Source organism: Amycolatopsis sp. NPDC051045, from assembly GCF_040682955.1.
In the GTDB taxonomy this organism is placed as follows: Bacteria; Actinomycetota; Actinomycetes; order Mycobacteriales; family Pseudonocardiaceae; genus Amycolatopsis.
The window spans coordinates 56,120-101,199 of sequence record NZ_JBFBCC010000025.1 but is presented as its reverse complement, the minus strand read 5'-3'; the positions used below and the strand labels follow the sequence as shown (position 1 = coordinate 101,199).

Sequence of the window (45,080 nt, the reverse complement as noted above, 5' to 3'; positions counted from 1 at the left end):
AATTTAATGCTCTCAAAGGAACCTCATACGAGGTTCATAAATAAGCTCTACTGGCTTAGTTCACTAGCACACTGTTGAGTTCTCAAGCAACACACCACGAACACCACCACCGTCAAGCGGCCGCATCCGAAGCGAATCGTTCCTAGCAGTCTTTGGTGGGACACCCACTCAATCGCGATCCGCGAGAGCTTGGTTCGTGTCCCGGTGGCCACCCGGTTTCCCTGGCGACTTGGAGAACTTTACATGCCCCGAAACGGCCCGAAACAGGGGGGTCGGTTAACAAGATCAGCGCAGGTCAGACCCCATGACGGAGCCCGTCCGCGCTCCAGTCTGCCCCGAACCGGCCCGGAGCGCCACCGAAAGAACATTGCTCCGACTACATTGCACCATATTGCTCCGAGCCAAAGCTCCGCTTAGCGTCGGCCGCATGAACCTCGCGTACGACGACCTCGGCCCCCGGAGCGGGCGCCCCGTCCTGCTGGTCCACGGCCACCCCTTCGACCGCTCGATGTGGCGGCCCCAGGCCGAGCACCTCGCCGAAGACGGCTACCGCGTCGTCACCCCCGACCTCCGCGGGTACGGCCGGTCGAAGAGCCGAAACACGAAGACCGGACTGGACGTCTTCGCCGAAGACCTCGTCGAGCTGGCCGACCACCTGGACCTGGAGCGCTTCGTCCTCGGCGGCCTCTCCATGGGCGGCCAGATCGTCATGCAGCTCGTCGCCGGCCACCCCGGCCGCGTCGAGGCCCTCCTGCTCGCCGACACCTTCGCCGGCCTGGACACCCCGCAGGCCAAACAGGCCCGCTACGACACCGCGGACCGGATCACCGCGGAAGGCATGGAGCAGTACGCCGAGGAGCTCCTCCCCAAGATGATCTCCAGGCAGACCCGCGCGACCAGGCCGGACGTCGAGGCGCACGTCCGCAAGATGATGCGCAACGCCCCGAAAGAGGGAGCCGCGGCGGCCCTCAGGGGACGCGCCGAGCGACCGGACTACACGAACAGCCTCGAAGCCATCAACGTCCCCACCCTGGTGATCGTCGGCAGTGAGGACGAGTTCACCCCGGTCGCCGACGCCGAGCTGATCCACCGGAAGACGGCGGGTTCCACCCTGGTCGTGATCGAGGGCGCGGGCCACCTGCCTAACCTGGAGCGCGAGACCGAGTTCGACGAGGCACTCAGCACCTTCCTGACGAACAGCAAGAGCAGCGGAGCCACCCCATGACCCAGCAGCAGACCGTGTTCGTGACCGGCGCGAGCGCCGGCTTCGGTGACGCCATCGCCCGCCGGTTCGTCGCCGAGGGTGCCCGCGTGGTCGCGGTCGCCCGCAGCGAGGACAAGCTCGAGAAGCTGGCCGGCGAGCTCGGCGACGCCGTCCTCCCGGTGCAGCTCGACGTCAGCGACCCGGAAGCCGTCAAAGCCACCATCGACGGCCTGCCGGCCGGGTGGCAGGAGGTCGACGTCCTGGTCAACAACGCCGGCCTGGCCAAGGGCCTCGAGCCCGCGCACAGGGCGGACCTGCGGGACTGGGACGAGATGATCGCGACCAACGTCCGCGGCCTCGCGCACGTCACGCGCGCGCTGCTGCCGGGCATGGTCGAGCGCGGCCGCGGGCACGTCATCAACATCGGCTCGATCGCCGGCACCTACCCCTACCCCGGCGGCAACGTGTACGGCGCGACCAAGGCGTTCGTCCACCAGTTCAGCCTCAACCTGCGCAGCGACCTGCACGGCACCGGTGTCCGGGTGACGAACGTCGAGCCCGGCATGGTCGGCGGCACGGACTTCTCGAAGGTCCGCTTCGACGGCGACCAGGAGAAGGCCGACCAGGTCTACGCGGGCACGACGCCGCTGACCGCGGACGACATCGCCGAGTCCGTCTACTGGGCCGCGTCGCAGCCGAAGCACGTGAACATCAACGTGATCGAGCTGATGCCGGTGGTCCAGAGCTTCTCGGCGCTGCAGATCCACCGCGAAAGCTGAACCCACGCTCCGCCTATCGACCCTGAAGCTGAAAGAGCTGGTAGAGCGCCTGCTGCGCCGGGTCCCGCTCGGTCGGCAGGCGCCTCGTCCGGGGGCGTCCGCCGGTCGACGGGTAGCGCAGCACCAGCTCGCCGATGCCGGCCAGCTGGTCCAGCAGCTCCCGCACCGACAGGTTCATCCCCGCCCGGTCCGCCTCGCGCCGCATCAGGTGGGTCACCGTGGCGGCGAGCACCGAGACCAGGCCGTGCGCCGCGATCCGCTGCCGCGTCCACTCCCAGCGGGGGGTCGGGCCGGTGACGGCGGGCCCGGTGAGCCAGCGGAACGTCGATTCGAGGTGGGTGCGCGCCCGGTAGGCCGTGACGACCTCGGCGACCGGCCAGTCCCGGTCGGTGACCAGCACCTGCTTGCCGAAGAACTCGTCGTCCAGCCGGGCCAGCGCGGCCGCGTCGATCCGGCGTTCCACCCGGATCTCGCCGGGCCGGTTCCCGCTCAGGACGGCGGTGAGCACGCGCTCGATGCGCCGGCCGCGGGTCACCCGGCCGATCTCGGCGTGCACCTGGGCCCGGTCGCCGCGGTGGGTGCCCGCCGCCAAGGCCTCCGCGAGACCGTCGAGCTCCCGGGTCGCGGTGGCCAGCTCGTCGGCGAACGCGCGGGACTGGGCCGCGTGCAGCGTCGCCGAGTGGGTCAGGATCACCCGCCGCCGGACGCCGTCGACGACCGCGTGCGTGTCGAGCGCGGTGAGCCCGGCGAACCGCTCGGGGTCGACGCGCTTGCGCGCGGACGCGGGCTGGGTCAGCAGCTCGGGGTGGTCGGTCAGCGGCAGGGACCCGACGAAGCCGCTGCGTGAGCCCAGGTCGAGCTGCGCCGCCTGGCCCGCGTGGAAGACGAGCGTGGCCGGACCCAGCTCACCGGTCAGCGCGGCGAACGTCGGCGCGGTGCCGTCGTCGCGCCGGTACAGCCGCGACGCCAGCGGGATCGCGCCGTCGCGGGTCACGCGCAGGCCCGCTCCGGCGAGCACGCCCCGGCACGCCGACGGCAGGGTGCAGTCGGCCGGGGCGAACGCGGCGAACTGCGGGACGTCGACGGCGAGCGCCGCGTGGTCGTCCAAAGTGGCCAGGACGGCGGTGGCGACGGTTTCCTCGATGCCCGCGATGCGGTCCGGGGTGAGGCGTTCCAGCGCCCGCCACAATCCCGCTACTGTGGACAACCGGGGCCGGACGAGGTCCGCGGCCGCCCCCGCGGCCCACCACGGCCCGATCGGCGTCTCCGGAGCGGTGGCGCGGTGCAGCACCGCGACGGCGAGGGTCAGCCCCAGCGAAGGCTTCGCGCGCACCACGTCGTCGACCCGGCGGACGAAGTCGAGCCGCGAAAGCGTCGCCCACACCGCGGCCACGTCGCCGTACGTCCGGTACGAAGCCGACGCGGGTTCGCCGCCCGGGACGGCGCGGGCGATCTCGTCGGCCGTGCCGAGGTAACGCTGAGTCACCACCCGCGGCTTGCCGTCCACCCGGGCGGACTCCGCCAGGTAGTAGTACGTCCGTCCGCCGATCTTCTTGCCGACCACCGATGCCACCCTTTAGGTAATACACGCCCAGTCGCTGATCGACAACCAGGCGAGCCCGCTGACCTGCGATGACGATCACGCACCCGCAGCAGGTCAGCCGGGTGCGGAACACGCACTGGCTGGTCGAGCGACGCCGGTCCTAGCGTGGGCGGAATGGGACCCGAACCCGACGCCACCACCCCGACCGCCTCCGCGATGCGCCGTGCGCTCGCCCGGGCGCGTGACGGGAAGACACTCGACGTAGCCGAAGCGAGCGTCCTGCTGCACGCCCGCGGAGAAGACCTGGGGAAGCTCTCCGAGTACGCCTCCCGCATCCGCGACGCGGGCCTGGCCGAAGCCGGGCGCGCGGGTGTCATCACCTACAGCCGCAAGGTGTTCATCCCGCTGACCCGGCTGTGCCGCGACCGCTGCGGCTACTGCACCTTCGTCACCGTGCCGGGCCGGCTCGAATCGCCGTTCCTGTCCCCCGACGAGGTCCTCGACATCGCCCGCAAGGGCGCGGAGATGGGCTGCAAGGAAGCCCTCTTCACCCTCGGCGACCGGCCCGAGGACCGCTGGAAGGCCGCCCGCGATTGGCTGGACGCGCACGGCTACGACGACACGCTGTCCTACGTCCGCGCGATGGCGATCCGGGTCCTCGAGGAGACCGGCCTGCTGCCGCACCTCAACCCGGGCGTGCTGACCTGGCAGGACTTCCAGCGGCTCAAGCCGGTCGCGCCGTCGATGGGCATGATGCTGGAGACCACGGCGACCCGGCTGTGGAGCGAGAAGGGCGGCCCGCACTACGGCTCGCCCGACAAGGAGCCCGCGGTCCGGCTGCGCGTGCTCGAAGACGCCGGGCGCAGCAGCGTCCCGTTCACCACCGGTGTCCTCATCGGCATCGGCGAGACGCACGAGGAGCGCGCGGACGCGCTGTTCGAGATCCGCAAGGTCGCCAAGACCTACGGCGGCATCCAGGAAGTCATCGTGCAGAACTTCCGGGCCAAGCCGGACACGAAGATGCGCGCGACCCCGGACGCCGGCCTCGAAGAACTCGCCGCGAACATCGCCGTGGCGCGCCTGGTGCTCGGCCCGAAGATGCGCATCCAGGCGCCGCCGAACCTGATCGGCAACCAGTACGACCTGATGATCCGCGCCGGCATCGACGACTGGGGCGGCGTCTCGCCGCTGACCCCGGACCACGTCAACCCCGAACGCGCGTGGCCGCAGATCGACGAGCTCGCCCGGCGCACCGAGAAGGCCGGGTTCGAGCTCAAGGAGCGGCTCACCATCTACCCGGAGTACGTCAAGGCCGGCGAGCCGTGGCTCGACCCGCGGATCACGCGGCACGTCGCCGCGCTCGTCGACCCGGCCACCGGGATGGCCCGCGAGGACGCGATGCCGGTCGGTATCCCGTGGCAGGAGCCGGACGGCGGCTGGCAGCAGTCCGGCCGCACCGATCTGCACACGGAGATCGACACCACCGGCCGCACCGAGGACCGCCGGAGCGACTTCGACTCCGTCTACGGGGACTGGAAGGAGATCGGCGACCGGATCAAGACCGGGCCGCAGAAGTTCGACTCCACCGTGTTGGAAGCCTTGCGCAGCGCGGAAAAGGACCCCGCCGGGCTGTCCGATGACGCCGCGCTGGCGCTGCTGTCCGCCGAGGGCAAGGAGCTGGACGCGTTCACCAAGCTCGCCGACGACCTGCGGCGGGAAGCCGTCGGCGACGACGTCACGTTCGTCGTCACGCGGAACATCAACTTCACGAACGTCTGCTACACGGGTTGCCGCTTCTGCGCCTTCGCCCAGCGTCGCACCGACGCCGACGCGTACACGCTCTCGCTGGAGCAGGTCGGCGACCGCGTCGACGAGGCGTGGGCCGCGGGCGCGACCGAGATCTGCATGCAGGGCGGCATCCACCCGGACCTGCCGGGCACCGCGTACTTCGACCTCGCGGCCGAGGTCAAGCGCCGTCAGCCGGAGATCCACCTGCACTCCTACAGCCCGATGGAGGTCGTGAACGGCGCTTCGCGGACCAACCTGTCCCTCAAGGACTGGCTGATCAAGGCGAAGGAAGCCGGCGTCGACTCGCTGCCCGGCACGGCGGCGGAGATCCTCGACGACGACGTCCGCTGGGTGCTCACCAAGGGCAAGCTGCCGACGTCGGAGTGGATCAAGGTGGTGACGACGGCGCACGAGATCGGGCTGCCGACGACGTCCACGATGATGTACGGCCACGTCGACACCCCGGCGCACTGGGTCGCGCACCTCAAGCTGCTGGCCCGGCTGCAGCGCGAAGGCCTGGAGAGGCACGGGCGGCGCGGGTTCACCGAGTTCGTGCTGCTGCCGTTCATCCACCAGAGCTCGCCGATCTACCTCGCCGGGCTCGCCCGCCCGGGGGCGACGCAGAACGAGAACCGCGCGGTGCACGCGCTGGCCCGGGTGCTGCTGCACGGCATGATCGACAACATCCAGAGCTCCTGGGTGAAGCTCGGCGAAGAGGGCAGCCGCGCGGTGCTGCAGGGCGGCGTCAACGACATCGGCGGCACGCTGATGGAGGAGACGATCAGCCGGATGGCCGGCGCGTCGAACGGGTCGTACAAGACGATCAGCGACATGCGCGCGATGGTCGAGCCGCTGGGCCGTCCGCTCGTGCAGCGCACGACGGGCTACGGCCGGCCGTCGGCCGAGCGGATCGCCGCCGCGGAGGCTTCGGACGGCGTCGCGACGCAGGTGCGCAAGCCGCTCCTGCCGCTGCTCACCCCGTGAGGTGGTGGCGGGCGCCTGGCCGGGCGCCCGCTACCCTTCCGGCGCATGGGGGTTCTCCGCGGCACACCGTTGGTCGTTCTCGCGCTCCTGGCCGGCTGCACGACTCCGCCGCCACCTGCGCCCACGCCGACGACGACCCCGAGCCCGACGTACGGGCCACCGCCGTCGACCGGTCTGTCGCTTTCGGTCGGCCAGGTCGAGGCCGGGCTCGGCCACCGCGCGAGCGTGCTGACGCTGACCAACCGGGACCCGGCACCGCGGAAGGTCACCGGCTACCCGGACCTGAAGATCCTCGCGGGCGACGGCTCGTCGCTCGAGGTGAAGGTCGAGCACGGCACGTCCTACTTCGCGCGGGACCTCGGTCCGCAGGACCTGACCGTCCAACCGGGTGAGAAGGTGGTGGCCGTGCTCGCGTGGTCGGCCACCGTCACCAGTGGAGACACGCGCACCGGCGCGGCGATCTCGGTGGTCCCCGTTCCGGGCGAACCTGCGCAGAAGCAGCCCCTCGACACCGATCTGGGCACCACGGACACCGTCACCGTCAGCTCGTGGGCCACCGAAGTCGGCGCCTGACGACCCTGTGTCACCGCTCACAAACCGACGGTTGACCAGCGGGAGGGTGTGCTAACTCTGTTCCTTCACCCGCCGGAAGGGACCTCGATGATGAGCACCTCCGTGGACGCACTGGAAATGGTCGACACCGGCCGTTACCCGCTCACCGAGCCGGGCAGTCCCGCCTGGCGGGCGACCGTCCGCCGCACGCGCGCGGACCTCGCCGACGTCGGCTGCAGCGTGCTCGCCGACTTCGTCCGGCCCGAGCTGCACGAGGTGCTGCGCGCCGAATGCGCCGCGCTCGAACCGCACGCCTACACGAAGATCGAAAAGGTCAACGCCTACAACACGGCGATCGACGAGCCGCTGCCCGAGGACCACCCGGGCCGCACGATCATGGAACGCGGCAACGCCTTCGTGGCCCGCGACCACATCCCGGCGTCGTCGATCATCAGCCGGCTCTACACCAGCCCGTTGTTCCAGCGGTTCGTCGCCGACTGCTTCGGCCTCCCCGGACTGCACGAGCTCGCCGACCCGCTCTCCGGGCTGACGCTGAACGTCATCGCTCCCGGCCGTGCGCACCCGTGGCACTTCGACACGAACTCCTACACCGTCAGCATGCTGACGCAGGCCGCGGCCGACGGCGGGACGTTCGAGTACTGCCCCGGCATCCGGTCCGCCGCGGACGAGAACTTCGCCGCCGTGCGATCGGTGCTGGCCGGCGACACCCGGCCGGTCCGGCGCCTGAACCTCCGGCCCGGTGATCTTCAGCTGTTCCGAGGACGCTTCGCGTTGCACCGGGTCAGTACGGTGGAAGGTGCGATCGCGCGGCACTCCGCGATCTTCGCCTACAGCGAGCGCCCGGGGGTCATCGGCAGTGTGGAGCGGACCAGGCAGCTGTTCGGCCGGGTCCTGCCCGCCCACCTCGCCGGGCGCACCGACCGCGGCGACGAACTGCTCGACTAGTCCGTCCATGCCCCCACCGCCGCCCGCAACGGACAGCGCAGCTGCGACTAGATCAGGAGCCTGGCCTGTGCCTTTCGACTCGACCGGCAAGATCTCGTTCGACCACATCTACACCGCCCCCGACCCGCGGCCGTTCTTCGGCACGCTGCGCCGCGTCGGCTACGAAATCCCGCAGCTGGCGAAGCCGTACTTCGCCAAGCTGATCAGTGAACACCCCGCCGAGCGGCCGACCGTGCTCGACGTCGGCTGCTCGTACGGTGTCAACGCGGCCCTGCAGCGGTGCGAAGCCACCATGGACGACCTCTACGCCCACTACACCGACCCGGCCGTGCGCGCGCTGGACCACGCGGCGCTGATCGAGGCCGACCGGAAGCGGATCCGCGCCGGCAACCCGCGGTTCTACGGCTTGGACAGCTCGGCCCCGGCCCTCGAGTACGCGCTTTCCGCCGGGTTCCTCGACGAGGCGATCCACGCCGACTTCGAGCGCGACGACCCGGACGGCACCCAGCAGAAGCTCCTGGACGACGTCGACCTGGTGATCTCCACCGGCTGCGTCGGGTACGTCACCGAGAAGACCCTCACCCGGATCGCCCGCGGCGCACGGCCGTGGATGGCGCACTTCGTGCTGCGGATGTTCTCCTACGAACCGGTCGCCGAGAGCCTCGCCGAGCTGGGGTACGAGACCGCGAGCATCGACGGCGTGTTCCGGCAGCGGCAGTTCGCCTCCGCCGAAGAACAGGCGCAAATCCTGGACACCCTGAGCGCGGCCGGCGTCGACCCCACCGGACTGGAGTCCGACGGGTGGCTCTACGCGCAGCTGTATGTTTCCCGTCCTGGGGGCTCGGCCGAGCTCGTTTTCTCCGACGAAGAAGGATGATCGTGAGCAGTCCGGAATGGTCCACCCGCACCTTCGGCAACGACGACCGGCTCCCCCGCGTCCCCGTCCCCTCTCCGGACGCGAGCTGCCGCCGCTTCCTCGAGTGGTGCGGGCCGCTGCTGACGCCGGACGAGCTGGCGGAGACGGAAGCGGCGGTCGCGGAGTTCCTGGCGCCGGACAGCCCCGCGCACGGGCTGCAGGCGGCGCTGGAGGAGTACGACCGCTCGCCCGGGGTGCGCAGCTGGCTCGACACGTTCTGGCCGTACCGCTACCTCGGCCGCCGCGACCGGATCGCGCTCAACGCCAACTTCTTCTTCCTGTTCCAGGATTCCCCGCTGGGGCAGGTGGAGCGCGCCGCGGAGCTGACCGCGTCCGCCGTGGACTACAAGCTGAAGCTCGACGACGAACTGGTGCCACCGGTGCTCCTGCGCGGCACGCCACAGTCGATGGTGCAGCACAAGTTCCTGTTCTCGGCGACGCGGATCCCCGGCGAGGTCCTGGACAGCGCGCGCACGCGGTTCCCGTCGCCCGAGCGGCACATCGTCGTGTTCTCGAAGGGCACGCCGTTCCGGATGGACGTCCTCGCCGAAGACGGCCGCCCGTACTCGCCGGCGCAGCTGGCCGACGGGCTGCGCGCGATCCTCAAGGACGACCACGTCACCGAGGTCCCGGCCGGGCACTTCACCACGAAGGCCCGCGCCGAGTGGGCGGCTTCGCGGGCCGCGTTGCTCGAGGCCGGCAACGGCGACGCGCTGGAAACCATCGAGACCGCGTTGTTCTGCCTGTGCCTGGACGACTTCACGCCGTCGAACACCCTGGAGGCGAGTGACCGGCTGCTGTACGGCGACAACCGCTGGTACGACAAAGCCGTGTCGCTCATCGTGTTCGAAGACGGCACGGCGGGGATCAACGTCGAGCACTGCGAACTCGACGGCACCACGATCCTGGGCTTCACCGACGTGCTGCTGAGCGGCTCGCGGGAGCCACGGGAGAGTGCCGACGGCGTGCCGGGCTTCGACGCGATCGAGTTCAAGCTGACCGGCGAACTCCGCGAAGACGCACGCGCCGCCGGAGCCGCCTTCAAGGCCTACGCGGACGCGACGGCGACGCAGGCGGTGTCGTTCGACTTCGGCGCCAACCGGGCAAAGGAACTCGGCATCTCCCCGGACGCCTTCGCGCAGATGTCGTACCAGCTGGCGCATCGGCGCGCGAAGGGCCTGACCGGCGCGACCTACGAGTCGATCGCCACCCGGCAGTTCCAGAACGGCCGGACCGAGGCCATGCGGGTCGTCACGCCCGAGGTCGTGCGCTTCGCCGAGGTCATGACCGACGAGAACGCGACGACCGAGGAGAAGCGGGAAGCGTTCCGCGCCGCGGCGGCGAAGCACGTCGCCCGCGCGAAGGAGTGCCAAGCCGGGGACGCGCCGGAGCAGCACCTGTGGGAGCTGCAGCTGATCGGAAAACGGCGTGGGGACACCGAAACCCTCGCGCTCTACACCTCGCCGGGCTGGCTGAAGATGCGCGACGACTACCTGAGCACCAGCTCGGCGCCGTCGGTCAACATCCAGTACTTCGGCTTCGGCTCGACCAGCCCGCAGTGCATCGGCATCGCCTACGTGCTGCTGCCGGACCGCTGGAACATCTACCTGAGCACGCCGAAGCACGTGTCGGCGGAGATGTACCGCTTCGCCGACGAGCTCGCTCGCGCGGTGCGCGAGCTGCAGGACCTACTGGCTTAGCGGGCGGGTCACGCGGTGGGGTCCGAGACGACGAGGACCAGCGAACCCTCGAACGCGGGCTGTTCGCGGAGCTTGCCGTAACGGCGGTCCCACGTGCCGTCGTCGAGGTCGTGCCGCAGTTCGGCGGCGAAGCGGTGGTGCACGCGGTCGTCGACGAAGCTCCACGCCGAGCAGGACAACCGCGCGCCCGGGTCCAGGAGGCGTTCGGGACGCGCGTAGTAGGCCTCGTTGAACCCGTCGGTGCAGTCGATGGGGATCGGCACGCCGATGATCTCCGTGTGGCCGCCGAGTCCGTCGGCGATGTCGTCGACCGACGGGTACCGGCGGGCCTCCGTCTCGATCACCTCGGGCGCGTAGTCGAGCAGCCAGAAGCGGCGCAGCAGATCCGGGTCGCAGGTCAGGATGGCGATCGGGCCGCGCGTGACGCGGCGCAGCTCCCTGAGACCGGCCCACAGGTCGTTCCACTGGTGGACGCTGAACGTGCTCATCGCGCCCTCGAACGCCCGGTCCGGGAACGGCAGCTTCTCGGCGACGGCGTCGACCGCCGGCGGTAGGCCCGCCGGCCGCTGCGCGCGCATCGACGCCGACGGCTCGACCGCCGTCACCTCGCGGTCGTCGGGTTCGTACGCGCCGGCGCCCGCCCCGACGTTGAGCACGGTCCGCGCGTCCCCCAGCGCGTCGAGGATGTACCGGCCGATGCGCGGATCCGGCTTGCGGTAGTCGGTGTAGACCGCCCCGATCGCGCCGTAATCCGCGTCTCCGGCGCTCCCGTCCGCACGTCGCTGGCTCATCCCCGAAAACTATCAGCGCGGCCGGCCGGCTAAGGCGTTGCTCCGCCGGGTGTAAGCGAACGCCGGACATGCGGCGCAGTCGTCAATTTCTGTCGCAAACTTGCGTAAGTTCGTCCGACTATTGCGGTTTCTTGTCCAGGATTCGTATGATCCCGGTCACAGGAGTCCCCACCTGCTGCGGAAAGGCCAGTGCCGCCCATGTCTCCCAGCTCTGTCTCAAACGCGCCCAACAGTGCCCGCCAAGTGCGGTTCGGCGCCCTCGCCGCCGCCGTGCTCGCCGCCGCCGGTCTGACGATCGCCGCCGTTCCCGAGGGAAGCCCGGCGCTCGCGGCCGGCCGCGGCGCGTCCGTGCCGTTCCTCGAACAGGAAGCCGAGGACGCGACGACGAACGGCTCGGTCATCGGGCCGAACCGCGCCGCGGGCACCCTCGCCGGCGAAGCCTCCGGCCGGAAGGCGGTGACCCTGTCCGGGCCGGGCCAGTACGTCGAATTCACGCTCACGGCCCCGGCGAACTCGATCGACTTCCGGTTCAGCGTCCCGGATTCCGCCAACGGGACGATTTCGCTCTACGTCGGCGGTACCCACAACCGGGACATCGCGCTGACGTCGAAGTGGGCCTGGTACTACGGCTCTTACCCGTTCACCAACAACCCGGGTGACGGCCACGCGCACCACTTCTACGACGAGACCCGCGCACTGCTGGGCACGTCGTACCCGGCCGGGACGAAGATCAAGCTGCAGGTGGACGCCGGAGACGTCACCCCGGTCACCGTCGACCTCGCCGACTTCGAACAGGTCGGCGCGGCCGCGACCCGCCCCGCGAACTCGGTGTCCGTCACCGACTACGGCGCCACCGCGGGCGACACGAGCGACGACGCAGGCGCGTTCGACGCCGCCGTGGCCGCCGCCCGGAGCCAGGGCAAGGAAGTCTGGATCCCGTCCGGGACGTTCACCCTCGGCCACCACGTCACGGTCGACCAGGTGACGATCCGCGGCGCCGGGCCCTGGTACTCGGTGCTCACCGGGCCGCGCGCCGGGATCTTCGGCAAGGGCGAACCGGCGAGCTGCGGAACACCGACGTACCCCGGCAACCCCGCCGTGCCGGGGACCAGCAGCGCGGTGAAGCTGTACGACTTCGCGATCATCGGCCAGGTCGACGCCCGCGTCGACTGCGACCAGTCGAACGCGATCGGCGGCGCGCTGGGCGGCGGCTCGGTCGTGCAGAACCTGTGGCTGCAGCACACGAAGGTCGGGCTGTGGCTCGACGGGCCGTTCGACGGGCTCACCGTGGCCGGCAACCGGATCCTCGACCAGACCGCCGACGGGCTGAACCTGCACCAGGGCATCAGCAACACCTTGGTGACGAACAACTTCCTCCGCAACACCGGTGACGACGGCCTGGCCATGTGGTCCGAGCACGACGCCGACCACCACAACACGTTCTCCGCCAACACCGTGCTGCTGCCGATCCTCGCCAACAACATCGCGATCTACGGCGGGCACGACAACACCGTGGCCGGCAACGTCGTCGCCGACAACCAGGACCAGGGCGGGGGCCTGCACATCGCCAACCGGTTCAGCGCCGTGCCGCTTTCGGGGACCACGACCGTCACGCGCAACACCGCCATCCGCACCGGCGTGCTCGACTCGAACTGGCAGTTCGGCGTCGGCGCGCTGTGGTTCGACGGCCGCGACTCGGCCATCACCGGCCGGATCGACGTCGTGGACAACGACCTGCTGGACAACAACTACGAGGCGATCCAGTTCATCGACGGCGCCACCACGGACGTCCACTTCAGCGACCTGCGGATCACCGGCGCCGGCACCTTCGCCTGGCAGCTGCAGTCGAAGCCGTCGGGATCGGTGAAGAACGTCGCCGCGACCGGCATCGGCCGCGCGGGCGTCTACAACTGCATGGGCCCGGACGCGATGAGCGGGCTGGCCGACCAGGGTGGCAACTCCGGCTGGACGACGACGTACTGCGGTTCGTGGCCGACGCCGGTGTACGGCTCCGACAACGGCGGCACGACGGTGCCGTCCACCACCCCGCCGACCACGACGCCGACCCAGCCGAGCGGGAACCTGGCCCTGCACAAGGCCGTCAGCGCGTCCGGCTCCCAGGGTGGTTTCCCACCGGGCAACGCGGTCGACGGCGACGCGAACTCCTACTGGGAGAGCACGAACAACGCGTTCCCGCAATCGCTGACCGTCGATTTCGGCAGCACGGTCGGCGTTTCGCGGCTGGTGCTGAAACTGCCCCCGTCGTGGGGCGCGCGGACCCAGACGATTTCGGTCGACGGCGTCAAGGCCGCGGCCACCTACACGTTCTCCCCGGCCGGCGGGAACACCGCGACGGTGACCTTCCCGGCGACCGCGCAGCGCACCCTCCGGCTGACTTTCACCGGCAACACCGGCTGGCCCGCCGGGCAGCTGTCCGAACTCGAAGCCTATTCGTCCTGAGAGGTGCTGACGATGTCTTCCCTTCCCCGCGGCGCGGCGCTGATGGCGGCCGCACTCGCCGCGTCCGGCTTGGCCGTGCTTTCCGGTGGCACTCCGGCCGCCGCGGCCACGTGCCCGGCCACCGCGTCCGGCGGCGCCAGCGTGCCGTTCCGCACCGTCGAAGCCGAGTGCTCGGCGACGACCGGCTCGGCCGTCGGCCCCGACTACACGCAGGCCAGTGTCGCTTCCGAAGCGTCCGGACGGCAGGCCGTGAAGATCACCACCGGCCAGTACGTCGAGTTCACGCTGCCCGCGGCGGCCAACTCGATCAACGTCCACTACAACGTGCCCGACGGCTCGTCCGGCCGCCTCACGGTGTCGGTCAACGGGACCAAGCTGGCGTTGCCCGTGACGTCTCGCTATTCCTATGTGGACACCAGCTGGATCCCGGGCGCGAAGACGCACCACTTCTTCGACGACGCCCGGCTGCTGCTGGGCCAGAACCTGGCTCAAGGCGCGAAGGTCCGCGTGCAGGCCGACTCGGGTGACGTCGGCCAGGCGACCATCGACCTCGCCGACTTCGAGCAGGTCGGCGGCGCGGGCACGAAACCGGCGAACGCGCTGCCGGTGACCGACTACGGCGCCACCGCGAACGACTCCTCGGACGACTCGCAGGCGTTCCGCAACGCGCTCTCGGCGGCGCGCTCGCAGGGCCGCGAGGTGTGGGTGCCGTCCGGCCGGTTCGAAATCGGGTCGGCGCTGCAGGTCGACCAGACGACCGTCCGCGGCGCCGGTCAGTGGTACACCGTGCTGCACGGCAACAACATCTTCAACAACGGCAGCGCGTCCGGGAACATCAAGCTGTACGACTTCGCGGTGTTCGGTGACGTCACCGAACGGAACGACGGCAGCCCCGACAACGCGTTCCACGGCGTGCTGGGCACCGGCTCGGTCGTGTCGGGCCTGTGGATCCAGGACACCAAGTGCGGGCTGTGGCTGATGAACGGCGCCTCGTCGAACGTCACCATCGAGAACAACCGCATCCTCGACACCCAGGCCGACGGCGTCAACTTCGACGGCGCGGTGACGAACTCGACGCTGCGCAACAACTACCTGCGCAACAACGGCGACGACGGGCTCGCGCTGTGGTCCAACGGCCAGGCCGACTCGGGCAACACCATCGCGAACAACACCGTGGTGCAGCCGAACCTGGCCAACGGCATCGCGCTGTACGGCGGCTCGAACAACACCGTGAGCGGCAACCTGGTGCAGGACACCAACGCACTCGGCGGGGGCTACCTGGTGGCGAACCGGTTCAGCTCGGTGCCGCTGGGCGGCACGGTGACCCTGTCGAACAACAGCGCGCTGCGGGCCGGGGCGTTCGACCCGAACTGGCAGTTCGGCGTCGGCGCGCTGTGGTTCGACGCGCGCGACCAGGCGATCACCGGCGTGACGATCCGCGTCACCGGATTCACCGCGATCCAGAGCCCGTACGAGGCGATCCAGTTCATCGACGGCAACGGCGCGGGCAAGCCCATCCAGGGCATCACCATCGACGGCGTCTCGGTGCAGGGCGCCGGCACGTTCGTGGCGCAGTCCCAGACGCAGGGTTCGGTGTCGATCAGCAACCTGACGGCGTCCGGCGTCGGCGTGACCGGGACGTACAACTGCCCCTACCCGGGGTCGATCCCCCGCATGACGTTCAGCGGGTCGGGCAACAGCGGCTGGACCGGCACCTGGAGCGACTGCTCGACCTGGCCCGCGCCGAACTCAGGCCCGCCGCAGCCGCCGCAGTCCGGCAGCAACCTCGCCCGCGGGAAGGCGATCACCGCGTCCGGGTCCCAGGGCGGGTTCCCGCCGTCGAACGCGAACGACGGCGATGCCAACAGCTACTGGGAGAGCGCGAACAACGCGTTCCCGCAGACGCTGACGGTGGACCTGGGCACGGCGTCGTCGATCAACAAGGTGACGCTGCGCCTGCCGCCGTCCCCGGCGTGGGGCGCGCGCACCCAGACGGTGACGATCTCCGGCAGCACGGACGGCGGCTCGTACACGACGTTGGCGGGTGCCCGCGGCTACACGTTCGACCCGGCAGCGGGCAACACGGCGTCGGCGTCCTTCGCGGCGACGTCCCAGCGTTTCGTGCGGCTGACGTTCACCGGCAACACCGGCTGGCCCGCCGGTCAGGTGTCCGAGTTCGAGGTGGCGGCCTCGTAACCCGGGCGGTTCGGCAAGCCCATCCTCCGGGGTGGGCTTGTCTTACTTTTGCGCCCTGTTGCTGTAAAGTTTCACTCATGACGCGTCGTCTTGCCGAAGTCGCCCGCCAAGTCGGGGTCAGCGAAGCCACGGTCAGCCGGGTGCTCAACGGCCGGTCCGGGGTGTCCGCCAGCACCCGGGCCGCCGTGCTCACCGCGCTGGACGTGATGGGTTACGAGCGGCCCACCCAGCTGCGTGGCGAGCGCGCCCGCCTGGTCGGGCTGGTCCTGCCCGAGTTGCAGAACCCCATCTTCCCCGCGCTGGCCGAGATCATGGGCAACGCCCTCGCCCAGCAGGGGTTCACGCCGGTGCTCTGCACGCGGACCGCGGGCGGGGTGTCCGAGGCGGAGTACGTCGAGCTGCTCCTGCAGCAGCAGGTGTCGGGTGTGGTGTTCGCCGGCGGGCTGTACGCGCAGGCCGACGCGATCCACTCGCACTACCACCACCTCGTGGAGCGGCGGCTGCCGACGGTGCTGATCAACGCCGCGGTCGACCACCTCGGGCTGCCGCAGGTTTCGTGCGACGACGCGGTGGCCGTCGAGCAGGTCGTCGGGCACCTGAGCTCGCTCGGGCACGAGAAGATCGGCCTGGTGCTGGGCCCGTCCGACCACGTGCCGTCGCGGCGGAAGCTCGAAGCGTTCCAGTCGTACGCGGCGAAGCTGGGGCTGCCGGTCCTGGACGAGCTGGTCGAGCACGGGATGTTTTCGATCGAGGGCGGCCACGCGGCGGCGGCCCGCCTGTACCCGCGCGGGGCGACGGCGGTGCTGTGCGCGAGCGACCTGCTGGCCCTCGGCGCGATCCGCGCGGCCCGGCGGCAGGGCCTGTCGGTGCCGGAGGACATCTCGGTGGTCGGCTACGACGACTCGGCCCTGATGAACTGCACCGACCCGCCGCTGACCACCACCCGCCAGCCGATCGAGGCGATGGGCCGCGCGGTGGTGGAGCTGCTGGTCAAGCGCATCAACGGCGGTGAGGTGGCCGCCGAGGAGCTGCTCTTCGCCCCGGAGCTGGTGGTCCGCGGCTCGACGGCCCGCCGCATCGCCTGATCGGCGTCCCGGGAGCGCGACGGCTTGCGAGCCGTCGCGCTCTTTCGCATGCCCGGACTCATGCGCCCGTCGGTCGCGCCTGTTCGTAAGTTGCAAATTCTCGTCGGGTTATTGCGGCAATCTGGTCCGGCACTTTAGAGTGACCGCAATCAAGTGACAGCCGTCGCGACTCGAGAAGAGGCTTGAGATGAGCAGTCCCTGGTCCCGAACCGTCTCCCGCCGGACGTTGTGCCTGCTCGCCGCAGGCGGGCTCGCCCTGGGGGTGACCGCCTGCGGCGACGGTGACACCGGCGCCCAGACCGGCGGCAAGGTCAAGATCACCGTCACCGGTCAGCCGCCGACCAGCCAGCCGTTCGAGCGCAGCGTGTTCGACGCCGATGTCAAGGAGTTCGAGGCCGCCCACCCGAACATCGACATCGACCCGCACGAAGGCTTCATGGACCCCAAGACGTTCTCCGCGAAGCTCGCCGGCGGGCAGCTCGAAGACGTCTACTACGTCTACTTCACCGACCCGGCGCAGATCATCGCGCGGCACCAAGCCGCCGACATCACCGAAGCCGTGAAGAGCGTCCCGCACGTCAACGACCTCAAGCCCGAGCTGCTCGACAACTTCCGCGACGCCAGCGGCAAGCTCTACGGCCTGCCGACGATGAACTACACGATGGGCCTGCTCTACAGCCGCCCGCTGTTCCAGAAGGCCGGGCTCGACCCGGACAAGCCGCCGCAGACCTGGGACGAAGTCCGCGAAGCCGCGAAGAAGATCTCCGCGCTGGGCAACGGCGTCGTCGGGTACGCCGACTACAGCAAGAACAACCAGGGCGGCTGGCACCTGACCGGCTGGCTCTACTCGATGGGCGGCGACATCGCCCGCAAGGACGGCGACAAGTGGGTCGCCGGCTTCGCCGACGACAAGGGCAAGAAGGCGCTGCAGTACCTGCACGACATGCGCTGGACCGACAACTCCATGGGCGCCAAGCAGCTGCTCGAAGCCCAGGACGTGCAGCGCATGATGGGCGCCGGCCAGCTCGGCATGTACATGGCCGCCCCGGACAACGTCCCGGTGCTGGTCAAGCAGTTCAACGGCAAGTACGAGGACTACGGCATCGCGGGCATGCCCGGCGGCCAGGGCACCCTGCTCGGCGGCGAGGGCTACATGCTCAACCCCAAGGCCTCGCCGGAGAAGATCAAGGCCGGCCTCGAGTGGATCCAGTGGAAGTACCTCAACCCGGACCGCTTCGAGAAGCACATCCAGCAGTACGTCGACGGCAAGCAGCCGGTCGGCCTGCCCGCCGAGCCGACGCCGGACGTCTGGACCGGCGCGGTCCGCGAGCAGCAGCTGGCCCTGAAGGCCAAGTACGCCAACGTGCCCGCACAGAACTACAAGTCCTATGTGGACACGACCAGCAAGATCAAGGGCAGCATCGAGCCGCCGAACGCGCAGCAGATCTACGCCGCGCTCGACAGTGTGATGCAGGCCGTCCTCACCGACCAGAACGCGAACCTCGACCAGCAGCTGTCGTCCGCGTCCTCGAAGGTCAACAGTGTCCTCGCCCAGGTCAAGTAGCCTGCTCGCCTGGCCCGCGACGTCCTCGTCGCGGGCCGGGCGCCCGGTCGCTTCCCCGGAAGAACGCCGCCGCACCAGGCTCAGGCGCAAGCTCAAGGAGAACCTCACCGCGTACGGCCTGCTGTGCGCCGCGCTCGTGGTGTTCGCGCTGTTCTCGTGGTACCCGATCGTGCGCGGCGTGCTGCTGAGCTTCCAGCAGGTCGACTTCGTCAACGCGCCGACGTGGGTCGGCTTCGACAACTTCGCGAAGCTGTTCGACGACCCGCTGTTCGGCGTCGCCTGGCGCAACACGCTGCTGTTCACCGGGCTCGCGCTGGTCTTCGGCTTCGCCGTCCCGTTCCTCACCGCGGTGCTGCTGAACGAACTCCGCCACGCGAAGGCGTTCTTCCGGCTGGCCGTGTACCTGCCGGTGATGCTGCCGCCGGTCGTGACCGCCCTGATGTGGAAGTGGTTCTACGACCCGGGTCCCGGCCTGTTCAACTCCGCGCTCGGCGCGGTCGGCCTGCCCGGCGGCCAGTGGCTCGACTCGAGCGGCACGGCGATGCTGTCGCTGGTGTTCGTCTCGACGTGGGCCAACATGGGCAGCACCACGCTCATCTACCTGGCCGCGCTCGGCACGATCCCCGGCGAGCTGTACGAAGCCGCGGAGCTCGACGGCGCCGGGCTGTGGAAGCGGCTGCGGCACGTCACCTTCCCGCAGACCCGGTTCGTGCTGCTGGTGCTCCTGCTGCTGCAGGTCGTCGCGACGATGCAGGTGTTCACCGAGCCGTACGTGATGACCGGCGGCGGGCCGGACGACTCGACGGTCACCGTGCTCCTGCTGCTCTACCGCTACGCCTTCGTCTACAACGACTTCGGCGCGGCGAGCGCGATGAGCCTGCTGCTGTTCGTGGCGCTCGGCGTGTTTTCGGCGTGGTACGTCCGGCTGACGCGGAAGGCGGACCGGTCATGAGGACCCTCGTCTCCCCCGGCGCCCTGCGCAGCCCGCGCGGCAAGGTCGTCTACGGCGTGGTTTTCGCCTGCACGCTCGCGGTGTTCCTGCTGGCCTTCATGTTCCCGCTGTACTGGGTGGTCACCGGGGCGATGAAGTCGCCGCAGGAACTGGCGCAGACGCCGGCGACGCTCGTCCCGCACGAGTGGCACCCGGAGACCTTCGCCGACGCCTGGGACCAGCTGAGCCTGGGCAAGTACTTCCTCAACACGCTCGTCGTCGCCGGCGGCGCCTGGCTGGCGCAGCTGGCCATCGACGTCCCGGCCGCGTTCGCGCTGTCGAAGCTGCGGCCGAAGTTCGGCAACGTCGTGCTGGGGCTGATGCTGGCCACGCTGATGCTGCCCGCCACGGCCCTGCTGGTCCCGACCTACGTGACGGTGACGGACCTGCCGCTGCTGCACCTCAACCTGATCAACTCGCCGGCCGCGGTGTGGCTGCCCGCGGCGGCGAACGCGTTCAACATCTACCTGCTCAAGCGGTTCTTCGACCAGATCCCGGACGAACTGGTGGAAGCGGCGCGCATCGACGGCGCCGGGCCGGTGCGCACGCTCTGGCGGATCATCCTGCCGATCTCGCGGCCGATCCTGGCCGTGGTGTCGATCCTCGCGGTGGTCACCGCGTGGAAGGACTTCATCTGGCCGCTGCTGGTGTTCCCGGACACCGAAAAGCAGACGCTCTCGGTGATGCTGCAACGGGTGGCGATCGACATGCCGCTCAACGTGCTCGTCGCCGGGATGGTGCTGGCCAGCCTGCCGTTGGTGGCGCTGTTCCTGGCGTTCCAGCGGCAGATCCTCGCCGGGCTGACCGCCGGCAGCCTCAAGGGCTGAGCGCCGCACCCGGGGTTTCCACAACGACTAGGAGGGCACTTCCGTGACCGCATCGGGACGACCGGCCACGGCCGGCTGGTGGCGCAGCGCGGCGATCTACCAGGTGTACATCCGCAGCTTCGCGGACGGAAACGGCGACGGCATCGGCGACCTCGCCGGCGTCCGCGCCCGGCTGGGCCACCTGGCCGACCTGGGGATCGACGCGATCTGGTTCACGCCCTGGTACCCGTCGCCGATGGACGACGGCGGCTACGACGTCGCCGACTTCCGCGACATCGAACCGCTCTTCGGCACCCTCTCCGAGGCGGAGGACCTGATCGCCGAGGCCCACGCCCGGGGCATCCGGGTGATCATCGACGTCGTGCCCAACCACTGCTCCGACGAGCACCGCTGGTTCCAGGCCGCGCTGGCCGCGGGCCCGGGTTCGCCGGAGCGGCAGCGGTTCTGGTTCCGGCCCGGCCGCGGACCGGACGGGAGCGAACCGCCGAACAACTGGAAGTCGCGCTTCGGCGGGTCCGCGTGGACCCGCGTACCGGACGGCGAGTGGTACCTGCACCTCTACAGCTCGCGCCAGCCCGACTTCAACTGGGACAACCCGGAGATCCGCACGGAGTTCGAGGACGTGCTGCGCTTCTGGTTCGACCGCGGAGTGGACGGCTTCCGCATCGACGTCGCCGACGGGCTGGTCAAGGACCCGCGGCTGCCCGACGTCGACGACGGCGACGAGACGCCGTTCTCCGACCAGGAGGGCCTGCACGAGATCTACCGGTCGTGGCGCAAGATCGCCGACAGCTACCCGGGCGAGCGCGTGCTGGTCGGCGAGATGTGGCTGCCGGACATGTCGCGGGCCGCGCGCTACCTGCGCCGCGACGAGCTGCACTCGGCGTTCAACTTCGACTTCCTGGTCTGCCCGTGGGACGCCGGGCGCTTCCGGGACGTCATCACCCGCACGCTGCGCGCGCACGACGAGGTCGGCGCGCCGGCGGCGTGGGTGCTGTCGAACCACGACGTCACGCGGCACGTCACCCGCTACGGGCGCCGAGGTGACACGGGGTTCAGCTTCGCGAACCGGCTGCACGAACTGCCGGTGGACCGGGAGCTGGGCACCCGGCGGGCCAGGGCGGCGGCGCTGCTGACGCTGGCCCTGCCCGGCGGTTTGTACGTTTACCAGGGCGAAGAGCTCGGGCTGTGGGAGGTCCTCGACATCCCCGACGAGCTGCGGCAGGACCCGGTGTGGGCCCGCACGAACGGCGCGGACCCCGGCCGCGACGGCTGCCGCGTGCCGATCCCGTGGTCGGGTGACGAGCCGCCGTTCGGCTTCGGCAACGGCGACGCGTGGCTCCCGCAGCCGGCGGAGTGGAAGGCGTACACGGCGGAGGCGGAGGCGGCGGACCCGTCGTCGATGCTGTCGCTCTACCGCGACGGCCTGCGCCTGCGGCGGGACCTCCCCGGCGGCGAGCTGGAGTGGCTTTCCCCGGCCGAGGGGGTGCTGGCGTTCCGGCTCGGGACGGAGTTCACGTTCGCGCTGAACTTCTCGGACTCGCCGGTGCCGCTGCCGGCCGGTGAGATCCTCCTGGCCAGTGGGCCGGTCGGCGGCGGCGAGCTGCCGACCGACACCGCTGTCTGGCTGAGGTCCTAGGCGGTCAGCTGCAGGATGTCTACGCCGCGGGCGTTGTCCGCGACGTAGACATACTTGCCGTGCCAGTACGGCGCCCACGCGCTCGCGTCACCCGGGCGGTAGTAGGCGATCTGCCGCGGGTTCGTCGGGTCGCTGACGTCGAGGAACCGCGTGCCCTGCGCGTAGAACGACTGCACCAGGACCTTGCCGCGGACGTCGAAGTAGTGCGCGGAGCAGTCGTCGGAGGCCGGGTCGCTGCCCTCCTGGCCGTTGACGCTCCACGTACCGACGCTCTGCAGGCGGAACGGCTTCTCCGGCGTCGAGCGCCAGCCCTCACCGTGGTAGGAGCCCGCCAGCGACGAGATCGTCAGGACGCCGTCGCCCGCGCAGCCGTCGACGAAGTTCTCCTCCGTCGCGTAGATCAGGTCCTGGCCGCGCCAGGCGCCGTCGCCGATGCGGTGGCCGGCCGGGTGGAAGCTGTTGTGCATGAACCTCGACGGCGCGGCCGTCTCGGCGATGCCGCCGCCGGCGTACGGGATCGGCTCGTGCGCCGTCGCCCGGCGGAGCTTGTTCGTCAGCGGGTCGCGGTGCACGCCGTTCGTCCAGTAGCCGCGCACCCCGCCGCGCCCCGACACCCACGCCACGCCGCTGGCGTCGACCTGCACGTCGTGCACGTAGTCGGTCTTGCCGTCGTTGCGGGCCAGCTCGATCGGCTCCGGGTCGACCTTCGGGTGCTTCGGGTCGCGGATGTCGGTGACCCAGATCGGCCGGCCACCCCAGTCGGCCGGCTGGTTGTCGGCCTTCGCCGGGCCGCCGGTCCACAGGTAGCGGCAGCCGTCGACGCAGCTGGTGGTGTGGCCGGCCGGCACCTGCACGTAGCTGAGGATCGCCGGGGCGTCGGGGTTCGAGACGTCGACGACGTAGATGCCGGATTCGCCGGTGTGGGTCGTGCCGCCGAACGCCCGCGGGTCCCGGGAGAGGAACACCAGCTTGCGGACCGGGTCGACCTCGGTGTCCTCGGTCTCCCACAGCCCCGGCAGGCTGACCTGCCCGACCAGCTTCGGCGCGGCCGGGTTCTTCGTCAGGTCGTAGACCTTCAGCCCGAACTCGCCGGACACGACCATGACGTCGCGGCGGCCGTAGTCGAGGAAGTTGATCGAGATGGCGCCGGCGGCGTCGGGCACGTTGCCGACCGACCGGACGTTCTTGATCGCCCCCGGATCACCCGCCGTGCGGGCGGCCGGTACCGCGGGCTTGTCGTCCTCGCCACAGGCGGCGGCCGGGAGCCCGGTCGCGACCAGCGTGGCGCTGACGGTGACGGCGGCGAAGCACGACCGCAACCAGGTGCGCACGCGAAACCTCCCAGAACGCTCAGAGCGTGACCACCGAACGGTACGACGGAGATCAACCGGACACAACCGTCTTTGGTTGTCTCCTCACCGGTAGGACACTGGTAGGACTGGCGCATGCGTCTGCTCGTCCTGCTCGCCGCCCTCGCCCTCGCCGTCACCGGCTGCTCCGATCCCGGCCCCGCGCGTCCCGGCGTCCTGTCCGTCGGCATCCGGGAGCCGGCGACGCTGCTGCCCGCCGACCTCGACGACCAGGCGGGCCGGCTGGTGACCGGCGCGCTGTGGACCCCGCTCGCCGACTACGACGCGGCGTCCGGGAAGGTCACCCCGCGAGCGGCGGAGTCGATCGAGAGCACCGACCGGGTGCACTGGACGGTCAAGCTGCGGCCCGCGACGTTCCACGACGGCACCCCGGTCACCGCGCAGTCCTACGTGGATACCTGGCGGGTGATCGCCGGCGAGGGCTGGATCTCCTCCCCGGTGCTCACGAAGCTGTTGCGCGCTCGCGAAATCAAGGCGACGGCCCCGGACACGATCACGCTGACCCTCGACCGGCCGTCCGGCCAAGTGCCCGCGCTGCTCTCGGCACCGGGCCTGGTGCCGCTGCCGGCGTCGGTGCTCGCCTCCCGTGACTGGGACGGCTTCGCCAAAGCGCCGGTCGGCAACGGCCCGTACCGGCTCGACGGCGGGTGGAAGCCCGGCTCGGGTGGCACCCTCAAGCGGGTCGGCCCGGGCCGGGCCGAGGAGATCGAGCTGCGGGTCGGCGAGCCGGCCGCGCAGTACGACGCGGTCAAGGCGGGCACGCTCGACCTCGCGACCGAGGTCCCCGGCGAGCGGCACGAAGCCATGCACGGCGAATTCGGCGACCGCCACGCGTCCTGGGCCCGGCCCGAGGCCGGCTACCTGGCGTTCCCGGTGACGAACCCCCGGTTCGCTGACGCGACGGTCCGCCACGGTTTCGCACTCGGCGTCGACCGCGCGGCCCTGGAAGCCGGTCCGCTCGCCCACCAGGTCGACCCGGCCAAGGCGCTGCTGCCGCCGTCGGCCGCCCCGGGCGAGCGCTCGGGCACCTGCCGCCCGTGCAGCTTCGACGCGGCCGCGGGCAAGGCCCTGCTGCAGCAGGCGGCGTTCCCGGGAGGCGCGACCGTCTACTTCGGACCCGGCGCCGAAGCGTGGACGCGCACCCTGGTGGTCGGGCTGCACAAGGCCCTGGACACTTCCGTGACGGCGCAGGCGGCCCCCGGCACCGGCCCACTCGACGGGCCGTCTGCTTTGGACGTGAAGCCGGCCACGGGGAGCCCGTACGAGCTGCTGTCCCAGCTGGCCGAGGCGTCGGGGTACACCGACACCGTCTTCCGCCAGAACCTGGACCTGGCCGACGCCGCGGCGACCGCGGAGGAGGCGGGCGAGCTGTACCGGCTGGCCGAGAACCAGCTGCTGCGCGACCTGCCGGTGGCCCCGCTCTGGTCGGGCCACGGCCACGCGGTCTGGTCGTCCCGGGTCCACGACGTCACGGCGACGCCGTTCACCGGCCCGGTGCTGGCGGGGATCGGCGTTTCGTGACCTGGGAGGCCGCGCTGCCGGCCGAGGTGACCGAGTTGTTTTCGCACGTCCGCGCGCCGTCGTGGGAGGGGTGGGCGACGGCCCCTCGACGAGCTGGGCGCGCTCGCGCCGGGCGGCCTCCCGCACCTGGGGCCGAAGGTGCCGTTGTTCGCCACGGTCCACGGCACCCCCCAAGGACGAGCAGGACTTCGCGGCCGCGCTCCCGGTGCTCGACCACGCTCAGCGGCGGTGGCTCGCGGAAGCGCCCGAGGCTTCGCACCCCTGGCGAAGCCGCCTCTAAACGGTGGCGTGCGCGGCGAGGGTCTCGATGAACGCCGCGGTCAGCGGGTCCGGCGCCGCGCGGGTGTAGGCGACCAGCGTCCGGCGGACCGGGACGCTCGGCCGCAGCACCCGGCCGTCGAAGCGGGCCGGCAGGACGTTCGCCGGGACCAGTGCGGGGCCGAGGCCCGCCGCGGCGAGGATCGGCGCCGCCGCCGTCTGCTCGGTGCGGACCGCCGCGCGGGGGCGGAACCCCGCCGCCGCGCACGTTGCGTCGACCAGCTCGGCCAGGCCGTTGCCGGGGGCGTAGTGCACCCACGCGCAGTCCGCGAGCGTCGCCAGGTCGACCACGCCGGTGGTGTCGTCCTCGCGGGCGCCGTCGGCCGGGAGCACCACCACGAACTCCTCCACCCCCAGCTCCCGCACCGGCCCGGCCCAGTCGCCGGGCCGCGGGCCGAGTGCCACGTCGGCCTCGCCCGCGGCCATCGCCTCGCGCAGCTCGTCGGCGTGCCGGAACTCGATCAGCCGGACGTCGACCTCGGGCCGGTCGCGCCGCCACACGCGCAGTGCGGGCGGCAGCACGCCGAGGCTCACCGAATACACCGTGGCGACCTGCAGCTCGCCCGCCGTCGTGCCGGACGCGAGCCGGGCGGCGCAGCGCGCGCGTTCGGCGTCCGCCAGCGCCGCCCGCGCGTGCGGCAGCATCGCCCGGCCCATCGGCGTGAGCCGGACGGCGCGAGGCAGCCGCTCGAGCAGTGGTCCGCCGAGGCCGCGCTCCAGGGCCCGCATCTGGTGTGACAACGCCGGCTGCGTCACGTGCAGCTGCTCGGCGGCACGGGTGAACGAACCGGTGTCGACCACCGTGACCAGGTACTCCAGCTGCCGTAGGCTCGCCATGAACACAGCTTATCGACTTGGTGACAAGTAAGCCTTGGACTTATCGCTGCGGCGTCGCCAGCCTGGAGAGCATGGAACGCAAGACAGCTTTGGTCGCCGGGGCCGGCGGCATCATCGGCAAGAACCTCGTGGAGCACCTGCGGGCCGACGGCGGCTGGGACGTCGTGGGCCTCTCCCGCCGGGGCGGGCTCGCCGTCGACCTGCTCGACGCCGCCGACACCCGGGAGAAGCTCGGCGCGCTGACCGGCGTCACGCACCTCTTCTACGCGGCGTACCAAGACCGGCCGACGTGGGCGGAACTCGTGCCGCCGAACCTGGCGATGCTGACCAACCTCGTCGACGCGGTCGAAGCGGCCGCGCCCGGCCTGAAGCACGTCAGCCTGATGCAGGGCTACAAGGTGTACGGCGCGCACCTGGGCCCGTTCAAGACCCCGGCCCGCGAGACGGACGCCGGGCACATGCCGCCCGAGTTCAACGTCGACCAGCAGGAGTTCCTCGAACGGCGTGCGGGGCGGTGGACGTGGTCGGCGATCCGGCCGTCGGTGGTCGGCGGCACCGCGCTGGGCAATCCGATGAACCTGGCGCTGGTGATCGCGGTGTACGCGTCGATTTCGAAGGAACTCGGGTTGCCGCTGCGCTTTCCGGGCAAGCCCGGCGCGTACGACAGCCTGCTGGAGATGACCGACGCGGGCCTGCTGGCGTCGGCGACGGTCTGGGCGACCGGCCACCAAGGCGCGTTCAACATCGCGAACGGCGACCTGTTCCGCTGGCGCGAACTCTGGCCGAAGCTGGCGGCGTACTTCGGGTTGGAGGCCGCGCCGCCGCTGCGGATGTCGCTGGTGGACGTGATGGCGGACAAGGGTCCACTGTGGACTTCGATGGCCGCCCGGCACGGCCTGTCGGCGTCCTACGCGGACGTTTCGGCCTCGTGGGCGTTCGGCGACTTCGTGTTCGGCTGGGACTACGACATGTTCGCGGACACGTCGAAGTCGCGCCGGGCGGGCTTCCACGAGTACGTCGAGACCGAGCAGATGTTCTACCGGCTCTTCGACGAGTTCCGGAAGGCGCGGGTGATCCCCTAGCCGCGGCCGATGAACGGCATGCTCGTCGCGGTGATGGTGAGGAACTGGACGTTGGCGTCGAGCGGCAGCCCGGCCATGTACCGCACGGCGTCGGCCACGTGCCGGACGTCGAAGGTCGGCTCGGCGACGACCCGGCCGTCGGCCTGCGGGATGCCGGCGGCCATCCGCTCGGTCATTTCGGTGGCGGCGTTGCCGATGTCGATCTGGCCGCAGGCGACGTCCCAGGCCCGGCCGTCCAGCGAAATCGACCGGGTCAGCCCCGTGACGGCGTGCTTGGTCGCGGTGTAGGCGACGCTGGCGGGCCGCGGCACGTGGGCGGAGATGGAGCCGTTGTTGACGATCCGGCCGCCGCGCGGGTCCTGGTCCTTCATCAGCCGCACGGCCTGCTGCGCGCAGAGGAACATCCCGGTGAGGTTGACGTCGACCGTCCGCTTCCAGTCCTCGACGGACAGATCCGCGACGGTGCCGCCCGCCGAGATGCCGGCGTTGTTGACCAGCAGGTCGAGCCGCCCCCACCGCTCGCGAACGGCGGCGAACAAGGCGGCGACCTCGTGTTCGTCCGAGACGTCGGTGGGGACGGGCAGCGCGTTTTCGAAGCCGGTGGCGGTCTCGGCGAGCGCATCCTCGCGCCGGCCGGCGAGGGCGACGAGGTAGCCGTCGTCGAGCAGGGCCCGGGCCACGGCCCGCCCGATGCCGGAACCGGCTCCGGTGACCACCGCGGTCTTCGCCATCGGTCCTCCTAGACTGCTCGCATGGGACTTCGCGAAAGCTTCCAGGCCGGGCTGGCCCGGCAACTCGGCCACCCTAACGGCCTGCGCGGGCGCGTCGTCGGCGCGATGCTCAACCGCGGCAACCGCAAGCCGATCACCGAAGCCGTCGCGGCGCTGGGTCTCGCAGGCGGCGAAACGGCCGTCGACATCGGGTTCGGCGGCGGGCTGGGGCTCGCGTTGCTGCTGCGGAAGGCCGGCACGGTACACGGCGTCGAGATCTCCACGACGATGCTGGACCGGGCCCGCCGCACCTTCCGCCGGGAGCTCGCGGCGAACCGGCTGTGGCTGCACGAGGCCCCGATCACCGCGTTGCCCCTCGAAGACGGTTCCGCCGACGCGATCATCACCACGAACACGGTGTACTTCGTCGCCGACCTCGACGGCGCGTTCGCCGAGGTGGCCCGGGTGCTGAAGCCGGGTGGCGCGTTCGTGCTCGGCATCGGCGACCCGGAGACGATGAGCGGATCGCCGCTGTTCACGGAGCACGGCTTCCGCATCCGCCCGGTGGCCGACGTCGAGGCGGCCCTGGCTCGCGCCGGACTGAAGGTGCGCCACCACGAGCGGCTCGGCGGCGGGCAGATCGGCTTCCACCTGCTGGTGACCGGCCGGGAATGACGTAAGCGGGGTCCGGCTCGCGCCGGACCCCCGCTTACGCGAAGCGCCTTACTTCGCCGCCACACCCAGCGCGGCGAGCGCCGGGCCGGCCATGATGACGCCGTTGCCGGTGACCGTGTCGAAGCCCGGGGTGCCCAGGTCGATCGACGAGGACACCAGCGCCGTGCGGATCTGGGCGGGCGTCGCCGTCGGTTTGCCCGAGAGCAGCAGCGCCGCGATGGCCGCCGCGTGGGGGGCCGCCGCCGAGGTTCCGAAGAACGGCTGGAAGCCGGTCACCGAGGTGGCCACGCCGTCCGCCGCGGTGATGTCCGGCTTGCTGCGGGTCGCCCCGCCCGTCGAGGACACGTTGCCCGGGGTGATCGCCGTGCCGTCGGCGTTGTAGAACAGCCGGCGCTTGCCGTCGGAGGAGAACCGCTCCCACTTGCTCGACGCGGTGAACAGGCCGGGGTACGGGCCGGCCGGGTTCGCCGGGTCACCGGTCTCCAGCGGCCGGGTGAACGCGCCCGCGGCCGGGGCCGCCGCCACGCTGAACGCGTTCGCCGCGGCCGAGTGGCCGTTCGTGACGCCGTTGGTGCTGAACGCCTTGAGCGTGCCCGAAGCCACGAAGCGGCCGCGGATCACGTTCAGCGCGATGAACCGGTCGGCGCCGCTGTACTTGACCACCGCGACCTTGAAGCCGGAGCCGCTGGTGGGCACGGACGCGATCTCGTACGGGTTCTGCGAGCCGGACTGCCCGTTCTCGCTGGAAGCCACGACGCTGCCCGACGCGTTCAGGATGAACAGGTCGTAGTCGTTGGCGGACTTGCCCCACGGGTCGGACCAGAACAGCGTCACCGGGCGGCCGAGCGAGCCCGCCGAGAGCGCGTCGAAGTTCTGCGTGGTGCTGCTCGGGTCGAAGTCGTGCGGGGTGCCGGTGACGCCGCTGATCTTCGACGACGAGGCGCGGAAGTCACCCTCGTAGTAGCCGCTGGTGCCGTCGGTCGCGTTGCCCGAGTTGCCGGCCGAGGAGAAGTACAGCGTGCCCGCCGCGGTCACGTCGTTGACCGCCTGCGCGACCTGCGTGTCCTGGAACGGCGACTCGTCGAAGTAGGAGACGTCGTCGACGATGATCTGGCACTTGCCGGTGGTGCGCAGCGCGCGGATGTTCGCGGCGAAGCTCGCTTCGCTGGTGAACGCGGTGGCGAAGCCGAGGGTCGCGTTCGGCGCGAGGTCATGGATGATCTCGAGCATCGCGGTGCCCTCGTCGCCGCTGCCCTGCTGGCCGGACAGGACGTCCACCGCGGGCAGTTCGCCGGCGCTCTGCGACTTGGCCAGGGAGTCGACGCCGTCGGAGAGCACGCAGACCTTGACGCCGGAGCCGCTGACGCCGTAGGTCGCGCGGGCGGCGTCGGCGCCGTGCGCCTTGTCGCCTTCGGACACCTGCGTCGCGGCGGCCTGCGCGGCAGCGGTTCGACCGGCCTGGCGGAAGTCCCGGTTGCCCGGCTCGTTCCACGTGGTGGCCTGCGCGGCGGGCTGCACCTCGGCGACGTCGGCCCGGCCCGCGATCGCGTCCAGCGCCGACAGCGGCAGGTCGGCGCGGACGGCACCGTCCGGCGAGACGGACCGGACGGCGCCGCCCGCCGCCTTGACGGCGTTCGCGACGGCCTGGCCGTGCGCGGCGATGTCCACCGAGACGGTGCCGGCGTTGCTGACGCCGACGCCGGAGCGGTAGTCAGGCAGCTTCGCGGCCAGCGACCGGTCGGCCCGCAACCGCTTCTCGACGACCAGCCGGCTCGATTGCTTGCGTTCCGCGGGGCTCAGGCTCTTCTTGATGTTCTGCAGCGCGTTGATGCCCGCTTCGGTACGCGCGGCCGCCGCGTCCACGGTGGACGGCTGCGCCGCCGAGACCCCCGTCGTCAGCAGCAACGCGCCGACCGTCAGCGGAACCGCGTGCGCGGCGACCCGGCTGAATCTCACCATCGATGTCTCCCTGTGGTACTCGGTCACTCGACCGAATGACACCCAACCGGGTGTAATGGGGAGAATCTAAGTAGTGACCGGTCAGGGGTCCAGCGACCAAAGTCGGGAAGGGCCCACCCGCCCACATGCTGGAACGATCAGGGCCGCTCAGGGAAACGTGAGAACTATTTTTCCCCGGCCGTGCCCGGTCTCGATTTCCCGGTGGGCGGCCGCTGCCTCGGTGAACGGGTAGGTGCGGCGCACGTGGAAGCGCAAGTCACCGTTGACGTAGAGCGCGGCCAATTCGGCGAGACGCGCAGCGGAGCGTCCGGCCTTCGAGACGAGCACGCCGAGTTCCGCGGCCCGGCCGTGGTCGACCAGCGTGAGAATCCGGGTCCGGTCCTTCACCATTTCGAGTGAGAGGTCGAGCGCTTCTCCGCCCGCACCATCGAGCACGACGTCGACCCCCTGCGGCGCGGCGGCCTCGACGCGGTTCTTCAGCCCCTCGCCGTAGACGACGGGCGTGACTCCGAGTTCGCGCAGGTAGTCCTGATTGGACTCACTCGCGGTGCCGATCACGTGAGCGCCCTCGAGTTGCGCGAGCTGGACCGCCGCGGTGCCGACGGAGCCGGCGGCGGCGTGGACGAGCAGCGTCTCGCCCTCGCGCAGCTTCAGCACTTCCAGGGCGATCGACGCGGTCTGCGTGCCCGCGGTGAACCCACCGGCGACTTCCCACGGCATTTCGGGCGGCTTCGGCGTGACGTCGGTGGCGGGGACGACGATGTACTCGGCGGCGGCCTGCACGGCGGTGAAGCCGAGAACTTCGGTACCGGCCTCGAGATCGCCTTCGTCGACCACGCCGGCGAACTCGTTCCCGGGCACGCGCGGCCAGGTCAGGGCCAGACCGGGCGGCTCCCACCCGGCCCGCACGGCAGCGTCGTACGGCTGCACCCCGGCGGCCTTCACCCGCACCCGAACCTGCCCGGGCCCGGCGTGCGGCTCCGGCAGGTCGAGGACGCGGAGCACTTCCGGCCCGCCGAACTCGGTGAACGCTACGGCTTTCATGATTTCCTCCAGTGGCTCGGAGTCAGCTTGGAACTTCGAGTCCACTGGAGGTCAAGGGTGATCGGGGATCGCCGGTGCTCCGCCGCTGGAACGGCCGGAGCTCCGCTTCGACGTCCCTACATGTTGATCATGTGGCCGGCGAGGCCGTGGACGGCTTCCTTCACCGCTTCGCCCAGCGTCGGGTGGGCGTGGACGTTCCTGGCCACCTCGTGCACCGTCAGGTCCCACTGCTGGGCCAGCGTCAGCTCCGGCAGCAGCTCGGTGACGTCCGGGCCGATGAGGTGCCCGCCGATCAGCTCGCCGTGGCGGGCGTCGCTGATCAGCTTCACGAAACCACCCGCGTCACCCAGGCCCTGGGCCTTGCCGTTGGCCGTGAAGGGGAATTTGGCGACGCGCACGTCGAAGCCCTTCTCGCGGGCCTGTTCCTCCGTCCAGCCGAAGCTGGCGATCTGGGGCTGGCAGTACGTCGCGCGCGGGATCATCGGGAAGTCGAGCTCCATCGTCTCCGCGCCCGCGATCGTCTCCGCCGCCACCACGCCCATCGACTCCGACGCGTGCGCCAGCATCAGCTTCGCCGTCACGTCGCCGATCGCGAAGATGTGGTCGACGTTCGTGCGGCCGCGGCCGTCGATCGCGATCGCGCCGCGGTCCGTCAAGGCCACGCCCGTCTTCTCCAGGCCGTAGCCCTCCACCCGGGGCTGGAAGCCGATGGCCTGCATGACCTTGTCGGCGGACAGGACCTGCTGCCCGTTCTTCTCCGACGACACCGTCACCTGCACCGACGCACCGGAGTCGTCGATCGACTCGACGCGGGTCGACGTCAGCACCTTGATGCCGAGCTTGCGGTACCGGCGCGCCAGCTCCGCCGACACCTCGGCGTCCTCCAGCGGCACCATCCGGTCGAGGAATTCGACGATCGTGACGTCGACGCCGTAGTTGTGCAGCACGTAGGCGAACTCGACGCCGATCGCGCCCGCGCCGGCGATCACGATGCTCGACGGCAGCTCGCTCGAGAGGATCTGCTCTTCGTAGGTCACCACGCGGGAGCTGCGCGCGGTGCCGGGCAGCAACCGCGTCGTCGCGCCCGTCGCGATGATGCAGTGGTCGAACGTCACCTGCGAGCCGTTCACCTCGAGGGTGTGGTCGTCGACGAACGTGCCGTGCCCGTCGATTTCGGTGATCTTGTTTTTCTTCATGAGGAAGTGCACGCCCTTGACGCGCCCGTCGGCGACCTTCCGGCTCCGCTCGTACGCGGCCGTGTAGTCGACGCGGATCGGGCTGTCGGAGGAGATGCCGAACGCCTTCGCCTCCTGCGTCACCACGTGCGCCAGCTCGGCGTTGCGCAGCAGGGCCTTCGACGGGATGCACCCGACGTTCAGGCAGACGCCGCCCCAGTACTTCTCCTCGACCACCGCGGTGCTCAGCCCCAGCTGGGACGCGCGGATCGCCGCGACGTAGCCGCCGACCCCGGCCCCCAGCACGACGACATCAAAGTGTTGTGCACTCATACCTCGAATCTACAGCGGCGCGGAGCGCCTCCGCTGAGGGTGGCGGCGGGGAGGAAGGCGGAGGTACCCTTCCCGACCCCTCCGGGCGGGGTGACCCGGGCCTCAGGCGGCGATCGGCGGCTGCTCCCCGCGAAGCGAGACGAGCAGTTCGGTGATCGCGGCCATGATCCGGGCCGTCGCCTCCTCCAGCACCGCCCGGGTCAGCTCGCGGCCGACGAGGTCCGAGAGGTCGACCGGCGGCCCGGCGACCAGCTCCACGGTCTTGCGCGGCAGCGGGCGCGGGAACCGCGCCGTCGACGGCAGCAGGTGGTGGGTGCCCCAGTTGGCCACCGGGATGACCGGGGCACCGGTCTCCAGCGCGGCCCGCACCACCCCGGTCTTGCCGCGCATCGGCCAGCCGCCGGGGTCGTTCGAGAACGTCCCTTCCGGGAAGATCGCGACGCACTCGCCCGCCCGCACGGAGGCGACCAGGTCGCGGTAGGCCTCCGCCGCCGTCGCGGCGCCGCGGTAGACCGGGATGTGGCGCCCCGAGCGCATCACGCGGCCCACGACCGGCAGCTTCCACAGCGAGGCCTTCGCCAGGTACCGCGGCACGCGGCCGGCGGCCAGGCAAAACGCCGTCAGCGTCGTCGGGTCGGCGAACGACAGGTGGTTCGACGCCACCAGCACGCCCCCCGACTTCGGGATGTGGTGCGAGCCCCGCACCCGGAAGCGGGTGGACTGGACGAGGAACTGCCAGACCACCTCGATGGCGAAGCTGTACCAGGCCCCACGGCCGGCGCGGGCGAAGCTCCGGCCGTAGGCGAGCATCTGACGCCGGGTGAGCAGCTCGCCTTCGAGGTCCAGGGCGGTCCAACGGTCGGTCATGGGTGTCATTCGTAGCCCACGACCGACCGGATCGGCTCCCGCCCGCGCCGAACGCGGCGCAGATCACAGCAAAGGAGTCACCTCGGGGGAGTCACTGCCGCTCGAGCACCACCACCGGGATTTCGCGGTCGGTCTTCTTGGCGTACTCGTTGTAGTCCGGCCAGACGGCGGCGAGCTTCTCCCACAGCTTCGCGCGCTCCTCGCCCTCGGCCGTGCGGGCGCGGGCCGTGAACTTGTCCGCCTTCACCTGGACGCCGACCTCGGGGTGCTCGAGGAGGTTGAAGTACCAGCCGGGGTGGTTCGGCGCGCCGCCCTTGGAGGCCACGATCACCGGGTTGCCGTCCACCTCCTGGTAGATCAGGGCGAACTTGCGCTCCTGCCCGGTCTTGCGGCCCTTGGTGGTCAGCACCAGCGTCGGGACGCCTTCCTTCCACTCGTGGCCGACTTCGCCGTCGGTCTCCTCGTAGCGGCGGACGTGCTCGTCACCGAACAGCATGCGTGGTTCCTTTCGCGGTCGATCAGCAGTGGCGGACTCACCACTTGCGGGTTCTCCTGGTTTTCAACACACGTGCCGCCACCGATCTTCCCCGCGCGATTCACTCGAACGGGTCAGGTCCCCCGGCCAGCGGCTTCTCCCGGCCCACCCCCCTCCCAGTAGATTGCACCGACCGAGCACGCCGAGAGACTCGAGACCGATCTTGGAGGAGCCAGCCATGAAGGCCCGGCCGCACGTGACACTCGAAGACGTGGCACGCAGCGCCAACGTCTCGCTCGCGACGGCGTCGCGGGTGCTCAACGGCACCGCGTCCGTCCGCGCCGACCTGCGGGAGCGGGTTTCCACCGCTGCGGCCGAGCTGGCCTACGCCCCCAACGCGCACGCCCAGGCCCTCGCCGGCGGCACCCATCGCACGGTCGGCGTGATCTGCCACGACGTCAGCGACCCGTACTTCGCCGCGATCGCGGGCGGGGTGATGCGGGTGGCCACCGACAACGGGCTGCTCGTGATGCTCGCCGGCACGTTCCGCGACCCGGACCGCGAGGTCGCCTACGTCTCGACGCTGCGCGCGCAGCGGGCCGCGGCGATCCTGCTCATCGGCTCGGCGTTCGAGGACCGGGCGTGGGAACGCGCGATGGCCGCCGAACTGGAGCCCTACCGCCGCGGCGGCGGCCAGGTCGCGGCGGTCAGCCGCCACCGCGGGCTCAAGATCGACACCGTGCAGCCGGACAACAAGGGCGGGGCCGCGGCGCTGGCGAAGGAGCTGGTCGGCCTCGGCCACAAGCGGTTCGCCGTGCTGGCCGGGCCGCGGCGGCTGAGCACCGTGATCGACCGGCTGGCCGGGTTCTCCGGCGAGCTCGCCGCGCACGGCATCGAACTGCGCGACGACGACGTCATCGAGGGCGCGTTCAGCCGCGACGGCGGCTACGAGGCGACGAAGCAGCTGCTCGCCGGCCGCAAGCGCAAGCTGCCGACCTGCCTGTTCGCCGTCACCGACGTGATGGCGATCGGCGCGCTGACGGCGTTGCGGGAGGAAGGCCTGTCCGTGCCCGGGGACATTTCGGTGGCCGGCTTCGACGACATCCCGGTGGTCCGCGACCTGGCCCCGGCGCTGACCACGGTCCGGCTGCCGCTGGAAGAGCTCGGCGAACGGGCGATGGAAATGGCGATCAAGGGCGCCGCGGGCTCCCGGCCGCGGACGGTCCGGCTGTCCGGCGAGGTCGTCCTGCGCGAAAGCACCGGCCGCCCCAAGCGCTGACCCGCACCGGGCCTTGCCGCGGGCGCGGCACAGGCCCTACCGTGGATTGAGAAAGCGCTTTCTGAGCCATTCGGAGGTCCTCGATGCTCGTGCTCCCGGCTCCCGGCGGCGAGCTCCTGAACTGGTCGCCGTCCGGGCCACGGCCCCCCGAACCCCCGAAGACGCCGCCGTCGTCGCGGGTCGCCTACGCCGCCGCGCACGTCGTCGCGGACGCGCTGGCCGACGAGCCCTACGCCGTGGACTGGGACACGACGCTGGCCTTCCGCGAGCACCTCTGGTCGTGCGGGCTGGGCGTCGCGGAGGCGATGGACACCGCGCAGCGCGGCATGGGCCTCGACTGGGCGACGACGCAGGAGCTGGTGTCCCGCACCGGCGCGGTCGCGGCCGGGCGGCGCTGGTGCGCCGGCGTCGGCACCGACCAGCTGCCGCCGGGGCCGGCCACCGTGGCGTCCATTGTGGACGCCTGGCGGGAGCAGCTCGACCTGGTCTCCCGCGCGGGCGCGGTCCCGGTCGTCATGGCCAGCCGTGCGCTGGCCGCGGCGGCCACCGGCCCGGACGACTACCACGCGGCGTACGGGAAGCTGCTGTCCGAGGCGAGCGGGCCGGTCCTGCTGCACTGGCTGGGCGAGCAGTTCGACCCCGCGCTGGCCGGCTACTGGGGCCACGCCGACGTCCGCGCCGCGGCCCGCGAGCTGGCCGCGCTCTGCGCCGAGCACGCGGGCGCGATCGCCGGGGTGAAGGTCTCGGTGCTGGACGCCGAGGTGGAGATCGAGTTCCGGCGGGCGCTCCCGGACAGCGTCGCCTGCTACACCGGCGACGACTTCAACTACCCCGAGCTGATCGCCGGGGACGCCGAAGGCCACAGCGAGGCCCTGCTCGGCATCTTCGACCCGATCGCCCCGGTCGCCGCGGCGGGGCTGCGTCGTCTGGGCGACGGCGACCGGGCCGGGTTCCGCGCCCTGCTCGACCCGACCGTGCCGCTGGCCCGCGAGATCTTCCGCGCGCCGACCCGGCACTACAAGACCGGCGTCGTGTTCCTGGCCCACCTCAACGGCCACCAGAACCACTTCCGGATGATCGCCGGGCAGGAGTCCGCGCGCACGATCACCCACCTCGCCACCCTGCTGCGGCTCGCCGACGAGGCCGGCGTGCTGGCCGACCCCGACCTGGCCGAGGCCCGGATGCGGCCGCTGCTGCAGGCCGCGGGGGTGGTGTGATGGACCCCCGGCTGAGCCTCAACCAGATCACCACCAAGTCCTGGTCGCTGCCCGAAGCCGTGGCCGGCTGCGCCGCGGCCGGTGTCGGCTGGATCGGGCTGTGGCGCGACAAGGTCGCCGAAACCGGCGTCGACGCAGCCGCGCGGCTGCTCAAGGAGCACGGTGTGCGGGTTTCCTCCCTGTGCCGCGGTGGGTTCTTCACCGGCGTGACGCCCGAGGGGTCCCCTGTGGACGGTGTGGGGCAGACCCGCGAGGCGATCGACGAGGCGGCCGCGCTCGGCGCCGACGTCCTCGTGCTGGTCGTGGGCGGGATCGCGGGCAACGACCTCGCCGCGTCCCGGCAGCGGGTCGCCGACGCCGTCGGTGAGCTCGCGCCGTACGCCGGGGAGCGCGGGGTGCGGCTGGGCCTGGAACCGCTGCACCCGATGCAGTGCGCGGACCGGTCGGTGCTGTCCACTGTGGACCAGGCGCTGGCCATCGCGGTGCAGCACCCGGCCGAGCAGGTCGGCGTGATCGTGGACGAGTTCCACGTCTGGTGGGACCCGCGGATCGAGGAGTCGATCGCCGCGGCCGCCGGCCGGATCACCGGGTTCCACGTGTGCGACGTCCTCGTGCCGCTGCCCGACCCGCTGCTGGGCCGCGCCCTGCCCGGCGACGGCCCGATCGACCACCGCCACCTGCGCGCGGCCGTCGAAGCCGCGGGCTACACCGGGCCGATCGAGGTCGAGGTGTTCAACGCGCAGCTGTGGGCCCGGCCGGGCGCGGAGGTGCTCGCCGAAACCGTTGCGGCGTTCGAGCGGTTCGTGGCCTGACCGGCCCGTCCGCCGATACGCTGTGGCCATCAGGCGGACGGGGGGGTCGCTCGATGACGGCGGAAGACGACGGAACGGTCCGGAGCGTCCTGCGCGCGTTCGACCTGCTCGCCCTCTTCACCGAACACCGCCGGACCTGGGCGGTCAAGGACCTCACCGCGGCCAGCGGCCTCGCGAAGACGACCGTGCTGCGGCTCGTCGCCACCTGTGAGCAACGCGGCGTGCTCTGGACGCGGCCCGACGGGCGCATCACCGTGGGGCCGGGGATGCTGCGCTGGGCGCAGCTGGCGAACACGGCGTGGCAACTGCCCGAGCCGGTCCGGCAAGTGCTGCGCGAGCTGGCGCGGGACTGCGGCGAGACGGTGCACCTGTACGTGCGCAGCACCACCGCGCTGGTCTGCGTGGCCCGGCAGGAGGGCTCCCGGGCCATCCGGTACGTGGGCCGGGTGGGTGACGAGCTGCCGCTCGGGTGCGGTGCCGCCGGCCGGGTCCTCACCGGCGCGGCCGCGGACGCCGCGGTCGGCCACGGCGAGCCGGAGACGGGCGCGTCGAGCGTCGCCGCCCCGGTGCACGACGGCGACGGACGGGTGCTGGCCGCGCTGGCGATCACCGGACCCACCAGCCGGTTCGGGACCGCGGAGATCGCTGCGTTGACCGATGCCGTCACCGGCGCCTCACGGCGGATATCGCGGATCGGGCTCGGGACGCGAACGGAATAGGCCACAATCATCCGGCTTCCGCCGGCCCGTTGGTTAGGCTGCCCGGCATGCCCGACCTGCTGGTAGTGGAAGACGACGCGGCGATCGGCAGCGTGCTCGAATCGACCCTGCGGCTGCACGGTCACCACGTGTGCTGGCGCCGCGACGGGCGGACCGCCCTGCAGGCCGCCGAAGCCGATGACTTCGACCTCGTGCTGCTCGATCTGGGCCTGCCCGACCTCGACGGCGTCGAGGTCTGCCGCCGGCTGCGGGCCGCGCTGCCCGCCGCCGTGCTGGTCATCCTCACCGCGCGGCAGGAGGAGATGGACGTCGTCGTCGGCCTCGACGCCGGGGCCGACGACTACCTCACCAAGCCGATCCGGCTGGGCGAGCTGCTGGCCAGGGTGCGGGCGCACCTGCGGCGAGGCACGCCGGCCACGGCCCGGCCCCCGGTGACGATCGGCGAGCTGACCGTCGACATCGCCGGCCGCCGCGCCACCCTCGGCGGGCGCGAGGTGGTGCTGCGCGCCAAGGAGTTCGACCTGCTGGCCCGGCTCGCCGAGCAGCCCGGCGTCGCGGTCAGCCGCGACACCCTGATGTCCGAGGTCTGGGACGCGCACTGGTACGGCTCGACGAAGACGCTGGACGTGCACATCGCGGCGGTGCGCCGCAAGCTCGCGGCCGCGGCGGGACCCGACGCCGACGTGCCGCGGATCGCCACCCTGCGCGGGCACGGCTACCGGCTGGAAGACCCCGCCCGTACCGTCGCCGAGGGGTAGCCGTGCGCCGCCGGATCATTTCGCTGACGGTACTGGCCGCTCTGGTCTCGACCGTGCTCTTCGCGCTGCCGCTGGGCTTCGCGGTGTGGCAGTACTACCACGACGACACCAAGAGCGATCTGGAACGAGCCGCGGACGCCACCGCGCTCGCCGTGTCGGAAGACCTGAACGCCGGGCGGACGCCGACCTTGCCGGCCCTCGACGAGGAGGACGACGAAGCCGACGGCGAGGTCGGGATCTACGCCCCGGACGGGCGGCTGCTCGCCGGACGCGGCCCCGCCGTCGCCGGCCCGGTCGAGCGGCAGGCGGCGAAGGCCACGGCGGACGTCGTCATCGGCCGCGAAGACGACGAAATGGCGCTGGCGGTGCCGGTGGTCAGCGGCTCCCGGTTGACCGGCGTGGTCCGCGCCGCGCTGCCGCTGGGTCAGCTGCGGCTGCGGATCCTGCTGACCTGGGTCGGCATGGCCGGGCTCGCGGTCGCGGCGACCGGGGTGAGCTGGCTGATGGCCCGGCGGTCCACCATCCGGCTGGTGCGGCCGCTGGAAGAGCTCGCCGCCGCGGCCGAGCGGCTCGGGGACGGTGACTTCACCGCCCGCGGCCCGCGGGCCGGGATCGCCGAGATCGACCGGGTCGGCGAGGCACTGGGCGCCACCGCGGCCCGGATCGGCGAGACACTGGAGCGCGAGCGCGCGTTCTCCGCCGAGGCGTCGCACCAGCTGCGGACCCCGCTGACCGGGCTGCGCCTGCAGCTCGAAGCCGCGGTGGAAACGCCGTCCGCGGACCCGTACGCGGCGATCCGCGCCGGCATCGCGTCCGCCGACCGGCTGGAACGGACCATCGACGACCTGCTGGCGCTGGGCCGGGAACGGCGGGCGCCCCGCGCGGAGCTCGACCTCGACGCCGTCCTCGACGAGCTCCGGCAGGCCGGCGAAGCCCTGCTCGGGCCGCGGGGGCGGATGCTGCGGATCCGCCGGGAGGACCCGCCGCCGGCGCACGTGGCGGCCGCGGCGGTCCGGCAGGTCCTCGGCGTGCTGCTGGACAACGCCGTGACGCACGGGCGCGGCACGGTCACGGTGCTGGCCCGCGACGCCGGCGACGCGCTCGCCATCGACGTCGCCGACGAGGGCCCCGACCTGGGCGAGAGGGACCCGTTCGCGACCGCGCCGAGCGGCCACGGGATCGGCCTGCGGCTCGCCCGCAGCCTCGCCGAAGCCGAAGGCGGCCGGCTGCGGCTGAGCCGCCCCGACCCGCCGACGTTCACCCTCCTCCTGCCCGCCGACCAACCGGCCGCTCCGGCGTGACTGAGGCCTCGGAACGATTCGCCGGGATCCGACCACGCTGTGCAATGAATCACCTGTGATTCATCTTTACGTGCAATGTTCTCGTGTTTTGCGGGCCGGGGACGGCCGATACCGTCGTCGGCATGACTTTGCGAGCCGCGGCGGTGCGGCGGAAACCGGTCGCCGACCTGGTCGCCGAAGGTGATCATGGCACGTTGCAGCGGTCGCTCGGCCTCGGGCAGCTCACCATGCTCAGCATCGGGGCCACGCTGGGCAGCGGCATCTTCGTCGTGCTCGGCGAAGCCGTCCCGGTGGCCGGCCCGGCGGTGGTGCTCTCCTTCGTGCTCGCCGGGGTCACCGCGTTGTTCTCGGCCCTGTCCTACGCCGAGCTCGCGGGGATGATCCCGCTGTCGGGCTCGTCGTACTCCTACGCGTACGCCACGCTCGGCGAGCTGGTCGCCTGGGTCTGCGGCTGGTGCCTGGTCCTCGAATACGGCGTCTCGGTGGCGTCGGTGGCCGTCGGCTGGGGCCAGTACCTCAACGAACTGCTGCGACTGGCTTTCGGCTTCGCGATCCCGGACGCGCTGAGCGGGCCGCCGGGCTCGGGTGGCGTCGTCAACATGCCCGCCATCCTCGTCGTGGTCCTCGCGATGGTCCTGCTGCTGTCCGGCACGAAGGAAAGCGCGCGGGCCAACGCGATCATGGTCGCGGTCAAGATCGCGACGCTGGTGCTGTTCTGCGTGATCGCCTTCGGCGCGGTGCAGGCGAAGAACTTCACGCCGTTCCTGCCGCTCGGACTGGCCGGGCTGAGCGCCGGCGGCGCCAAGCTGTTCTTCTCCTACATCGGCTTCGACGCGGCGTCGACCGCCGGTGAGGAGGCGAAGAACCCGCAGCGGGACCTGCCGCGGGCGATCCTGCTCTCGCTCGGCATCGTCACCGTGCTGTACTGCCTGGTCGCCGTGGCCGCCGTCGGCGCGCTGCCGTGGCAGCGGTTCGACGGCCAGGAGGCCGCGCTGTCGCACGTGCTCGACGCCGTTTCGGACAACCCGTTCTGGGCCGGGCTGCTCGCCGTCGGCGCGCTCGTGGCGATCGCCAGCGTCGTGCTGACCGTCCTCTACGGACAGACCCGCATCCTGTTCGCGATGTCGCGCGACGGCCTGGTCCCCGCCGCCTTGTCCCGGGTGGACGCGAAGACCGGCTCGCCCCGAATCAACACCCTCGTCGTCTCCGGCTTCGTCGCGGTACTGGCCGCCTTCATCCCGCTGGGGAAGCTGGCCGACGCCACCAGCATCGGCACGCTGTTCGCGTTCGGGCTGGTCAACGTCGCGGTCCTGCTGCTGCGGCGGCGGCAGCCGGCCGCCGCCCGCTCGTTCCGCGTGCCGTTCTCGCCGGTCACGCCGATCCTGGGCGTGCTCTGCTGCGCGTACCTGATGCTGAGCCTCGACGGCGCGACCTGGGTGGTCTTCGGCGCGTGGATGGCCTTGGGCCTGCTGCTCTACTTCGGCTACGGGATCCGGAAGTCGAGGCTGGCATGAGGATCGCCGTCCACCAGGGGCCCTTCGCCGACCTCGCGCGGGTTGCGGCCGGAACCCGCGCCGACCTCGTCGTCACGGCGGAGATGGGCACCACCGGCTACCACATCGGCGCGCGCACGCACGAGCTCGCCGAGCCGGCCGACGGACCCACCGCGGCCCGGATGTCGGCGCTGGCGCGGGAAACCGGTGTCGCGCTGGCCTACGGCTACCCGGAAGCCGACGGCGAGCGCGTCCACAACAGCGTCCAGCTCGTCGACGCCACCGGGCGGCGGCTGGCGAACTACCGCAAGACGCACCTGTTCGGCGAGCTCGACAAGGCGTGGTTCACCCCCGGCGACGAGCCGGTGGTGCAGGCGGACCTCGGCGGTGTCCGGGTCGGGCTGCTGATCTGCTACGACGTCGAGTTCCCGGAGCTGGTCCGCGCGCACGCGCTCGCGGGCACCGAGCTCCTGGTCGTGCCGACCGCGCTGATGAGCCCGTACGAGATCGTCGCCGACACGCTCGTACCCGCGCGGGCCTACGAAAGCCAGCTGTTCGTCGCCTACGCGAACCGCTGCGACACCGAGCGGGAGCTGACCTACTGCGGGCGGTCCTGCGTCGTGGCCCCGACCGGCGAGGTGCTCGCCCGCGCCGGCGCCGGGCCCGAGGTGATCGCCGCCGACGTCACGCGGGACGCGCTGGCCGCGTCCCGTCGGGAAAACACCCACCTGGCCGACCGACGGCCCGAACTGTACCGGGGAACCACCGCATGACCTCCGCCGTTCCGACCGCGCTCCACCACGACGAACCGGCGGGCCGCCCGATCACGATGTTCGGCCCGGACTTACCGTTCGCCTACGACGACTACCTCGCCCACCCCGCCGGGCTGGGCTCGGTGCCCGCCCACCGGCACGGCACCGAGGTGGCCGTGATCGGCGGCGGTCTCTCCGGCATCGTCACCGCGTACGAGCTGATGAAACTGGGCCTGCGGCCGGTGGTGTACGAAATCGCCGAGCTCGGCGGCCGGCTGCGCACGGTCCGGTTCCCCGGCTGCCCGGACGACGTCGTCGCCGAAATGGGCGCGATGCGCTTCCCGCCCGCGTCGACCGCGCTGTTCCACTACATCGACAAGGCCGGGCTCACCACGACGCCGTTCCCGAACCCGCTGGCGCCGGGCACGCCGAGCACCGTCGTCGACATGAAGGGGCAGAGCCACTACGCGCGCACCCCCGAAGACCTGCCCGCCGTCTTCCGCGAAGTCGCCGAGGCCTGGGACCGGACGCTGGCCGAGCACGCCTCCTTCGCCGAGATGCAGACCGCGATCCGGGACCGGGACGCGAAGACGATCAAACGGCTGTGGAACGACCTCGTCCCGCGGCTGGACAACCAGACCTTCTACGGGTTCCTCTGCGACTCCCCCGCGTTCGCCTCCTTCCGCCACCGCGAGATCTTCGGCCAGGTCGGCTTCGGCACGGGCGGCTGGGACACCGACTTCCCGAACTCCATCCTGGAGATCCTGCGGGTCGTCTACACCGGGGCCGACGACGAGCACCGCAGCATCGTCGGCGGCAGCAGGCAGCTCCCGCTGCGGTTGTGGGAGCACGCCCCGGAAGACCTCGTTTTCTGGCCGGCGGGCACGAGCCTGAGCACGCTGCACGGCGGACGGCCGCAACCGGGCGTCGCGCGGCTGCACCGCACCGCGCCCGGCAACATCACCGTGACCGACACCTCCGGGCACATCAAGACGTTCCCGGCGGCGGTGTTCACCGCGCAGAGCTGGATGCTGCTGTCGAACATCGAGTGCGACGAAGCGCTGTTCCCGATCGACCACTGGACGGCGATCGAGCGCACGCACTACATGGCGTCGTCGAAGGTGTTCGTGCCGGTCGACCGGCCGTTCTGGCTGGACCGCGACCCGGCGACCGGCCGCGACGCGATGAGCATGACCCTCACCGACCGGATGCCGCGCGGCACCTACCTGCTCGGCGACGACCCGGACTCCCCCGCGGTGATCTGCCTGTCCTACACGTGGGCGGACGACTCGCTGAAGTGGCTGCCGCTGACGGTGGGCGAGCGGGTCGAGGTGATGCTGCAGTCGCTGCGGGAGATCTACCCCGGCGTCGACGTCCGGCGGCACATCACCGGCGACCCGGTGACCGTGTCGTGGGAAGCCGAACCGCACTTCATGGGCGCGTTCAAGGCGAACCTGCCCGGGCACTACCGCTACCAGCACCGGCTGTTCACGCACTTCGTGCAGGACGAACTGCCGTCGCGGTACCGGGGCCTGTTCCTGGCGGGTGACGACATCTCGTGGACGGCGGGCTGGGCCGAAGGCGCGGTGCAGACGGCGCTGAACGCGGTGTGGGGCGTGCTGCACCACTTCGGCGGGGAAACCGATCCGGCGAACCCGGGCCCGGGTGACGGCTTCGCGGACATCGCGCCGATCACGCTGCCGGACTGACCGTGCCCCGATCGTGGGATCGGGGTGGCAGCGCATCCGGCATCGTGCGCACTGACCTGCCCGGCGCAACGGCGCGTGCGACGATGGGCGGATGAACACCGAGCCGGCGCCGAGATGGCGAAGACTGGAACCGGACGAACGGAAGGAACAGATCTACACCTGTGCGGCGCGGCTCTTCGGTGAGCGCCCGTATTCCGCAGTGTCCACTTCGGACATAGCCGCGGCGGCTGGCGTCGCGCGGGGGCTGATCAACCACTACTTCGGCACGAAACGCGAGCTGTACCTGGAAATCATCCGCCGCGCGCTGACCGTGCCGCGGCTGGCCGTCGAAATCCTCCCCGACGGGCCGCTGGAACTGCGGGCCGACGTCGCCATCGAGTGGTTCCTCGACATGGTCACCAGCCAGGAGCGGATGTGGCTGGCCGCGATCGCGCCCGAAGGCATCGGCCGCGACCTCGAGGTGGAGCGCATCCTCGAAGAAGCCGACCGCGAATCCGCCGACCGCGTGCTGGAGGCCGTCGGGCTGTCCCGGCAGAGCGAACACGGGCCCGAGCTCAACGCGCTCGTGCGCGCGTTCGGCGGGATGGTCAAGTCGGCGGGCCGGGAATGGCTCGTGCGCCGGTCGCTGACCCGCGAGCAGGTGCACCTGCTGCTGGCGAAGTCGCTGGTGACGCTGGTCGGCGACATCT

Annotated in this window: 37 protein-coding genes (1 of these 37 cut by a window edge); 27 read left to right on the top strand and 10 right to left on the bottom strand. The window is 71.3% G+C overall.

Annotated features, from left to right (window positions below):
* Window positions 1-427 precede the first annotated feature (427 nt).
* Together AB0M80_RS37700 and AB0M80_RS37695 are read left to right on the top strand one after the other, a co-directional pair.
* Window positions 428-1,225 (top strand): alpha/beta fold hydrolase, encoded by a 798-nt coding sequence (locus AB0M80_RS37700; protein ID WP_364574519.1) that lies wholly within the window; start codon window positions 428-430, stop codon window positions 1,223-1,225.
* Window positions 1,222-1,983, top strand: a complete 762-nt coding sequence (locus AB0M80_RS37695) for an SDR family oxidoreductase (protein WP_364574517.1) — start codon at window positions 1,222-1,224, stop codon at window positions 1,981-1,983. The genes AB0M80_RS37700 and AB0M80_RS37695 overlap by 4 nt, the downstream gene beginning before the upstream one ends.
* Window positions 1,984-1,996: 13 nt before the next feature.
* On the opposite strand, the gene AB0M80_RS37690 is transcribed toward AB0M80_RS37695, so the two are convergent.
* On the bottom strand, window positions 1,997-3,547 hold the full coding sequence (locus AB0M80_RS37690; RefSeq protein ID WP_364574523.1) for a transposase: 1,551 nt from the start codon (window positions 3,545-3,547) through the stop codon (window positions 1,997-1,999).
* 153 nt (window positions 3,548-3,700) lie between these two features.
* On the opposite strand from AB0M80_RS37690, the gene AB0M80_RS37685 reads away from it, so the two are divergent.
* From AB0M80_RS37685 to AB0M80_RS37665, 5 genes are all read left to right on the top strand, one after another.
* Window positions 3,701-6,298, top strand: coding sequence for a bifunctional FO biosynthesis protein CofGH (locus AB0M80_RS37685; protein ID WP_364574515.1), 2,598 nt, complete (start codon window positions 3,701-3,703; stop codon window positions 6,296-6,298).
* 45 nt (window positions 6,299-6,343) lie between these two features.
* Complete coding sequence (locus tag AB0M80_RS37680; protein WP_364574513.1) at window positions 6,344-6,871, top strand: DUF4232 domain-containing protein; 528 nt, start codon at window positions 6,344-6,346, stop codon at window positions 6,869-6,871.
* Between the two features lie 90 nt (window positions 6,872-6,961).
* A complete protein-coding gene (locus AB0M80_RS37675; protein ID WP_364574512.1) occupies window positions 6,962-7,816 on the top strand; it encodes an arpA protein in 855 nt (284 codons plus the stop codon).
* Between the two features lie 67 nt (window positions 7,817-7,883).
* Window positions 7,884-8,693, top strand: coding sequence for a class I SAM-dependent methyltransferase (locus AB0M80_RS37670; RefSeq protein ID WP_364574510.1), 810 nt, complete (start codon window positions 7,884-7,886; stop codon window positions 8,691-8,693).
* Window positions 8,690-10,432 (top strand): choline/carnitine O-acyltransferase, encoded by a 1,743-nt coding sequence (locus AB0M80_RS37665; protein WP_364574508.1) that lies wholly within the window; start codon window positions 8,690-8,692, stop codon window positions 10,430-10,432. Before AB0M80_RS37670 ends, AB0M80_RS37665 begins: the two co-directional genes overlap by 4 nt.
* 8 nt (window positions 10,433-10,440) lie before the next feature.
* Here the strand turns inward: AB0M80_RS37665 and AB0M80_RS37660 are convergent, their stop codons facing one another.
* Window positions 10,441-11,223, bottom strand: coding sequence for a methyltransferase domain-containing protein (locus AB0M80_RS37660; RefSeq protein ID WP_364574506.1), 783 nt, complete (start codon window positions 11,221-11,223; stop codon window positions 10,441-10,443).
* Window positions 11,224-11,466: 243 nt separating this feature from the next.
* On the opposite strand from AB0M80_RS37660, the gene AB0M80_RS37655 reads away from it, so the two are divergent.
* The 7 genes from AB0M80_RS37655 (at window position 11,467) to AB0M80_RS37625 (ending at window position 21,985) form a co-directional block, all read left to right on the top strand.
* Complete coding sequence (locus AB0M80_RS37655) at window positions 11,467-13,683, top strand: discoidin domain-containing protein (protein WP_364574504.1); 2,217 nt, start codon at window positions 11,467-11,469, stop codon at window positions 13,681-13,683.
* Window positions 13,684-13,695: 12 nt separating this feature from the next.
* Window positions 13,696-15,879: a discoidin domain-containing protein gene (locus AB0M80_RS37650; protein ID WP_364574502.1), complete on the top strand. Its 2,184-nt coding sequence runs from the start codon at window positions 13,696-13,698 to the stop codon at window positions 15,877-15,879.
* A gap of 77 nt (window positions 15,880-15,956) precedes the next feature.
* A complete protein-coding gene (locus tag AB0M80_RS37645; protein WP_364574500.1) occupies window positions 15,957-16,964 on the top strand; it encodes a LacI family DNA-binding transcriptional regulator in 1,008 nt (335 codons plus the stop codon).
* Between the two features lie 187 nt (window positions 16,965-17,151).
* The gene (locus tag AB0M80_RS37640) at window positions 17,152-18,528 is read left to right on the top strand and encodes an extracellular solute-binding protein (protein WP_364574498.1); all 1,377 of its coding nucleotides are present in this window, start codon (window positions 17,152-17,154) and stop codon (window positions 18,526-18,528) included.
* The gene (locus AB0M80_RS37635; protein ID WP_364574496.1) at window positions 18,506-19,480 is read left to right on the top strand and encodes a sugar ABC transporter permease; all 975 of its coding nucleotides are present in this window, start codon (window positions 18,506-18,508) and stop codon (window positions 19,478-19,480) included. Before AB0M80_RS37640 ends, AB0M80_RS37635 begins: the two co-directional genes overlap by 23 nt.
* Window positions 19,477-20,346 carry a carbohydrate ABC transporter permease gene (locus AB0M80_RS37630; protein WP_364574494.1) on the top strand — a complete coding sequence of 290 codons (870 nt, stop codon included), beginning with the start codon at window positions 19,477-19,479 and terminating at the stop codon, window positions 20,344-20,346. Before AB0M80_RS37635 ends, AB0M80_RS37630 begins: the two co-directional genes overlap by 4 nt.
* Before the next feature lie 43 nt (window positions 20,347-20,389).
* Window positions 20,390-21,985 carry a glycoside hydrolase family 13 protein gene (locus AB0M80_RS37625; protein WP_364574492.1) on the top strand — a complete coding sequence of 532 codons (1,596 nt, stop codon included), beginning with the start codon at window positions 20,390-20,392 and terminating at the stop codon, window positions 21,983-21,985.
* Here AB0M80_RS37625 and AB0M80_RS37620 read toward each other — a convergent pair.
* Window positions 21,982-23,316, bottom strand: a complete 1,335-nt coding sequence (locus AB0M80_RS37620; protein WP_364574490.1) for a hypothetical protein — start codon at window positions 23,314-23,316, stop codon at window positions 21,982-21,984. The two genes, AB0M80_RS37625 and AB0M80_RS37620, sit on opposite strands and share 4 nt — an antisense overlap.
* A gap of 114 nt (window positions 23,317-23,430) precedes the next feature.
* Between AB0M80_RS37620 and AB0M80_RS37615 the strand changes: the two genes are divergently transcribed.
* On the top strand, window positions 23,431-24,876 hold the full coding sequence (locus AB0M80_RS37615) for an ABC transporter substrate-binding protein (RefSeq protein ID WP_364574488.1): 1,446 nt from the start codon (window positions 23,431-23,433) through the stop codon (window positions 24,874-24,876).
* Between the two features lie 276 nt (window positions 24,877-25,152).
* Here the strand turns inward: AB0M80_RS37615 and AB0M80_RS37610 are convergent, their stop codons facing one another.
* Complete coding sequence (locus AB0M80_RS37610; RefSeq protein ID WP_364574486.1) at window positions 25,153-26,031, bottom strand: LysR family transcriptional regulator; 879 nt, start codon at window positions 26,029-26,031, stop codon at window positions 25,153-25,155.
* A 71-nt stretch (window positions 26,032-26,102) separates the two neighbouring features.
* Here AB0M80_RS37610 and AB0M80_RS37605 point away from each other — a divergent pair, with 71 nt between their 5' ends.
* Window positions 26,103-27,113, top strand: a complete 1,011-nt coding sequence (locus AB0M80_RS37605) for an SDR family oxidoreductase (protein WP_364574484.1) — start codon at window positions 26,103-26,105, stop codon at window positions 27,111-27,113.
* Here AB0M80_RS37605 and AB0M80_RS37600 read toward each other — a convergent pair.
* Complete coding sequence (locus tag AB0M80_RS37600) at window positions 27,110-27,844, bottom strand: SDR family oxidoreductase (protein ID WP_364574482.1); 735 nt, start codon at window positions 27,842-27,844, stop codon at window positions 27,110-27,112. The two genes, AB0M80_RS37605 and AB0M80_RS37600, sit on opposite strands and share 4 nt — an antisense overlap.
* Before the next feature lie 21 nt (window positions 27,845-27,865).
* Between AB0M80_RS37600 and AB0M80_RS37595 the strand changes: the two genes are divergently transcribed.
* Window positions 27,866-28,498, top strand: coding sequence for a class I SAM-dependent methyltransferase (locus AB0M80_RS37595; RefSeq protein WP_364574479.1), 633 nt, complete (start codon window positions 27,866-27,868; stop codon window positions 28,496-28,498).
* A 48-nt stretch (window positions 28,499-28,546) separates the two neighbouring features.
* On the opposite strand, the gene AB0M80_RS37590 is transcribed toward AB0M80_RS37595, so the two are convergent.
* The 5 genes from AB0M80_RS37590 to AB0M80_RS37570 all read right to left on the bottom strand — a co-directional run bounded on the left by AB0M80_RS37590 (window position 28,547) and on the right by AB0M80_RS37570 (window position 34,372).
* Window positions 28,547-30,457, bottom strand: a complete 1,911-nt coding sequence (locus tag AB0M80_RS37590) for a S8 family serine peptidase (RefSeq protein ID WP_364574477.1) — start codon at window positions 30,455-30,457, stop codon at window positions 28,547-28,549.
* Between the two features lie 147 nt (window positions 30,458-30,604).
* A complete protein-coding gene (locus tag AB0M80_RS37585) occupies window positions 30,605-31,501 on the bottom strand; it encodes an NADP-dependent oxidoreductase (RefSeq protein WP_364574475.1) in 897 nt (298 codons plus the stop codon).
* Window positions 31,502-31,617: 116 nt separating this feature from the next.
* A complete protein-coding gene (lpdA, locus tag AB0M80_RS37580) occupies window positions 31,618-33,009 on the bottom strand; it encodes a dihydrolipoyl dehydrogenase (protein WP_364574473.1) in 1,392 nt (463 codons plus the stop codon).
* 102 nt (window positions 33,010-33,111) lie between these two features.
* A complete protein-coding gene (locus AB0M80_RS37575; protein ID WP_364574471.1) occupies window positions 33,112-33,876 on the bottom strand; it encodes a lysophospholipid acyltransferase family protein in 765 nt (254 codons plus the stop codon).
* 91 nt (window positions 33,877-33,967) lie between these two features.
* Window positions 33,968-34,372, bottom strand: a complete 405-nt coding sequence (locus AB0M80_RS37570; protein ID WP_364574469.1) for a nitroreductase family deazaflavin-dependent oxidoreductase — start codon at window positions 34,370-34,372, stop codon at window positions 33,968-33,970.
* 217 nt (window positions 34,373-34,589) lie between these two features.
* Between AB0M80_RS37570 and AB0M80_RS37565 the strand changes: the two genes are divergently transcribed.
* The 10 genes from AB0M80_RS37565 to AB0M80_RS37520 form a co-directional block, all read left to right on the top strand.
* Window positions 34,590-35,630: a LacI family DNA-binding transcriptional regulator gene (locus AB0M80_RS37565; protein ID WP_364574467.1), complete on the top strand. Its 1,041-nt coding sequence runs from the start codon at window positions 34,590-34,592 to the stop codon at window positions 35,628-35,630.
* A gap of 83 nt (window positions 35,631-35,713) precedes the next feature.
* Window positions 35,714-36,847 carry a DUF993 family protein gene (locus AB0M80_RS37560; RefSeq protein WP_364574464.1) on the top strand — a complete coding sequence of 378 codons (1,134 nt, stop codon included), beginning with the start codon at window positions 35,714-35,716 and terminating at the stop codon, window positions 36,845-36,847.
* Entirely contained in the window at window positions 36,847-37,659 is an 813-nt protein-coding gene (locus AB0M80_RS37555) for a sugar phosphate isomerase/epimerase family protein (RefSeq protein ID WP_364574462.1), read from the top strand. Before AB0M80_RS37560 ends, AB0M80_RS37555 begins: the two co-directional genes overlap by 1 nt.
* A 53-nt stretch (window positions 37,660-37,712) precedes the next feature.
* Window positions 37,713-38,378 (top strand): IclR family transcriptional regulator, encoded by a 666-nt coding sequence (locus AB0M80_RS37550; RefSeq protein WP_364574460.1) that lies wholly within the window; start codon window positions 37,713-37,715, stop codon window positions 38,376-38,378.
* Between the two features lie 47 nt (window positions 38,379-38,425).
* The gene (locus tag AB0M80_RS37545) at window positions 38,426-39,136 is read left to right on the top strand and encodes a response regulator transcription factor (RefSeq protein ID WP_364574458.1); all 711 of its coding nucleotides are present in this window, start codon (window positions 38,426-38,428) and stop codon (window positions 39,134-39,136) included.
* 2 nt (window positions 39,137-39,138) lie between these two features.
* Window positions 39,139-40,437, top strand: coding sequence for a HAMP domain-containing sensor histidine kinase (locus AB0M80_RS37540; RefSeq protein ID WP_364574456.1), 1,299 nt, complete (start codon window positions 39,139-39,141; stop codon window positions 40,435-40,437).
* 122 nt (window positions 40,438-40,559) lie between these two features.
* Window positions 40,560-41,951, top strand: coding sequence for an amino acid permease (locus AB0M80_RS37535; protein WP_364574454.1), 1,392 nt, complete (start codon window positions 40,560-40,562; stop codon window positions 41,949-41,951).
* Window positions 41,948-42,703 carry a carbon-nitrogen hydrolase family protein gene (locus AB0M80_RS37530; protein WP_364574452.1) on the top strand — a complete coding sequence of 252 codons (756 nt, stop codon included), beginning with the start codon at window positions 41,948-41,950 and terminating at the stop codon, window positions 42,701-42,703. Before AB0M80_RS37535 ends, AB0M80_RS37530 begins: the two co-directional genes overlap by 4 nt.
* Entirely contained in the window at window positions 42,700-44,391 is a 1,692-nt protein-coding gene (locus AB0M80_RS37525; protein WP_364574450.1) for an NAD(P)/FAD-dependent oxidoreductase, read from the top strand. The genes AB0M80_RS37530 and AB0M80_RS37525 overlap by 4 nt, the downstream gene beginning before the upstream one ends.
* A 91-nt stretch (window positions 44,392-44,482) precedes the next feature.
* Window positions 44,483-45,080: the 5' portion of a TetR/AcrR family transcriptional regulator gene (locus AB0M80_RS37520; RefSeq protein WP_364574448.1), read on the top strand. 47 nt of this gene lie beyond the right edge of the window; only the first 598 of its 645 coding nucleotides appear in the window; its start codon is at window positions 44,483-44,485; the stop codon falls past the right edge of the window.

Excerpts from the sequence above, each read along its gene's own strand:
- AB0M80_RS37680 (WP_364574513.1), top strand. The coding sequence starts at position 6,344 with ATGGGGGTTCTCCGCGGCACACCGTTGGTCGTTCTCGCGCTCCTGGCC.
- AB0M80_RS37545 (WP_364574458.1), top strand. The coding sequence starts at position 38,426 with ATGCCCGACCTGCTGGTAGTGGAAGACGACGCGGCGATCGGCAGCGTG.
- AB0M80_RS37595 (WP_364574479.1), top strand. The coding sequence starts at position 27,866 with ATGGGACTTCGCGAAAGCTTCCAGGCCGGGCTGGCCCGGCAACTCGGC.
- AB0M80_RS37585 (WP_364574475.1), bottom strand. The coding sequence starts at position 31,501 with ATGAAAGCCGTAGCGTTCACCGAGTTCGGCGGGCCGGAAGTGCTCCGC.
- AB0M80_RS37650 (WP_364574502.1), top strand. The coding sequence starts at position 13,696 with ATGTCTTCCCTTCCCCGCGGCGCGGCGCTGATGGCGGCCGCACTCGCC.
- AB0M80_RS37665 (WP_364574508.1), top strand. The coding sequence starts at position 8,690 with ATGATCGTGAGCAGTCCGGAATGGTCCACCCGCACCTTCGGCAACGAC.
- AB0M80_RS37700 (WP_364574519.1), top strand. The coding sequence starts at position 428 with ATGAACCTCGCGTACGACGACCTCGGCCCCCGGAGCGGGCGCCCCGTC.
- AB0M80_RS37660 (WP_364574506.1), bottom strand. The coding sequence starts at position 11,223 with ATGAGCCAGCGACGTGCGGACGGGAGCGCCGGAGACGCGGATTACGGC.
- AB0M80_RS37600 (WP_364574482.1), bottom strand. The coding sequence starts at position 27,844 with ATGGCGAAGACCGCGGTGGTCACCGGAGCCGGTTCCGGCATCGGGCGG.
- AB0M80_RS37530 (WP_364574452.1), top strand. The coding sequence starts at position 41,948 with ATGAGGATCGCCGTCCACCAGGGGCCCTTCGCCGACCTCGCGCGGGTT.
- AB0M80_RS37640 (WP_364574498.1), top strand. The coding sequence starts at position 17,152 with ATGAGCAGTCCCTGGTCCCGAACCGTCTCCCGCCGGACGTTGTGCCTG.
- AB0M80_RS37575 (WP_364574471.1), bottom strand. The coding sequence starts at position 33,876 with ATGACCGACCGTTGGACCGCCCTGGACCTCGAAGGCGAGCTGCTCACC.
- AB0M80_RS37685 (WP_364574515.1), top strand. The coding sequence starts at position 3,701 with ATGGGACCCGAACCCGACGCCACCACCCCGACCGCCTCCGCGATGCGC.
- lpdA (WP_364574473.1), bottom strand. The coding sequence starts at position 33,009 with ATGAGTGCACAACACTTTGATGTCGTCGTGCTGGGGGCCGGGGTCGGC.
- AB0M80_RS37645 (WP_364574500.1), top strand. The coding sequence starts at position 15,957 with ATGACGCGTCGTCTTGCCGAAGTCGCCCGCCAAGTCGGGGTCAGCGAA.
- AB0M80_RS37525 (WP_364574450.1), top strand. The coding sequence starts at position 42,700 with ATGACCTCCGCCGTTCCGACCGCGCTCCACCACGACGAACCGGCGGGC.
- AB0M80_RS37695 (WP_364574517.1), top strand. The coding sequence starts at position 1,222 with ATGACCCAGCAGCAGACCGTGTTCGTGACCGGCGCGAGCGCCGGCTTC.
- AB0M80_RS37555 (WP_364574462.1), top strand. The coding sequence starts at position 36,847 with ATGGACCCCCGGCTGAGCCTCAACCAGATCACCACCAAGTCCTGGTCG.
- AB0M80_RS37615 (WP_364574488.1), top strand. The coding sequence starts at position 23,431 with ATGCGTCTGCTCGTCCTGCTCGCCGCCCTCGCCCTCGCCGTCACCGGC.
- AB0M80_RS37570 (WP_364574469.1), bottom strand. The coding sequence starts at position 34,372 with ATGCTGTTCGGTGACGAGCACGTCCGCCGCTACGAGGAGACCGACGGC.
- AB0M80_RS37535 (WP_364574454.1), top strand. The coding sequence starts at position 40,560 with ATGACTTTGCGAGCCGCGGCGGTGCGGCGGAAACCGGTCGCCGACCTG.
- AB0M80_RS37560 (WP_364574464.1), top strand. The coding sequence starts at position 35,714 with ATGCTCGTGCTCCCGGCTCCCGGCGGCGAGCTCCTGAACTGGTCGCCG.
- AB0M80_RS37590 (WP_364574477.1), bottom strand. The coding sequence starts at position 30,457 with ATGGTGAGATTCAGCCGGGTCGCCGCGCACGCGGTTCCGCTGACGGTC.
- AB0M80_RS37630 (WP_364574494.1), top strand. The coding sequence starts at position 19,477 with ATGAGGACCCTCGTCTCCCCCGGCGCCCTGCGCAGCCCGCGCGGCAAG.
- AB0M80_RS37605 (WP_364574484.1), top strand. The coding sequence starts at position 26,103 with ATGGAACGCAAGACAGCTTTGGTCGCCGGGGCCGGCGGCATCATCGGC.
- AB0M80_RS37675 (WP_364574512.1), top strand. The coding sequence starts at position 6,962 with ATGAGCACCTCCGTGGACGCACTGGAAATGGTCGACACCGGCCGTTAC.
- AB0M80_RS37565 (WP_364574467.1), top strand. The coding sequence starts at position 34,590 with ATGAAGGCCCGGCCGCACGTGACACTCGAAGACGTGGCACGCAGCGCC.
- AB0M80_RS37610 (WP_364574486.1), bottom strand. The coding sequence starts at position 26,031 with ATGGCGAGCCTACGGCAGCTGGAGTACCTGGTCACGGTGGTCGACACC.
- AB0M80_RS37550 (WP_364574460.1), top strand. The coding sequence starts at position 37,713 with ATGACGGCGGAAGACGACGGAACGGTCCGGAGCGTCCTGCGCGCGTTC.